This is a genomic window from Lacrimispora algidixylanolytica (genome assembly GCF_003609635.1).
GTDB classification, from domain to species: domain Bacteria; phylum Bacillota; class Clostridia; order Lachnospirales; family Lachnospiraceae; genus Lacrimispora; species Lacrimispora algidixylanolytica.
In genome coordinates this window covers 1-57,671 of the sequence record NZ_MCIA01000030.1, presented here as the reverse complement: position 1 = coordinate 57,671, position 57,671 = coordinate 1, and the positions used below count along the sequence as shown (strand labels likewise).

Annotated in this window: 50 protein-coding genes and 1 tRNA gene (1 of these 51 running past the window's edge); 42 read left to right on the top strand and 9 right to left on the bottom strand. The window is 40.7% G+C overall.

Annotated features, from left to right (window positions below):
• On the bottom strand, positions 1 to 464 hold the 5' portion of the coding sequence (locus BET01_RS14225) for a CPBP family intramembrane glutamic endopeptidase (protein ID WP_158585072.1). Its footprint begins 334 nt before the window's first position; the window shows 464 of its 798 coding nt (coding positions 1-464); it begins with the start codon at positions 462 to 464; its stop codon lies off the left edge, out of view.
• 556 nt (positions 465 to 1,020) lie between these two features.
• On the opposite strand from BET01_RS14225, the gene recQ reads away from it, so the two are divergent.
• The 4 genes from recQ (at position 1,021) to BET01_RS14205 (ending at position 8,489) form a co-directional block, all read left to right on the top strand.
• Entirely contained in the window at positions 1,021 to 2,853 is a 1,833-nt protein-coding gene (gene recQ, locus BET01_RS14220; RefSeq protein WP_120197469.1) for a DNA helicase RecQ, read from the top strand.
• A 73-nt stretch (positions 2,854 to 2,926) separates the two neighbouring features.
• Positions 2,927 to 4,024 (top strand): TRAP transporter substrate-binding protein, encoded by a 1,098-nt coding sequence (locus BET01_RS14215; RefSeq protein ID WP_120197468.1) that lies wholly within the window; start codon positions 2,927 to 2,929, stop codon positions 4,022 to 4,024.
• 131 nt (positions 4,025 to 4,155) lie between these two features.
• Entirely contained in the window at positions 4,156 to 5,325 is a 1,170-nt protein-coding gene (locus BET01_RS14210) for an exonuclease SbcCD subunit D (RefSeq protein WP_120197629.1), read from the top strand.
• Positions 5,322 to 8,489, top strand: coding sequence for an AAA family ATPase (locus tag BET01_RS14205; RefSeq protein WP_120197467.1), 3,168 nt, complete (start codon positions 5,322 to 5,324; stop codon positions 8,487 to 8,489). The genes BET01_RS14210 and BET01_RS14205 overlap by 4 nt, the downstream gene beginning before the upstream one ends.
• 6 nt (positions 8,490 to 8,495) lie before the next feature.
• On the opposite strand, the gene BET01_RS14200 is transcribed toward BET01_RS14205, so the two are convergent.
• Positions 8,496 to 8,834, bottom strand: a complete 339-nt coding sequence (locus BET01_RS14200) for a helix-turn-helix domain-containing protein (RefSeq protein ID WP_120197466.1) — start codon at positions 8,832 to 8,834, stop codon at positions 8,496 to 8,498.
• Positions 8,835 to 9,066: 232 nt separating this feature from the next.
• Here BET01_RS14200 and BET01_RS14195 point away from each other — a divergent pair, with 232 nt between their 5' ends.
• The 9 genes from BET01_RS14195 to BET01_RS14155 all read left to right on the top strand — a co-directional run bounded on the left by BET01_RS14195 (position 9,067) and on the right by BET01_RS14155 (position 18,066).
• Positions 9,067 to 9,687, top strand: coding sequence for a hypothetical protein (locus BET01_RS14195; RefSeq protein ID WP_120197465.1), 621 nt, complete (start codon positions 9,067 to 9,069; stop codon positions 9,685 to 9,687).
• 23 nt (positions 9,688 to 9,710) lie between these two features.
• Positions 9,711 to 10,208 (top strand): dihydrofolate reductase, encoded by a 498-nt coding sequence (locus BET01_RS14190; protein ID WP_120197464.1) that lies wholly within the window; start codon positions 9,711 to 9,713, stop codon positions 10,206 to 10,208.
• A 163-nt stretch (positions 10,209 to 10,371) separates the two neighbouring features.
• Positions 10,372 to 11,262: a sulfide/dihydroorotate dehydrogenase-like FAD/NAD-binding protein gene (locus tag BET01_RS14185; RefSeq protein WP_120197463.1), complete on the top strand. Its 891-nt coding sequence runs from the start codon at positions 10,372 to 10,374 to the stop codon at positions 11,260 to 11,262.
• Positions 11,262 to 12,650 carry an NADPH-dependent glutamate synthase gene (gene gltA / locus BET01_RS14180; protein ID WP_120197462.1) on the top strand — a complete coding sequence of 463 codons (1,389 nt, stop codon included), beginning with the start codon at positions 11,262 to 11,264 and terminating at the stop codon, positions 12,648 to 12,650. Before BET01_RS14185 ends, gltA begins: the two co-directional genes overlap by 1 nt.
• Before the next feature lie 58 nt (positions 12,651 to 12,708).
• Entirely contained in the window at positions 12,709 to 14,055 is a 1,347-nt protein-coding gene (locus BET01_RS14175) for an MATE family efflux transporter (protein ID WP_120197461.1), read from the top strand.
• A 118-nt stretch (positions 14,056 to 14,173) separates the two neighbouring features.
• Complete coding sequence (locus tag BET01_RS14170) at positions 14,174 to 15,424, top strand: C40 family peptidase (RefSeq protein WP_243117235.1); 1,251 nt, start codon at positions 14,174 to 14,176, stop codon at positions 15,422 to 15,424.
• Between the two features lie 181 nt (positions 15,425 to 15,605).
• Entirely contained in the window at positions 15,606 to 16,298 is a 693-nt protein-coding gene (locus BET01_RS14165) for an iron-sulfur cluster assembly scaffold protein (RefSeq protein WP_120197459.1), read from the top strand.
• A 49-nt stretch (positions 16,299 to 16,347) separates the two neighbouring features.
• The gene (locus tag BET01_RS14160) at positions 16,348 to 17,358 is read left to right on the top strand and encodes a GGGtGRT protein (RefSeq protein WP_120197458.1); all 1,011 of its coding nucleotides are present in this window, start codon (positions 16,348 to 16,350) and stop codon (positions 17,356 to 17,358) included.
• A gap of 204 nt (positions 17,359 to 17,562) precedes the next feature.
• A complete protein-coding gene (locus BET01_RS14155) occupies positions 17,563 to 18,066 on the top strand; it encodes a hypothetical protein (RefSeq protein WP_243117234.1) in 504 nt (167 codons plus the stop codon).
• Between the two features lie 184 nt (positions 18,067 to 18,250).
• On the opposite strand, the gene BET01_RS21745 is transcribed toward BET01_RS14155, so the two are convergent.
• Positions 18,251 to 18,424, bottom strand: coding sequence for a hypothetical protein (locus BET01_RS21745; protein WP_166428737.1), 174 nt, complete (start codon positions 18,422 to 18,424; stop codon positions 18,251 to 18,253).
• A gap of 227 nt (positions 18,425 to 18,651) precedes the next feature.
• Positions 18,652 to 19,410 carry a superoxide dismutase gene (locus BET01_RS14150; protein WP_120197457.1) on the bottom strand — a complete coding sequence of 253 codons (759 nt, stop codon included), beginning with the start codon at positions 19,408 to 19,410 and terminating at the stop codon, positions 18,652 to 18,654.
• Between the two features lie 275 nt (positions 19,411 to 19,685).
• Here BET01_RS14150 and BET01_RS14145 point away from each other — a divergent pair, with 275 nt between their 5' ends.
• The 15 genes from BET01_RS14145 to BET01_RS14075 all read left to right on the top strand — a co-directional run bounded on the left by BET01_RS14145 (position 19,686) and on the right by BET01_RS14075 (position 34,786).
• Positions 19,686 to 20,993: an O-acetylhomoserine aminocarboxypropyltransferase/cysteine synthase family protein gene (locus BET01_RS14145; RefSeq protein WP_120197456.1), complete on the top strand. Its 1,308-nt coding sequence runs from the start codon at positions 19,686 to 19,688 to the stop codon at positions 20,991 to 20,993.
• A 73-nt stretch (positions 20,994 to 21,066) separates the two neighbouring features.
• Entirely contained in the window at positions 21,067 to 21,975 is a 909-nt protein-coding gene (locus BET01_RS14140; RefSeq protein WP_120197455.1) for a LysR family transcriptional regulator, read from the top strand.
• Between the two features lie 121 nt (positions 21,976 to 22,096).
• Positions 22,097 to 23,251 (top strand): trans-sulfuration enzyme family protein, encoded by a 1,155-nt coding sequence (locus tag BET01_RS14135; protein ID WP_120197454.1) that lies wholly within the window; start codon positions 22,097 to 22,099, stop codon positions 23,249 to 23,251.
• Positions 23,244 to 24,428: a MalY/PatB family protein gene (locus BET01_RS14130; protein ID WP_120197453.1), complete on the top strand. Its 1,185-nt coding sequence runs from the start codon at positions 23,244 to 23,246 to the stop codon at positions 24,426 to 24,428. The genes BET01_RS14135 and BET01_RS14130 overlap by 8 nt, the downstream gene beginning before the upstream one ends.
• Before the next feature lie 325 nt (positions 24,429 to 24,753).
• Entirely contained in the window at positions 24,754 to 25,686 is a 933-nt protein-coding gene (gene cysK / locus BET01_RS14125; RefSeq protein ID WP_120197452.1) for a cysteine synthase A, read from the top strand.
• Positions 25,687 to 26,028: 342 nt separating this feature from the next.
• A complete protein-coding gene (locus BET01_RS14120; protein WP_120197451.1) occupies positions 26,029 to 27,018 on the top strand; it encodes a glutathione S-transferase family protein in 990 nt (329 codons plus the stop codon).
• A 24-nt stretch (positions 27,019 to 27,042) separates the two neighbouring features.
• A complete protein-coding gene (locus BET01_RS14115; protein ID WP_207667628.1) occupies positions 27,043 to 27,978 on the top strand; it encodes a transporter substrate-binding domain-containing protein in 936 nt (311 codons plus the stop codon).
• 23 nt (positions 27,979 to 28,001) lie between these two features.
• On the top strand, positions 28,002 to 28,745 hold the full coding sequence (locus BET01_RS14110; RefSeq protein WP_120197450.1) for an amino acid ABC transporter permease: 744 nt from the start codon (positions 28,002 to 28,004) through the stop codon (positions 28,743 to 28,745).
• Positions 28,732 to 29,496 (top strand): amino acid ABC transporter ATP-binding protein, encoded by a 765-nt coding sequence (locus BET01_RS14105; RefSeq protein WP_120197449.1) that lies wholly within the window; start codon positions 28,732 to 28,734, stop codon positions 29,494 to 29,496. Before BET01_RS14110 ends, BET01_RS14105 begins: the two co-directional genes overlap by 14 nt.
• Before the next feature lie 29 nt (positions 29,497 to 29,525).
• Positions 29,526 to 30,014: a GNAT family N-acetyltransferase gene (locus BET01_RS14100; protein WP_120197448.1), complete on the top strand. Its 489-nt coding sequence runs from the start codon at positions 29,526 to 29,528 to the stop codon at positions 30,012 to 30,014.
• A 31-nt stretch (positions 30,015 to 30,045) separates the two neighbouring features.
• On the top strand, positions 30,046 to 31,011 hold the full coding sequence (locus BET01_RS14095; protein WP_120197447.1) for a glutathione S-transferase family protein: 966 nt from the start codon (positions 30,046 to 30,048) through the stop codon (positions 31,009 to 31,011).
• A 109-nt stretch (positions 31,012 to 31,120) separates the two neighbouring features.
• Positions 31,121 to 32,146, top strand: coding sequence for a glutathione S-transferase C-terminal domain-containing protein (locus tag BET01_RS14090; protein WP_120197446.1), 1,026 nt, complete (start codon positions 31,121 to 31,123; stop codon positions 32,144 to 32,146).
• Positions 32,147 to 32,163: 17 nt separating this feature from the next.
• Positions 32,164 to 33,300, top strand: coding sequence for a M20/M25/M40 family metallo-hydrolase (locus BET01_RS14085; RefSeq protein ID WP_243117233.1), 1,137 nt, complete (start codon positions 32,164 to 32,166; stop codon positions 33,298 to 33,300).
• Positions 33,301 to 33,776: 476 nt separating this feature from the next.
• On the top strand, positions 33,777 to 34,331 hold the full coding sequence (locus BET01_RS14080) for a DUF3793 family protein (RefSeq protein ID WP_120197445.1): 555 nt from the start codon (positions 33,777 to 33,779) through the stop codon (positions 34,329 to 34,331).
• A gap of 32 nt (positions 34,332 to 34,363) precedes the next feature.
• On the top strand, positions 34,364 to 34,786 hold the full coding sequence (locus BET01_RS14075; protein ID WP_120197444.1) for a flavodoxin: 423 nt from the start codon (positions 34,364 to 34,366) through the stop codon (positions 34,784 to 34,786).
• Between the two features lie 131 nt (positions 34,787 to 34,917).
• Here BET01_RS14075 and BET01_RS14070 read toward each other — a convergent pair whose 3' ends face one another.
• Positions 34,918 to 35,271, bottom strand: a complete 354-nt coding sequence (locus BET01_RS14070) for a DUF4180 domain-containing protein (RefSeq protein WP_120197443.1) — start codon at positions 35,269 to 35,271, stop codon at positions 34,918 to 34,920.
• A gap of 120 nt (positions 35,272 to 35,391) precedes the next feature.
• Positions 35,392 to 35,463, bottom strand: a tRNA-Glu gene (locus BET01_RS14065).
• Between the two features lie 147 nt (positions 35,464 to 35,610).
• Between BET01_RS14065 and BET01_RS14060 the strand changes: the two genes are divergently transcribed.
• The 3 genes from BET01_RS14060 to BET01_RS14050 all read left to right on the top strand — a co-directional run bounded on the left by BET01_RS14060 (position 35,611) and on the right by BET01_RS14050 (position 38,070).
• Positions 35,611 to 36,678: an acyltransferase gene (locus tag BET01_RS14060; RefSeq protein ID WP_120197442.1), complete on the top strand. Its 1,068-nt coding sequence runs from the start codon at positions 35,611 to 35,613 to the stop codon at positions 36,676 to 36,678.
• 2 nt (positions 36,679 to 36,680) lie between these two features.
• Complete coding sequence (locus BET01_RS14055; protein ID WP_120197441.1) at positions 36,681 to 36,863, top strand: DUF6472 family protein; 183 nt, start codon at positions 36,681 to 36,683, stop codon at positions 36,861 to 36,863.
• A 262-nt stretch (positions 36,864 to 37,125) separates the two neighbouring features.
• Positions 37,126 to 38,070 carry an ABC transporter substrate-binding protein gene (locus BET01_RS14050; protein ID WP_120197440.1) on the top strand — a complete coding sequence of 315 codons (945 nt, stop codon included), beginning with the start codon at positions 37,126 to 37,128 and terminating at the stop codon, positions 38,068 to 38,070.
• A gap of 11 nt (positions 38,071 to 38,081) precedes the next feature.
• On the opposite strand, the gene BET01_RS14045 is transcribed toward BET01_RS14050, so the two are convergent.
• Positions 38,082 to 39,053, bottom strand: a complete 972-nt coding sequence (locus BET01_RS14045; RefSeq protein ID WP_158585071.1) for a helix-turn-helix domain-containing protein — start codon at positions 39,051 to 39,053, stop codon at positions 38,082 to 38,084.
• A 313-nt stretch (positions 39,054 to 39,366) separates the two neighbouring features.
• Here BET01_RS14045 and BET01_RS14040 point away from each other — a divergent pair, with 313 nt between their 5' ends.
• The 6 genes from BET01_RS14040 (at position 39,367) to BET01_RS14015 (ending at position 46,024) form a co-directional block, all read left to right on the top strand.
• On the top strand, positions 39,367 to 40,341 hold the full coding sequence (locus BET01_RS14040) for an ABC transporter substrate-binding protein (protein ID WP_243117232.1): 975 nt from the start codon (positions 39,367 to 39,369) through the stop codon (positions 40,339 to 40,341).
• A gap of 18 nt (positions 40,342 to 40,359) precedes the next feature.
• Positions 40,360 to 41,382: a FecCD family ABC transporter permease gene (locus tag BET01_RS14035; RefSeq protein ID WP_120197438.1), complete on the top strand. Its 1,023-nt coding sequence runs from the start codon at positions 40,360 to 40,362 to the stop codon at positions 41,380 to 41,382.
• The gene (locus tag BET01_RS14030; protein ID WP_120197437.1) at positions 41,379 to 42,395 is read left to right on the top strand and encodes a FecCD family ABC transporter permease; all 1,017 of its coding nucleotides are present in this window, start codon (positions 41,379 to 41,381) and stop codon (positions 42,393 to 42,395) included. The genes BET01_RS14035 and BET01_RS14030 overlap by 4 nt, the downstream gene beginning before the upstream one ends.
• Positions 42,396 to 42,421: 26 nt before the next feature.
• Positions 42,422 to 43,234, top strand: coding sequence for an ABC transporter ATP-binding protein (locus tag BET01_RS14025; protein ID WP_120197436.1), 813 nt, complete (start codon positions 42,422 to 42,424; stop codon positions 43,232 to 43,234).
• Positions 43,235 to 43,238: 4 nt separating this feature from the next.
• Entirely contained in the window at positions 43,239 to 44,963 is a 1,725-nt protein-coding gene (locus BET01_RS14020; RefSeq protein WP_120197435.1) for an ABC transporter ATP-binding protein, read from the top strand.
• A gap of 149 nt (positions 44,964 to 45,112) precedes the next feature.
• On the top strand, positions 45,113 to 46,024 hold the full coding sequence (locus BET01_RS14015; protein ID WP_120197434.1) for an ROK family protein: 912 nt from the start codon (positions 45,113 to 45,115) through the stop codon (positions 46,022 to 46,024).
• A gap of 70 nt (positions 46,025 to 46,094) precedes the next feature.
• On the opposite strand, the gene BET01_RS14010 is transcribed toward BET01_RS14015, so the two are convergent.
• Positions 46,095 to 47,558, bottom strand: a complete 1,464-nt coding sequence (locus tag BET01_RS14010; RefSeq protein WP_120197433.1) for a nicotinate phosphoribosyltransferase — start codon at positions 47,556 to 47,558, stop codon at positions 46,095 to 46,097.
• Positions 47,559 to 49,101: 1,543 nt separating this feature from the next.
• Here BET01_RS14010 and ileS point away from each other — a divergent pair.
• From ileS to BET01_RS13985, 5 genes are all read left to right on the top strand, one after another.
• Positions 49,102 to 52,215 (top strand): isoleucine--tRNA ligase, encoded by a 3,114-nt coding sequence (ileS, locus tag BET01_RS14005; RefSeq protein ID WP_120197432.1) that lies wholly within the window; start codon positions 49,102 to 49,104, stop codon positions 52,213 to 52,215.
• A gap of 21 nt (positions 52,216 to 52,236) precedes the next feature.
• Positions 52,237 to 54,696 carry a glycogen/starch/alpha-glucan phosphorylase gene (locus BET01_RS14000; RefSeq protein WP_120197431.1) on the top strand — a complete coding sequence of 820 codons (2,460 nt, stop codon included), beginning with the start codon at positions 52,237 to 52,239 and terminating at the stop codon, positions 54,694 to 54,696.
• A 115-nt stretch (positions 54,697 to 54,811) separates the two neighbouring features.
• A complete protein-coding gene (locus BET01_RS13995) occupies positions 54,812 to 55,732 on the top strand; it encodes a SpoIID/LytB domain-containing protein (protein WP_120197430.1) in 921 nt (306 codons plus the stop codon).
• 40 nt (positions 55,733 to 55,772) lie between these two features.
• Positions 55,773 to 56,528 carry a M23 family metallopeptidase gene (locus tag BET01_RS13990; RefSeq protein WP_120197429.1) on the top strand — a complete coding sequence of 252 codons (756 nt, stop codon included), beginning with the start codon at positions 55,773 to 55,775 and terminating at the stop codon, positions 56,526 to 56,528.
• A 106-nt stretch (positions 56,529 to 56,634) separates the two neighbouring features.
• Complete coding sequence (locus BET01_RS13985; RefSeq protein WP_120197428.1) at positions 56,635 to 57,087, top strand: CBS domain-containing protein; 453 nt, start codon at positions 56,635 to 56,637, stop codon at positions 57,085 to 57,087.
• Positions 57,088 to 57,132: 45 nt separating this feature from the next.
• On the opposite strand, the gene BET01_RS13980 is transcribed toward BET01_RS13985, so the two are convergent.
• Positions 57,133 to 57,671, bottom strand: a 539-nt coding sequence (locus BET01_RS13980; RefSeq protein WP_147422820.1) for an EAL domain-containing protein, incomplete at its 5' end; no start/stop codon positions are given.

The following is a 57,671-nucleotide window of genomic DNA, read 5'->3' as shown; positions in this document are numbered from 1 at the left end:
TGGTAAAGAGCCCATACCAATCCTGTAATGACAACTGCTTTCTTTTTCCCATATTGTTTCGTAAGGTTTGGCAACAAATATCCTCGCCAGCCATATTCTTCCCCTAATGCTGAAAACAGTCCAATAAAAATGGTAACTAGTATAGTTACAATCCAGGTAACTGGTTTCGCGGGTAAATGGATCACTCCCTGTGTGAATAGCACAGCAAGAAAGCCACACGTTAAAATAAAAAAGATTGGATAAAGGCAGCTAAACACCATTGCTTTCAAATTAAATGGCCTTTTTAGTATACTTATATCATTCCTTGATTTTTTATTATCTGCTTTATTAAATATCATAGTAATTATAAGCGGAATAAGCATTATAACAGAAAAATTATTTAAAGCAGTTTCCGGATTTAAAAAGACTATTCCTGTTACGAGCCAAGAGATACCAATTACTGTAACTATGTATTTTTTCATCATCAAATCAATCCTTTCCAATTCAGGTGTATTGTATATCATTCATTTCAAACTCTATCAAATAGAGTGTTTACTCAATCACTGCTTAAAATCGGCCAACGATAAAACCCTCTCAGCTAGCTAATAAACCAATAGTATTTTAATTAATTAAAATTTTTGATAAAAGATCTATAAATCTGGTATACTAGAAAAAATCATTCCCACAAAAGATTTCCTACTGACCTATTGTAGTAGATAACGAATGAAAATACCATATGTTTTTTGCTTTAAAAGTATTTAAAAGTAATATATATTTTTATTACACAAGTTTGTAAAATTACATAATCTTATACCAAAGATTATGTGAGAGTAATAGATGGAATTATTAACTATATTAGTTATTGTCTCGTTTAGTATTTAATTAAATTGTGAATCACCAACCATTCTCCTTCCCATACCTGTAATTCTCACACTGCTTTAATAATATTTTTATAAATCCCCTCACTAAGTTCACTAGAAAAACCCATTACTAGATGCTATAATAGAACCAGCAAATGATAAGGAGCAAAAACAACTTAATATGGATAAATATCAGGTATTAAAGCATTATTTTGGCTATGACAGCTTTAGGGAGGGTCAGGAGCCTCTGATGGATGGGATTCTTAAGGGAAGAGATGCCCTTGGTATCATGCCTACCGGTTCCGGTAAATCCCTCTGCTTTCAAATTCCAGCTCTTATGATGGAAGGAATCACACTGGTCATATCTCCTTTGATATCTTTGATGAAAGATCAGGTATCAACACTTAATCAGGCAGGAATCCATGCCGCATATCTTAACAGTTCTCTGACTGCCAGTCAGTATTATAAGGCCCTGGCCTATGCACGGGAAGGGCGATACCCCATTATATATGTAGCACCCGAACGACTTTCAACAGAAGAATTTTTAGATTTCGCACTTCACACCAAGATATCTATGATAGCGGTGGATGAGGCACACTGTGTTTCTCAATGGGGACAGGATTTTAGACCAAGCTATTTAAAAATTGTAGATTTTATAGAAAAGCTTCCAGAAAGGCCAGTGATCAGCGCATTTACGGCAACGGCAACGGAAGAAGTACGTGAAGACGTCATAGACATTCTTATGCTTCAAGAACCTGTGATAGTCTCAACAGGCTACGACAGGCCAAATCTTTATCTGGGAGTACAAGCTCCCAAGGATAAGTACGGGACACTTAAAAACTATGTGGAATGCCACAAAGAACAGTGTGGAATCATATATTGCTTGACCAGAAAGTTGGTAGAAGAGGTCAGCGACAGGCTAAAAGGAGACGGATTTTCCGTAACCAGGTACCATGCAGGATTAAGCGATGCAGAGCGTCGGAATAATCAAGACGATTTTATTTATGATAAGAATACAATCATGGTAGCAACCAATGCATTTGGTATGGGGATAGATAAATCCAATGTAAGATATGTGATTCATTATAATATGCCTAAAAATGTGGAATCCTATTATCAGGAAATCGGCCGTTGTTCAAGAGACGGTGAACCAGGAGAGTGTATTCTTTTATACAGTGGTCAAGATGTGGTCACCAACCAGATGTTTGTTGAAAACAATCAAGATAACCAGGAACTGGACCCATTAACCAAGAATCTTGTGATAGAGCGTGATCGGGACAGACTTAAAAAGATGACCTTTTACTCCTACACCAATGAATGCCTGAGAGACTACATACTGCGATATTTTGGGGAATATGGAGATAATTACTGTGGGAACTGTTCCAATTGCCTTACCCAGTTTGAAACAGTGGATGTGACAGATATCTCAAAACATCTCATTGGTTGTGTAGGAACAAGCAGACAGCGCTACGGTACAACGGTGATTCTGGATACCGTACATGGCGCCAGTACGGTTAAAATAAGAAATTACCGTATGGATGAAAATCCTCATTACAGTACCCTTTCTAAAACGCCCACATATAAGCTTCGACAAGTAATGAATTATTTGTTTTTAAATGATTACCTGGCAGTGACTAACGATGAGTACGCCATTGTAAAGATAACAGAAAAGTCTAAACGTGTACTAGAAGAAAATCAGATTATAACCATGAAGATGGCCAAGGAACAAGAATCATCAACCAAAGAAAAATCTGCGAAAAAGATTAAAAAATCAAGTGCAGCAGCTCAGCTTACCAGTGAAGATGAAGTGGTATTTGAAGAGCTGAGAACCCTACGTCTTTTGATTGCCAAGGAAGAAAAAGTTCCTCCGTATATTGTATTTTCTGATAAGACTCTTACCCACATGGCTATGGTAAAACCAAAGACAAAAGAAGCGATGTTAAGTGTCTCCGGTGTTGGTGAGTTTAAAGTAGATAAATACGGAAGTCGGTTTCTAGCCGTATTTAATGAATAAAATCATGGAAAAGACAAATAAATGAGTGGATACATGGAAAGACTACCTGTATTACCATACAGGAGGATTGATCATGAAACATTCGCTGATTTTAGTGCTTGTGACTTCCATAACAGTAAGTCTAACAGGCTGTAGTTATAATTTTGGTTCAAGCGGTACAAAAGCAGCAGAAGCATCTGAGGAAACAGACGAAGCTCAGGCGGCCCAGGCAACTGGTAAGGCAGCGACTCCGTCTAATACACCAGAATATGTATTTCGTTATGGAGAAGTAAATGGGGAAGATAACATTGTTACACAGACTGGACATAAGTTTGCAGAATATGTGGATGAATTATCAAATGGAAGAATAAAGATTGAAATATATCCAAACCATGCTTTAGGAGATGAAAGAACTTCTTTAAGGGATCTTCGAAGAGGTGGAAGAAATATTGATATGTATCGTGGAAATACAAATGCTTTAACTGGATACGGATTTAAAAAGCTCACCCTGTTTGGCCTTCCTTATATTTTTGAAAATCGGGAAGGGCTTTGGAAGGTCTTAGAGGATAAGGAGCTTGGACAGGCTTTTTTATCAGAAGGCACGGAAGTAGGTGCTAATATGGTAGGACTGTTTTATACCGATGAAGGAGCTCGAAACATATTTTCAACAAAGAAGATCCGCAATTTAAAAGACATAAAAGGAATGAAGATTCGTGTACCAGAATCCGTTCTAATGATGGACACTTTTTCAGCACTCCAGGCACGTCCGATTCCTCTGCCCTATGGAGAAGTTTATGATGCACTAAAAAATGGTGTTATTGAGGGAGGGGAAAACCCCGTGACAGGCTATTTGTCCAATGAATTATATGAAGTTGCTCCTTACTATTTAATAAGCGAACATGTCTTTAGCCCAGGAATTGTCTTGATGTCAGAAGCGAAATGGAATGAATTAAGTGAAGAAGATAAAAGCATTCTTATAGAAGCGGGACGAATGGCATCTGCCTGGAACCGATCCACCATACAGCAGGAAGAAGCAAGAATATATGAAGAATTAAAGCAAAAAGGGGTGACGGTCACCAGCTTATCACCAGAAGACATGGAAAAAGCACGTAAATTAGAAGAGATTGTAAGGATTAGCTTTACTCCCGGGCTGGAAGACTACCTGAACAGAATCATTGACATTCAGAAATAATCCCATTTCAATTAGTAAGAGCAGAGAGTATCTGTTCCTACTAATTGAAACATTTACATATTTTATTTATTGTCCCTGTTCAAATAGGAGACAACCATGCTAATATGGATAAAAAAAGAAAGGAAGGAACTATGAAGTTTTTTCATTTGTCAGATCTACATATTGGAAAGCAACTAAATGGTCAAAGTTTAAGGGAGAATCAGGAAGCAGTTTTAAAGCAGATCGTGGAATACGCTAAAACACTGCACCCAGATGCTGTTTTAATCTGCGGTGATATTTATGATAAAACAGTTCCATCTGGAGAGGCATATACGATGTTTGGCGATTTTCTTGGTGAACTTTCTGAGATAAGTCCAAAGATCACCGTACTTATCATAGCAGGAAATCACGATTCACCAGAACGTCTTTCCTATGCCGGTTCTTTCTTAGAAAAACATCACATTCATTTATCTGTGTTCCCGCCGAAGCGTCAGGATGAATATTTAAAAAAAGTAGTGTTACAAGATGAGTGGGGACCTGTGAATTTTTATCTTATGCCCTTTTTTAAGCCCGGATATGTCCGGCAGCTCTTCATAGATCACCAGCCCGAAGGATACCAAGAGGCAGTTAGAGCCGTGCTCCAGAGGGAAACTATAGAAGAAGGTGAACGTAACGTCATCTTATCCCATCAGTTTTACGCAGGGGGTGGAAAAGACCCGGAAACGTGTGAATCGGAGCAGGCAGTCATTATGTCAGGAGGGTTAGACCGAGTGGATGCCTCTGTGCTTTCTTCCTTTGATTATGCGGCCTTGGGCCATATTCATGGACCTCAAAAGGTTTTAAAGGATACGATTCGTTACTGCGGAACTCCATATAAGTATTCCGTGAGTGAGGAGCATCATAAAAAATCCATTACATATGTGACCTTAAATGCAAAAGGAGATGCCGTAGAGCTTACATTTCTTCCTCTTTTGGGCATTCAAGATGTAAGACGTGAACGAGGAAGTTTGTCTGAGATTCTTTCTAGAGTGACGGAAGAAACTCGCCATGATTTTGTCAGTGTGACCTTGACAGATGAGGAAGAGCCCTATCGAATTCGGGAGCGCTTGGAGGAAGTTTTTGATCATCTGTTAGAGCTTCGAGTAGACAATGACAGAACCAGGAATATGCTTTTAGACCAGGGAGAGCCAGTTCCTGTCTTAAATCCCATGGAAGCATTCTTTCAGTTTTACAAAGTGGTGAGAAACGATGATATGACACAAAGAGCTCAAAATATTATGGAAAAAATCATTCAGGAAGCAAAGGAGGAAGAAGGATTATGAAACCTCTTACTTTAACCCTGTCCGCATTTGGTTCTTATGGAAGCACGCAGACTGTGGATTTTGAACGAGTTGGACATGGTGTTTTTCTTATCACCGGAGATACGGGAGCAGGAAAAACCACTATATTTGATGCAGTATCCTTTGCTCTTTTTGGAGAAACAAGCGGCCAAAAGCGAGAGCCCTCTATGATGAGGAGCCAATATGCTCCCGAGGACGAGGAAACCTATGTTGCCTTAAGCTTTTTAGAACATGGAGAAATTTATGAGGTAAGAAGAAGCCCAACTTATCTTAGGATGAGCAAAAGGAAGAATAAAAGTGGGGAATATACTGGTGTGCAGGTACCTGCAAAGGCCTCCTTATTTCTTCCTGATGGATCTGAATATCCTGGTAATTTAAGAGATATAAACTTAAAAATCCAGGAAATCATTGGAGTTGATCAGAACCAGTTTTCCCAGATCGCTATGATTGCACAGGGAGATTATTTAAAGCTTCTTCATGCCTCCTCAAAAGAACGAAAAGAGATATTTTCAAGAATCTTTAACACTGGAATCTTTAGTCGGATTCAGTTAAAGTTAAAGGAAAAGAATAACCTTTACTTCGGAAAATTAGAGGATAACAGAAAGCTTTGTTTCCATGAACTGAGTCATATGGAGTTTTTGGAGGATAGCAGTCACAGATCAGCTTGGCAGGAGCTCTTGGAATTTAAGGAGACTAAGACCGACGACATCAGAAATATGTTAAATCTGGCACTTAACGAGGTTCAGGAGAAAGCAGAGAATCTCCGTGAACAGCAGGAAACATTAGGTACCATGTTTTTAGAGACCAAAAGCCAACTAAGTCTGGCAGAAGAGGTCAATCGGCTTTTTGATGGTCTTCATGGAGCAAAGAATCGTTTGGAGCAGCTGGAAGAGGAAGAAGCATTATGGAACGAGAAAAGGGAGCAATTAAAAAAAGCTGGGCTTGCTGAAAAATTAGGAGAAGTCGCAAGACAGCTTACCGAAAAAATACGAGAACAGGAAGAAACATTTAGTCGAACGGAAAAGCTTAAAAAGGAACTTGATTATCTGAGTCAAACACTAATCGTGGCGGAAAAAGCGTTAGAAGAAGAAAAGAAAACATCAGAGAAAGAACTTCCTCGTCTTCAAAATGATCTTAGCCGGCTTAATGAGGCAATGCCCCTTTATACTAGATGGAAAGAGGAGACAAAGGCTTTCAAAGAGATCAAAACATTGGAGCGGGATCTTGAAGCCAAATTATCCGAGATTTATTTAGATATTACAAATAGGAAAAACAGGATTGTGCTCCACGAAGACAGACAGAAAGGGCTAGAAGAGAAAGCGGAGCATCTTTCAATCTGGATACAGGAGAATAAGGAGAAGGAGGAGCGGCAGAAGGGATTAGAGCTCCTTAAAAAGTCATTATCCCTTTTCAAAATACAGCAGGCTCATATGGAGCAGAGTCAGGAAAAAACTATGTTGGCCCGTAAGAATTATAGGGAGGCCGATCATATTTACAATGAACGATATGATCAATTCCTGGCACATCAGGCTGGCATTTTGGCAGATAATCTGATGGAGGGAGATCCCTGTCCTGTATGTGGTTCCTCTAGTCACCCATTAAAGGCAAGTCTTTCTCCCGACGCGGTTACTCAGGAGATGGTGGAGCGGGCAAAGGTAGACCGCATTCAGACCGAAACTTTACTTTCCCAGGCAACAGAGGAAAGCATTAAGGCAGCAGAAAGCTGTAAGCATCAAAAAGAGCAGATGCAAATGGAAATAGAAACGTGGTTCCAGGCTTCTCTTTCTCTCGACCAGCTAAAAGGGTGCATGGATGAAGAAATAGATAAGGGACAAGAACAGCTTACTCAGATCAGAAAACAGGTAAATGAGGCAAAAGAAGCAGAAAAGATTTTAAAAGAACTGATAGACAACATTAAAACGGACCGGAAAATGCTAGAAGAATTGGAGCCTGCGAGAGAAGAGGCGAGAATTAGCCTGCAAGATAATCAGTTAAAAGCCTTTGCTTTCATAGAAAAGATCAAGCAGTTGGAGGAACGCCTCCCGTATCCAGATGAAAAGACAGCAGAAGAAGAGAAGGTGACACTTCGTAACCAGATTGAGCGTCAGACAACATTGTTAGAGAATATGAATGCAAGGTTTCGCCGTATTTCAGAAGAAGAAAGAGAAAAGAAAGGCCGTTATGCTTCTGAGATGGAAAATCTAGAGTCCAGAAGTAAGGCATCAAAACAGGCATCCATTGATTTTCATGAAGGATTAAAAACAATGGGATTTGAATCTGAGGAAGCGTATCTTCAGGCAAAACAACCCCTTGAACTCATGGAAAAATGGGAGAGGGATATAGAGGGCTATGAAAAAGAAGTATTAAGGTTTCGTACCATTTACAACCAATACATAGATCAGACGAAGGGAAGAGAAAGAATTGATCAACTGCCCTGGACACAAAAGGCAAAAGAACTTTCTGAGAAGCAGAAGGAGCTTCAAAAAGAGGAAGGAAAGGCTTCGGGGATCTTAAGCAGAATGATGCAATCCTATGAGACGCTTAACCGCCTTTGGAAAGAAAAAGAAGAACTGGAGGAGGAATACCGGCTTTATCATGACCTTTTTCAAACGGCTAATGGTAAGCTGTCTGTCAGTCTTGATTTTCAAACGTATGTGCAGCGTCAGTATTTTAATCAGATGATTCAAGCAGCCAATAAGCGGTTAAATGATATGACAGGCGGCCAGTTTCTTCTTAAATGCAGAGAGCTGGATTCCCTTGGTAAGCAGGGAGAGGTGGGCCTTGACCTTGATGTTTACAGTATGGTTGCCGGAAAGGTACGAGATGTGAAAACTCTTTCCGGCGGAGAATCCTTTATGGCGGCACTCTCCATGGCTCTTGGTATGTCAGATATCATACAGAGCACAGCAGGAAATGTGTCTATGGATGCCCTTTTTATAGATGAGGGCTTTGGCTCTCTTGATGAAGATTCCAGAATGAAGTCAGTTCGCATCTTAAAAGAACTGGCAGGGGAGAGACGACTCATCGGCATTATCTCCCATGTGACAGAATTAAAAGAGCAGATCGGCAAAAAGCTCCTGGTAGAAAAAAGCGAAAGAGGCAGCAAGATTCGCTGGGACTTAGACCGTTTTTCTTCTGAGACTTAGTTTTAGTCAATAAAAGCCTTCATTTTCTTTTTTAATGCTGTCCCGGACTTCCGATAAATGGGTGAGAAGATCTTCTAGGGCTGTCCCGCTTAGAGGAATCAGTTTTTGTAAGAGCTGGTTTAAAAGTGTTGGATTTAGATTCTTTTCATCAAAAAACTCTCCCGGGGTGATTTTGAAAAATTCACAGATGGACAGAAAATCTTCCATGCAGGGGGTGAGACGTTTCTGTTCTATCTCCTCAATAAAGGTATCTTTCTGTCCAAGAGAAAGGCTCATATCTTTTGCCGATATGCCCGTTTGTGTGCGTAAAAGAGTCAGTCTTTCTGGTATAAATTTTAGATTCAATTGTAATCAGCCTCCTTTTCCATATATTGGAAATTTTGTTTCCAGAAGTCAATTATAAGAGAGTATTGCAGATGAATCAAGAGAGAACCATTGATTTCTAAGGTTTTTGCTGAACGCTTTTTATCGATTGGAAGAATCAAAGCAATGACAAAGAAATGGACGAAACAAATAATATGTTCTATAATATAGGGTGACTCAAAAGAAAAGCCCGAAGTTAGAAAGGATTAAAACCATGTTAATATGTGAGAGAACCAGTGTAATGAATATAGAGAACGCCATGCGTGGCGCAAGAAATCCAATGAATAGCTGGGACCGGATGGACAGTAGTTACGACGAAGACGGGGAATACATATTAGGACCCAATGACCTTGGACTTGCAAAAAGACTGAGAAAAGCAGGAAATGATCACCGTAAATACATACGTCAGATTTTTGTTTCCGTGGACATTACCGCTCCAATTTATTGGTGGAAAGAATACGATACCTATAAAATTTCCACAGTGGCCAATTCCACCAGCACCATGCATAAGATCCATAGCAAGCCATTTAGCATAAATGACTTCAGCCATGACCATATGTCAGAACAGACGCTTGATTTCATGGAAATAGTGGTAGCAGAGCTTGAGAAAATCCGACTTCGTTATATGGAGAATAAGAATAAAGATGACTGGTATGATATGATTCAGCTTCTGCCTTCCAGTTACAACCAGATGCGGACATGTACTCTTAATTATGAAACACTGATCAATATGTATTTTGCCAGAAAGAATCACAAGCTGATCGAATGGCACACATTCTGTCGATGGGTGGAAGAACTTCCTTATGCGAAGGAACTGATTCTTGCAGAAGAATAAGATAAGAAAAGGAAAGATAAAATATGAATTTAATTGTTGCAGTGGATAAAAACTGGTCCATCGGGAATCAAGGCCAGCTTCTCGTATCCATTCCCGAGGATAAAAGACTTTTTCGGGAAGAAACCTTGGGAAAGGTGATTGTTATGGGCAGGAAAACACTGGAGAGTCTTCCAGGTAAGCAGCCCTTATACGGACGTGTGAATATAGTGCTTACAAAAAATCCTGATTATAAGGTGAAGGGGGCCATCGTCTGCCATAGCCTTGAACAAGTAATGGAAGAGCTGGAAAAATACGAGAAAAGCGATTGTTTTATCATCGGAGGACAAAGTATGTACGAACAGTTCTTACCATTGTGTAATATCGCACATGTGACATATATTGACTATTTATACAGTGCGGATACTCATTTCCCCAATTTGGATAAGGATTCTGATTGGGAGATGACCAAGGAAAGTGACGAGCAAACCTATTTCAATTTGTGTTATACATACCGATTGTATGAGAGAAAAAACACGAAATAAGACTCCTGGAAAACCTTTGTTAAAAATTTATTTATATTCTCTATACCTGTTGTCATAGCACTTTAAAGGTGGTAAGATGGTACAGGTGACATTCTCCTGAAGGTTTTTGTCGAATTCAGGAACGGTGCACAGGTATATTCACGAAGACATTAGGAGGATAAAGATGTATAGGATTTTAAACGCAAAGTTGTTGGCCGACAAGATCTATCTGATGGATGTGGAAGCACCCCGGATCGCCAAAGCCTGTCAACCAGGAGAATTTATTATTGTTAAGATGGATGACAAAGGGGAGCGAATTCCACTTACCATTTGTGACTATAATCGGGAAAAAGGATCGGTCACCATTGTATTTCAGACCGTTGGCGCAAGTACCGAGAGGATGGCAGTCTTAAAAGCCGGGGACAGCTTTGAGGATGTGGTGGGACCATTAGGAAACCCGTCTGAATTCGTTCATGAAGATATCGAGGAGTTAAAGAAGAAAAAGTTTTTATTCGTAGCCGGCGGTGTGGGTACAGCACCGGTTTATCCTCAGGTTAAATGGATGAGAGAGCACGGTATTGATGTAGACGTAATCATTGGATCAAAATCTAAGAGTCTACTGATTCTTGAAGATGCTATGAGAGAACAGGCTGGTAATCTTTATGTTACGACTGATGACGGTTCTTATGAAAGAAAAGGAATGGTTACGGAAGTGATTAAGGATCTGGTACAGAACCAGGGTAAGAAATACGATGAGTGCATCGCCATCGGTCCTATGATCATGATGAAGTTCGTTTGTCTTTTGACAAGAGAACTAGAGATTCCAACCATTGTAAGCTTAAACCCTGTCATGGTAGACGGAACTGGCATGTGCGGTGCCTGCCGTATTACGGTTGGTGGTGAAGTAAAATTTGCTTGCGTCGATGGACCGGAGTTTGACGGACATCTGGTAAACTTTGAGGAAGCTATGAAACGTCAGATGATGTACAAGTCAGAAGAGGGACGTGCGGTCTTAAAGGAAAGCGAAGGCGATACCCATCACGGTGGATGCGGACAGTGTGGAGGTGACGAATAATGGACGTTTTAAAGAAAGTACCAGTTAGAGAACAAGATCCAAAGGTAAGAGCTAAGAATTTTGAAGAAGTCTGCCTTGGATATAATGAAAAAGAAGCAAGAGAGGAAGCCTCACGCTGCATTAATTGTAAGAATCCCAAATGCGTGGTTGGCTGTCCTGTTTCCATAAATATACCAGGATTTATCAAAGAAGTAGAAAACGGAAATATAGAAGAAGCGTCAAAGGTTATTGCATTGTCTTCTGCCCTACCAGCTGTATGCGGACGTGTATGTCCTCAGGAAAGTCAGTGCGAAGGCGTATGTATCCGTGGAATCAAAGGAGAACCTGTTTCCATCGGAAAGCTTGAACGTTTCGTAGCAGACTGGGCAAGAGAACACGGCATTGTGCCACAGGCTCCAGAGACAACCAATGGAATTAAGGTCGCTGTCATTGGTTCTGGCCCTTCTGGTCTTACTTGTGCAGGAGATCTTGCTAAGCTTGGTTACGAAGTGACCATCTTTGAAGCCCTTCATGAGCCAGGTGGAGTTTTAACCTATGGTATTCCAGAATTTCGTCTTCCAAAAGCAGGCGTAGTACAGCCAGAGATTGATAACGTAAGAAAGCTTGGCGTTGTGATTGAAACCAATGTTATCATTGGTAAATCCGTAACCATTGACCAGCTTTTTGATGAAGAAGGCTTTCAGGCTGTATTCATTGGCTCTGGTGCTGGACTTCCTATGTTTATGGGAATTCCTGGTGAGAATGCCAACGGCGTATTTTCAGCCAATGAATACTTAACTAGAAGCAACTTAATGAAAGCTTTCCGTGATGATTATGACACACCAATTGCTGCAGGCAAAAGAGTAGCAGTCGTAGGCGGCGGAAACGTTGCTATGGATGCGGCTAGAACGGCTCTTCGTCTTGGCGCAGAAGTACATGTTGTATATAGAAGAAGTGAAGCAGAACTTCCTGCCAGAGCAGAAGAAGTTCATCATGCAAAAGAAGAAGGCATTATCTTTGACCTTCTCTCTAACCCAACTGAGATCTTAACCGATGAAAAAGGCTGGGTGAATGGCATGAAATGTATTAAGATGGAACTTGGAGAAGCGGATGCTTCCGGCAGAAGAAAACCAGTAGAGGTAGAGAATTCTGAATTTGTCATTGACGTAGATACTGTAATTATGTCTCTTGGAACCTCACCAAATCCTCTGATATCCAATACCACCAAGGGATTAGATATCAACAAACGCAGATGTATTATTGCGGAGGAATCGACTGGAAAGACTAGCAAAGAAGGTGTCTATGCCGGCGGAGATGCAGTGACAGGGGCTGCAACCGTTATATTGGCTATGGAAGCCGGACGTGCCGGTGCAAAGGGAATTCACGAATTTCTTTCTGCTAAGGAATGATCCGTAGATAGAGAAGGGCTGCCTTGTGGCAGCCCTTTTGAGACGGAGTAATTTATGTATGAACAGAAAAGTTGATTTATTAAATGGAAAAATATTTACCTCCTTAACAGGCTTAGCCCTTCCCATTATGGGGACCGCATTGCTTCAGATGGCTTATAATCTGACTGACATGGCGTGGTTAGGCTTAGTTGGGTCTGAAGCGGTTGCAGCAGTAGGTGCTGCAGGAATGTATGTATGGTTGTCACAGGGAGTTGTGGCCATGGCCAAAATGGGCGGACAGGTAAAGACAGCCCATGCCTTAGGTAGCAAAAAGCCGGAGGAAGCCGCAAAATACGTTACTGCCGCGCTACAGATGGGAATGATATTTGCAATTATATTTGGAATGATTTCATATTTTGGAGCCAGTCTATTAATCGGATTTTTCGGATTGAATCATGAATCCATTATCCAAAATGCCCAGGTATATCTAAAGATTACCTGCGGGCTTATTTTTTTCTCCTTTTTTAATGCGATTATTACTGGAATTATGACCGCAATGGGTGATAGTAAAACACCATTATATGCCAATCTTGTAGGTCTTGTTTTAAATATTGTTTTAAATCCTCTTTTGATTTTTGGATTTGGACCTATCAAGGGGTTTGGGGTAGCTGGTTCAGCGTCAGCAACGGTACTGGCACAATTTATTGTTTCTCTCATGTTTATAAGAGCGATCCGAAAGGACCACTTAATTTTTGATAAAGTTAAGATATTACAAAAGGTTCCATGGGATTACAGAAAGGAAATTCTTAAAATAGGATTTCCAACCTCAATACAAAATTTAATATATACCAGTATATCCATGATTCTGACCCGGTTTGTAGCTGGTTTTGGGGATACTGCGGTTGCAGTTTTAAGAGTCGGAGGACAGATAGAGTCAATCTCTTGGATGACAGCCGATGGATTCGCCGCCGCCATCAATTCCTTTATCGGACAAAATTATGGTGCCAGACAGTTTAAGAGAGTGAAGAAAGGATATTCAACAGCCATTGGTTTAATGGCCTTTTGGGGAATGTTTTGTACCGCACTTCTCATCTTTTTACCTTCTCAGATATTTGGAGTGTTCATTCATGAGCCAGATGTGATCCCAATTGGTGTCAATTATCTGGTGATACTTGGTTTGTCCCAGATGTTTATGTGCCTTGAGTTAACCACCATCGGTGCTCTTTCTGGGCTTGGAAAAACTCTTTTATGTTCCATTATCAGTATCATATTTACCTCAGCGAGAATTCCACTTGCTATCATTTTAAGTGGTACATCTCTTGGTCTAAATGGGATCTGGTGGGCGTTTTCCATCTCATCTATTATGAAAGGAATATTGTTCTTTATCTGCTTTCTTCTGGTTGCAAAAAAGCTTCCAAAAGATTAAAAAAAGCAAAATGATAAAGATTTATCACAATAAATTAAAAAATTAATAATTTTAGACTTGAATTTTACCCCTGTTTTAAGTTAACATATATAATAGAAAATATGGTAAAAGGGAACGGATGATGAAACGAAAAAAACTCATTGATTTCAGTGAAAAAGGTGCCAAAGTACTACGTAAGTATTGTTTAAGTTCACTAATAGGTATCTTGGTTTTGAGCCAGACAGTTCCGGCTTATGCCCTTACTAAGGCAGAAAAAGAAAAGCAGGAAGCACAAAAGAATATGGAAGAGGCCAAACAAAAAGCCAAAGATGCGGAAGGCAAGAAAAGTGCTGCGCAGAGTCAAGTTTCAAAGCTAACCTCTAATCTGGTAGAACTTTTATCTGATATTAAAGTGCTGGAAAATGATATGGCAAACAAAGAAGCCGAGATTAAACAGGCGGAAATTGATTATCAGGAGGCGAAGAAAGAGGAAGAAAAGCAGTACTTGGCAATGAAAAAGAGAATTCAGTATATGTATGAAAAGGGTGATACGGAGTATCTGGATATATTTCTTCAAGTAAAGAATATGTCAGACCTCCTCAATAAGGCTGAGTATGTAGAAGGTATTTATAATTATGACCGAAAGATGCTTGAGACGTTTCATGAAACAAAGCAAAAGGTTGCAGATTACAAGGAAGACTTAGAAGAAGATAAGGCTGAGATGGAAGGTATGAAGCTGGAATATAAGGATCAGCAGGGACAGCTTGAAACCTTGATCAGCAAAAAGAAAAAGGAAGTTTCAAACTTTGACGGCCAGCTTGCTTTAGCGAAACAGGAAGCAGCTACTTATGCTAAGACCATTGAAAAGAAGAATGAGGAAATCCGAAAAGCCAAAGAAGAAGAAACCAGAAAGCGGGCAGCAGAGGAAGCTAAGAAGAAAGCGCAGGAAGCAGCAAGAAAGAGTGCTGCGAAAAGTACAACTGGCAAGTCTTCAAACGTTAATAATTCGTATTCTGGTCCCACTGCAGCTAAAAGCAGCGGCGGCAGCGCCCAGGGACGATCTGTCGCAGATTATGGACTTCAATTTCTTGGAAATCCATATGTCTTTGGTGGTACAAGCTTAACAAATGGAGCTGACTGTTCTGGTTTCACACAGCAAGTTTACCGAAAGTTTGGCTATTCCTTGCCAAGAAGCTCTTCAGAGCAGCGCTCCGCAGGTCGTGAGGTATCTTATGCAGATGCCCAGCCAGGAGATTTGATCTGTTATGCAGGCCACATTGCTATTTATATTGGCAATGGACAAATCGTTCATGCAAGTTCTCCAAGGACGGGAATTAAGGTAGGTACAGCTACTTACCGGACCATTTTATCCGTAAGACGAATTGTTTGATTTACATAAGTAGTAAAAGCTGGAAGGCCGAAATCTCAGGATTTTGGCCTTCCAGCTTTTTGTATTAATTAAAAAGCACTTGCGGAATTCGACATTATATGAGAAAATGTAATCAAGTATGATGTGATATATTTAACAAAGTACTTTTCACAATTATTACTTATTTGAAAGGAGTTTTAACATGATTTATTCACAGGAAGTAGAAGAGATGTGCGTAGTAGCACAGGGCGTTCACCACGGCGCGGCTCCAATCCCAGAAGAAGCAAAATGGGTAAAATCTAAAGAAGTTAAAGATATCTCCGGTTTGACACATGGCGTTGGCTGGTGTGCTCCTCAGCAGGGTGCATGCAAGTTGACACTTAACGTAAAAGAAGGAATTGTTCAGGAAGCATTAGTAGAAACTATCGGTTGCACCGGTATGACTCATTCTGCTGCTATGGCAGCAGAGATTTTACCAGGTTTAACTGTTTTAGAAGCATTAAATACAGATCTTGTTTGTGATGCAATCAACACAGCAATGAGAGAGTTATTCTTACAGATCGCTTATGGAAGAACTCAGAGTGCATTTTCAGAAGGCGGTCTTCCAATAGGTGCGGGCTTGGAAGACTTAGGAAAAGGACTTCGTTCACAGGTAGGAACCATGTACGGAACCTTAAAGAAAGGTCCTCGTTATTTAGAAATGGCAGAAGGTTATGTAACCGGTATTGCTCTGGATGAGGAAAATCAGATCATTGGCTATCAGTTCGTAAGCCTTGGTAAGATGACTGATTTCATTAAAAAGGGTGACGATCCGAATACAGCTTGGGAAAAATCAAAAGGACAGTACGGCCGTGTTGCAGATGCTGTTAAGATCATTGACCCAAGACATGAATAATCGGCTGGTTAGAAGGTAGACATTAGCCAATAATAAGGAGGACAAGGTAATGGCATTATTTGAATCATATGAGAGAAGAATTGACAAAATCAATTCTGTATTAAATAGCTACGGAATTGCATCTATTGAAGAAGCAGAGAAGATCACAAAAGATGCAGGTCTTGATGTATATGAGCAGGTAAAGAAAATTCAGCCGATTTGTTTTGAAAATGCGTGCTGGGCATACATAGTTGGTGCTGCAATTGCAATTAAAAAAGGTTGTAGAAAAGCAGCAGACGCATCAGCAGCTATTGGTGAAGGCCTTCAGGCTTTCTGTATCCCAGGTTCTGTAGCTGATCAGCGTAATGTAGGTATCGGACATGGTAACTTAGGAAAGATGCTTCTGGAAGAAGGGACTGACTGTTTCTGTTTTCTTGCAGGTCATGAATCCTTTGCAGCAGCAGAGGGTGCTATCGGTATTGCTGAAAAAGCGAACAAAGTTCGTCAGAAACCATTAAGAGTTATCTTAAATGGTTTAGGAAAAGATGCTGCTCAGATCATCTCCAGAATCAATGGATTTACTTATGTTGAAACAGAGATGGATTATTACAGTGGTGAAGTAAAAGAACTTTTCAAAAAGTCTTATTCCGAAGGCTTAAGAGCAAAAGTAAACTGCTACGGAGCCAATGATGTAACCGAAGGTGTTGCAATCATGTGGAAAGAGGGCGTAGACGTTTCTATCACAGGTAACTCCACAAACCCAACCAGATTCCAGCATCCAGTGGCAGGTACCTATAAAAAGGAATGCAACGAGAAAGGCAAACGGTACTTCTCCGTAGCTTCCGGCGGTGGTACAGGACGTACTCTTCATCCAGATAACATGGGTGCAGGCCCAGCATCTTATGGTATGACAGATACTATGGGACGTATGCACTCTGACGCTCAGTTTGCAGGTTCTTCTTCCGTACCAGCTCATGTTGAAATGATGGGTCTGATTGGTATGGGTAACAACCCTATGGTTGGAGCTACTGTAGCTGTTGCTGTTGGTATTGAGGAAAGTGCTAACGCAGGAAAGTTCTAAGAAAAAGCTTGGCTTAAAAAGGAATTATAATAAATAGATGTAAGTAAAGGAGTCGTGCATAACGACTCCTTTTTGTAAACTTAAATATAAATAAGAAACGAATTATCTCTTATGGCATCCTGTTAATATTTGATATATAATAAAATCTACCTAGTTATAAAAGCATTAAGTCTCTAATTCATTTAAGATACGGGGGAAATGTACATGAATGAGGTTATAACACGATTTCAAGAAAGTCTATGCAAAAGTAAATTGAATTTTTCCATAAAACCCATTTTAATAGGGGGAATGGCAATGGAATACTACGGAATACGAAAATCTGGTGCAGATATCGATTTGATTATTACAGATGAAGATTACAAAGATCTTGCAAAACAAAATCCTGAAAAGCAGAAAGATTTATTTGGTGATTTGGGATTGGTCATCGATAAGTTTGAAATATGGAGGAGTATTGCTCATCTTGATTATGATTTCTATAAAAAAGATGCAATTGAAGAAGATCAAGCACTTATCATTTCAATCGATCGACTATTATGGTCCAGAGTATGTGCTATGGAGGTTGAGAAATATCGGAATGATCTTATGTTGTTAAAAGATTATTATTATAAAAATTATACAAATCAAAAATTTCATGAAGAGGCGAGATTACATGAAAAGTCTTATGAAAAAATAAAAGGAGCTATCTTTGGCGGAAAATATGAAGATTAGAGTCGTTTAATATGTAGATTGACCGGTGCATTAGATTAAGATTATATCGTCCAAATATAAATAGTGATATACTTATTATAAAATGAAAGGATCTTCTCAAATGAATATATGTTTCATCAGAGAAGATCCTTTCATTATCCTTTAAGAATAAAGGGTCTATCTTATAAAGTAGCCCCTAATATTATTAATCGTTTTCCTCTTTTTTTACATATTTCATATCCCCATTATTATTACCGCAGTAAATCCCTTTTTTAATGGGAGCAAATCCAAAGCCAATTACCACTCCCAACAAGAAAAAAGTTGATATTACGAGCTTCTTTTCAAGAGGACTCCATTCGTTATTTATAAAATTGTTCATAGTTTCTCCCTTCCAATTATAGTATCTAATTATATCATAGAAATGATTCCTAAGTAATACGATCCCAGTAAAATTATGAAACAAAACCAATATATATATTCATACATTTTTTGTTATGAAATGATTTTATTATAAGTACAGAAAAGAAAAGGAACCGTAGTACCGGCTCCGTATTTCTTACCAATATGCAAAAGGATAAAACAGTGGAACAAATGATTCATCGCCATTTAAGGGAGTTCGTCAAGTCCTGAACCAGGCCCGGTATAAGTCTCTGGTGCGGGGACGGGTTCCTGTTCTGCGGTTGGAGCTCCTAAGGTATCAGAAGGTTGGGCAGGAGCTGTTTCCCTTTGATTTTCAATATTATTCATACACTGTTTATAAAGCTCGTCTGCAACTTCCCAGTTGACGACATGAAACCAATCCTCTATGTATGCGGCGCGGTCATTAAAGCGTTTCAAATAATAAGCATGCTCCCAGACATCCATGCCAGTCACAACGCAGAACCCATCCGCGATGGGGGTATCTTGATTTCTAGTGGTGACGATTTCAAGTGTTCCATCGGGAGCCAACACGAGCCAGGCAAATCCAGATCCGAATACGGACAAGGCTTTTCTTTTATATTGATTAAAGAATTCTTCTAGAGATCCAAAATCCCTTACTATGGCAGGATAGAGAGCTTCAGCTCCAGCACGGGTCTGAGAATTAGTCATGCCGTTAAAATAGAGGATATGATTGTAAACGCCTCCTCCATAATTGATAATGCCCTGGCGTACGTCCTCTGGAAGGCTTTCCGGGTCAGATATCAGCTCTGGCAGTGATAAATTCTGCAGCTCAGGTTGATCTCTTAAAATTGTATTAAGCTCAACCACATAACGCTGTAAATGCCTATCATGATGAAGATACATGGTTTGTGTGTCAATATAAGGCTCCAGAGCGTCATAGGCGTATGGAAGCGGAGGATTCACAAATGGGTAATGTTCGTTCATGGGCTGTTATCCTTTTGCATTTTTGTATATGTATATTCAAATATGCTTTATATATGATGGATAAGCAAGGGAAGAAAAAAATAGTGTAAGCCGGAAGAGAGTATTGTATAATAAAGAAATAAGAGGGGATGAAAAACCAGTATTCGCAGTTTGTTATAGGTTTTACTTATAACCAGATAGTAGTAATACATATTATACCTTAAGCCTCAAACAAGGTATAATACGATCAAGAAAGAAATTTAAATCAGAGAAGATAAAAAACAGGAGGAATTCCCATGGCAAAGAAGAATAGAGCAGATAGAGAATTTAAGTTTGAGACGTTACAGTTACACGTTGGTCAGGAACAGGCAGATTCTGTTACTGATGCCAGAGCAGTCCCTATTTACCAGACATCCTCTTATGTATTCCATAACAGTGAACATGCAGCAGCAAGATTTAATTTAACAGACGCAGGCAATATCTACGGAAGACTGACAAATCCTACCCAAGATGTATTTGAACGCAGAATTGCAGCACTGGAAGGCGGAGCAGCAGCTCTTGCCGTTGCATCTGGAGCAGCAGCCGTTGCTTATTCCGTTGAGAATATTGCAAAAAATGGAGATCATATTGTAGCAGCTAAGAACATTTATGGAGGCACCTTTAATCTACTTGCTCATACACTCCCAGAATATGGGATCGAGACAACGTTCGTAGATCCTTTTGATTATGAGGCATTAGACAATGCGGTTTTGGAAAATACGAAGCTTATATTCATTGAAACACTGGGAAACCCCAACTCTGATGTAGTAGATATAGAGAAAATTGCTCATATCGCCCATGCACATAAAATCCCATTAATCGTGGATAATACATTTGCAACCCCTTATCTCGTAAGACCCATTGAATACGGTGCTGATGTAGTAGTTCATTCTGCAACTAAATTCATTGGCGGTCACGGAACTTCCATTGGCGGCGTGATCATTGACAGCGGAAAATTTGACTGGGAAGCATCAGGCAAGTTTGCAACCCTTACGGAACCAAATCCAAGCTACCATGGAATCTGCTTTACAAAGGCAGCAGGAGCTGCAGCATACATTACAAAGATTCGCGCTATTTTACTTCGTGACACAGGGGCTTCCATTTCCCCAATCCATTCTTTTATATTCTTACAGGGACTTGAGACCTTATCGTTAAGAGTAGAGCGTCATGTGGAGAACACCATTAAAGTAGTGGATTTCCTAAAAGGTCATCCTCAGGTTGAAACCGTGCATCATCCTTCTATCTCAGAGGATCAGGAGCAGCAGGAACTTTACCGTAAGTATTTCCCGAATGGAGGTGGTTCTATCTTTACCTTCGAAATCAAGGGTGACGATAAGAAAGCAAAAGACTTCATCGACCAGTTGGAGCTGTTTTCCCTTTTGGCAAATGTAGCTGATGTGAAGTCCCTGGTTATTCACCCAGCTTCCACCACACATTCTCAGATGACAGAAGAAGAGCTTTTGGGATCTGGAATCAAGCCAAATACCATTCGTCTTTCCATTGGTACGGAGCATGCAGAGGATATCATTGAAGATTTAGCAGAAGCTTTCAAAGCAGTGGAATAAGATTACATAACCGTACGCAGGCTGCCATTTCCATATGGCAGCCTGTTGAGCGCGTGTTAGGGAAGGAGGAAATATGACGTTACAGCAATTGCGGTATGCCGTATGCATTGCAAGCCAGAAGTCCATGAACAAAGCCGCTGCGGAATTGTTCATTACTCAGCCAAGCCTGTCCAGTACCATAAGGGATTTGGAGGAGGAGATCGGTCTGACCATATTTATTCGCTCCAACCGGGGAATCGTTATTACCTCAGAAGGAGAAGAATTCTTAGGGTATGCAAGGCAGATGTTAGAGCAGTACAGGCAGATGGAAGAGCGATTCGTAAAAAAAGAAAAATCAAAAAAGAAATTTAGTGTATCCATGCAGCATTATACTTTTGCAGTTCAGGCCTTCATCCATATGGCAAAGGAGTTTGGCATGGACGATTATGAATTTGCTGTCCATGAAACGAAAACCTATGAAGTAATATTGAATGTTAAAAACCAAAAGAGTGAAGTGGGAATTCTTTATTTAAATGAGTTTAACCAAAAAGCCATGGAAAAGTTACTTTTGGACAATGATTTGGAATTTATAGATTTGTTTCATTGCGGGATCTATGTATACCTTTGGAAGGGGAATCCTCTTGCGGGTCAGGAGAAAATTGGATTTGAGGATCTTAAAAATTATCCTTGCCTTTCCTTTGAACAGGGAAATAACAATTCTTTTTACTTGGCGGAAGAAGTATTTAGCACCTATGAGTACAAGCAGATTATAAAAGCAGATGACAGGGCGACTTTATTAAATCTTATGGTAGGATTAAATGGTTATACTCTGTGCTGCGGTATCATCTGTGAAGATCTAAATGGAGGGGAATATAGAGCCATTCCACTGGACACCACGGATAAGATGAGAATTGGGTATATTAAAAAGAAAAAGATGCCTTTAAGCATACTAGGAAAGAAATACATTGATGAGCTTAAGAAGTATGAAGCGCAGTTATTGTAATAGAATCAATAACCATAGAAAGAAACTATAGCAGGCTATTGTTTTTTAGTATTAGCGGTTCAACCTACCATATGAGTATACTTATAGGACAAACTAGAAAAATAGAAAGCGGTGAATAAGTATGGAATATGGGATTTCAACAAAGTGTTTATACGGCAATGGAACAGAGGAAACGGTGGATCGTTCAGGGGCAATCAGCTTCCCTATTTATCAGACAGCTACGTTTGCACATAGAGGTGTGGGTGAAAGCACTGGATACGATTACAGCCGTTTGCAAAACCCAACCAGAGAGCAACTGGAAAAGGTGGTTGCAGCTTTGGAGAGCGGTGTGGATGCATTGGCATTTTCCAGCGGAATGGCTGCCATTACGGCGCTGATGGAATTATTCCATCCCGGTGACCATATTATTACGGACTGTGATTTATATGGGGGAAGTATTCGTCTCTTTGACAACGTGAGCAAGAAAAATGGTATTTTATTCAACTCTGTTGACTGCGCCAAATGCGCCCCAGAAGAGTTTGAGAAGTTAGTAGGGGAGAATACAAAAGCCATCTTTATTGAGACTCCAACCAATCCCATGATGAATGTAATTGACATTGAGAAGCTGGCTGAAATATCAAAAAGGCACGGGCTTCTCTTAATTGTAGATAATACGTTTATGTCTCCTTATTTTCAGAATCCCATAAAGCTAGGCGCAGATGTCGTGGTTCATAGCGGAACGAAGTATCTGGGCGGGCATAACGATACCATAGCAGGTTTTCTGGTTACCTCCACCAATGAGCTTTCTGAAAAGCTACGTTTCTTAATTAAGACAGTTGGTTCCGGTCTTGCGCCTTTTGATAGCTGGTTGATTTTAAGAGGAATTAAAACTCTAGCTCTGAGAATGGATCGTGGAGAGAAAAATGCAGAAAAGTTGGTTTCCTGGCTTTGTCAGGAGAAGAAAGTAACGAAAGTATGTTATCCAGGTCTGGTCAATCATCCGGGACATGAAGTCTGTAAAAAGCAATCAAGGGGATTTGGATGTATGGTCACCTTTGAAGTGGAATCAAAAGAGCTGGCTCATAAGATTTTAAAAGATGTCAGATTGATTCGTTTTGCAGAAAGCCTTGGTGGGGTAGAGACGCTGATTACCTATCCTATTACCCAGACCCATGCTGATGTACCAAAAGAAGTTCTGGCAGCCAATGGAGTGACGGACCGCATTCTTCGGTTATCCGTTGGAATCGAGGACGTAGAAGATTTAATCAAAGAATTGGAGCAGGTATTTCATGAATAAAGGAAATCATGATTTTGATGAATTAATAGAGAGAAGAAACACCAACTGCCTTAAATACGATTTTGCTGTCCGCAGAGGAAAGCCGGAGGATATTCTTCCTTTATGGGTTGCCGATATGGATTTCAAAGTCTCACAGGCTGTGTTAGATGCCATTACAGAACGGGTTCAGCACGGAATCTTTGGCTACAGCGAGGTGCAAGACGATTATTTTCTAGCCGTGAAAGACTGGATGGAGAAAAAACATGATTGGATCGTTGAGAGAAGATGGCTTGTTAAGACCCCTGGCGTTGTTTTTGCTTTGGCAATGGCAGTAAAGGCTTTCACCAAACCTGGAGATGGAGTCATGATTCAGCAGCCAGTGTATTATCCCTTTAGTGAAGTCATTGAAGATAATGACAGGAAAATCGTGGACAACACCCTGGTTCTTGGAGAAGACGGCATTTACAGAATGGACCTGGAGGACTTTGAGAAAAAGGCAGTGGAAAACCAGGTCAAATTATTTCTGTTATGCAATCCTCATAATCCAGTAGGAAGAGTATACTCCAAGGAAGAGTTAGAGCGGTTGGGTGAAATCTGCATTCGACACGACATTTTAGTTATTAGCGATGAGATTCATCACGATTTTGTATATAAGGGAAAGCATCAGGTCTTTGCAGCCATCAGTGAGGAGATAAAAAACAGGACAATCACCTGCACGTCTCCTAGCAAAACCTTTAATCTTGCTGGACTACAGGTATCCAATCTATTTATCTCAAACCCAGACATTAGAAAACGGTTTAAAAAAGAGGTGGCCGCCGCCGGTTACAGCCAGCTGAATACCTTGGGGCTTACCGCATGTGAGGCGGCTTATCGACACGGAGGAGAGTGGCATAAGGAGCTGATGGAGTATTTAAAAGGGAACCTTTCCTATGTACGGGAGTATTTAAAAGATAAGCTTCCTAATATCAAGTTGTTGGAGCCAGAAGGTACTTATCTGGTCTGGTTGGACTTTCGGGAACTTGGACTTACAGAGATAGAAAGAGAAGATTTAATTGTAAAAAAGGCAGGCCTTTGGCTGGATAGCGGGGCTATCTTTGGGGCAGCAGGAGAGGGATTTGAGCGGATCAATATTGCATGTCCAAGGTCCACCTTAACCATAGCTCTTGATAAATTAAGAGATGCCATCGCAAATCTTTAAAAAAATAAAAAAAACATTGACACACACCTCCACATGTATTAATATAATTATAACATATAAACATATTAAACATGTATGTAATATAAGAGGTGGCCGAATATGAAAAACAATTATAGTGTTTTAAATAATCAGATCTTTTTAAATAATAAATGTTGTTGTCAGGCTGTATATATGGAGTGTAGTACAGTTTCATTGTAATGCCATCGCGTTGCCTGACAGCTTATGGATATGAAATAGCAGTATATTTCATGAATACCAAGAGCAGGTGCCATGGCGGCATCTGTTTTTTTCATAATTAAAATAATAAAAAATGGAGGATAATATCATGGGAGCAATCAAAGAAAGCGCATTAGAATTAATTGGAGGAACACCATTACTTAAATTAAACCGCTACAGTGCAAAAGAAGGAATTAAGGACGTCACCATACTTGCAAAGCTGGAATATTTAAATCCGGCTGGCTCAGTAAAGGATCGTATCGCACTTGCCATGATTGAAGATGCAGAAGCAAGCGGTGTGTTAACACCAGGTGCTACTATCATTGAACCAACCTCTGGTAACACAGGGATCGGCCTTGCAGCAGTTGCAGCAGCAAAAGGCTATAAGACAGTACTTACTCTTCCAGATACCATGAGTGTGGAAAGAAGAAACTTATTAAAGGCTTATGGAGCAGAACTTGTACTTACAGAAGGCGCTAAGGGAATGAAAGGTGCCATTGCAAAGGCAGAAGAATTAAAGGAATCCATTCCTGGTTCTGTTATTCTTGGTCAGTTTGTTAATCCGGCAAATCCAAAAGTACACAAAGCTACCACTGGACCTGAAATCTGGGAACAGACAGACGGAGTGGTTGACATCTTTGTTGCTGGCGTAGGCACTGGCGGAACCATTACAGGTGTAGGTGCTTATTTAAAAGAAAAGAACCCGAATATTAAGATCGTAGCGGTTGAACCGGCAAGCAGCCCAATTCTTTCCGGTGGTAATCCTGGTCCTCATAAGATTCAGGGAATCGGTGCAGGATTTATACCTGACGTATTGGATACTAAGATTTATGATGAAGTCATTACCGTTGAAAATGAGGTTTCCTTTGCAGAAGGAAAAACATTTGCCACATCCGAGGGAATCTTGGTGGGCATTTCATCTGGAGCTGCATTAAAGGCAGCAAAGATATTAGCAGAGAGACCTGAGAATAAGGGAAAGACCATTGTTGTCATCTTACCTGATTCTGGTGACCGCTATCTGTCCACCCCATTATTTGGCTAAAGAGATCTGACATACAAGGCGACTGGTGGGTATCTACAGCTGGTTATAAGAAAATCTTATTACCAGCTGTATTTTTTATATAATATACAGAAACCTACAGGAATGGTATGATTAATAAAGAAGAAAGACGCAGGGAAGGGAGTTCAAAATGAAGGAATGTAAAATGAATTTCAACACAAATTTCACCATCATGTGCAGATGTTGCATGAGCTGCATGAATTACAAAGAAGTGAGTCCAATGCGTTTTGAAACCTGATACCCTTAGCATGTATGCTTAGATGAGCAGGTGTCGGACGGCATCTGCTTTTTTTGTACCCAAAATACAGGAAAGAAGGCAAAAATATGGCCATAGAAGAGAAATTTGGTAAGGTAGTAACTTCAGAAGATGCTCATGAAGTATCGAAGACAGGTGCGTTTGTAAGGCAGGATAATTATTTTATTTCCCCATTTGGAGACAGGGAAGGAGAACTTCCGGTGGAAGCTGGACGATACCGCTTAATCTGGACTCCCCTTTGCCCCTGGGCTACAAGGCAGGTCATAGCATTAAAGCTGTTAGGCTTAGAAGATGTGGTCAGTATTGGTACTGTAAGCCCTATAAGAACGGATAAAGGATGGGAATTTGCTTTAGACGAAGGGGGCGTTGACCCGGTATTAAAGATTCAATTTCTTCCTGAAATCTATGCTGAGACAGCACCAGAATACGAAGGAAGAGCTACAGTCCCGACCATTGTTGATGTAAAGACCAGAAAGGTAGTCAATAACGATTACCATCATTTGACCAATTATTGGGAGACCGTGTGGAAACTATTTCACAAAGAAGGAGCCCCTGATCTATACCCAGAAGAATTAAGAACGGAAATCGATGCACTAAACGCTATCATATTTCACGATGTTAATAACGGAGTTTATAAGGCGGGATTTGCTCAGTCCCAGGAGGAATATGAAAAGGCCTATGATGTCTTATTTGAAAGACTTGATTGGTTAGAGGAACGGCTTTCAAAAAACAGATACTTATTTGGAGACCAGATAACGGATTCCGATATTCGCCTTTATGTGACACTTACGAGGTTTGACGCAGCTTATTATTTCTGCTTTAAGACCAACAGAAACCGGCTGACCGATTTTGATAATCTCTGGAATTACGCAAAAGATTTATATTCCATTCCAGCATTTAAAGAAGCAACGGATTTTGATTCCATTAAGAAGGGATATCTTCTTGGAAACCACGCACATAATCCATATAATATCCTTCCTTTGGGCCCAGACATCTCAATATGGAAGGAAGCACATAATAGAGACGAGAAATTTGGAACTAGAAAATTAAATTACTAATCAGCAAAAAAGAGGAGAAAAGTTATGATGAAAAATTTTACGAAAAAGACAGTATTAGGATTGCTTGCAGCAGTAACCGTGATTGGAGCATTGGCTGGCTGTGCCGGAACAGAGAAGAAAACGACTGCTTCCGAAACCAATAAAATAGAAGAAGCCAGTAAGGCAGCAGAAACCAGTAATACAGCAGAAACCAGCAAGGAGGCACAAAATAGCTCAGAGCCTGTCACCATTTACGCAGCCACTGGTGGTTCACCAAAGCCATTTACATTTGTAGGTACTGATAATAAATTAACCGGACATAACATTGACTTAATCAATGCTGTTTTTGAAAAACTCCCTCAGTATAAGCTTGAAATTGAAGTAACTGATTTCCCATCTATTTTCGCAGGACTTGATTCTGACCGTTACCAAATTGGTGTAAACAACTTTGCAAAGAATGAAAAAAGGAAAGAGAAGTACTTATTTACAGATCCGATTTTCGCCAACGAATACGTTGCTATCTTTGCAAAAGACAATAACAAAGCAGCAAATATTGGATCATGGGATGATCTTGCAGGCCTAAAAACCATTTCTCAAGCAGGAATTAACATTACTACAGCTCTTGAAAATTATAACGCTGCCAATCCTCAAAATCCAATTAAGATTGAATACAGCGAAGAAGACTTAGTTCTCCAGATCCAGGATGTTGAGGCTGGTAAATACGATTTCGTTTTAATGGATAAACCAATGTTTGAGTATTATCAAAAAGAGTTTAAGTTCAACGTGACAGGTGTCACCATCAATAATGATATCTCAAAGGACTTAATGGGAGAGCCATACAGCTACTTAATCGTAAGCAAAGGGAATGAGAAGCTGGTAGAAGATTTGAATAAGGCCTTAAAAGAAGTGATTGAAGACGGAACCTCAAAGGAAATTAACTTAAAGTGGTTTGGTAACGATTATTCTCCTTCTTATAAATAAAGAAGGAAAGCTGGAGGAACAAGATGAGCAAAATATTTGATTGGCAGCTAGTATTTACAGAAATCCCCGCATTATTAAAATACTTGCCCGTGACCCTGAATCTGACGGTAATCGCCCTGGTAATTGGCTGGGCGGTAGGGCTTTTGATCGCATTTGTAAAAATCCGTAACATTCCGGTTTTACGGCAAATTTGTAGCTTGTTCGTATCCATCGTGAGAGGCACTCCCATTATTGTTCAGCTCTACCTTACCTACTTTGGGATTCCCATCGCCTTAAAATACTACAATTACTACAATGGAACCGATTTTAACGTCAACGGGGTACCGCCAATTATTTTTGCTATCGTGGCATTAGGACTGAATCAATCGGCCTTTGATTCTGAGACCATACGGGCTGCCATACAGTCCGTAGAAAAAGGCCAGGTGGAAGCCGCCAAATCCTTAGGGATGAACGGCTTCCAGATATTTCGAAGAGTGCTGTTTCCACAAGCGGTTACAGTTGCTATCCCGTCTCTTGGAAACTCACTCATTGGTCTGGTAAAAGGTACTTCTCTTGCATTTACCTGCTCCGTAGTAGAAATAACGGCTCAAGGTAAGATTCTTGCAGGAAGCAGCTACCGCTATTTTGAAATCTACTGTTCTCTTGCCCTTGTCTATTGGGTGCTGACAATTTTTGTGGAACGGTTGTTTGCATACATAGAGAAGAAGATGAGCGTGCCAGAACAAGTGACAGTTTTAAAAGGAGGAGCGGTAAATGAGCGCAATTGAAATTCGTGGACTAAGTAAAAAGTACGGAGAAAATATAGTTCTGGATAAAGTGAATCTAACCATCAACAAAGGAGATGTAGTAGCCATCATTGGTCCTTCCGGAACCGGAAAATCAACCCTCTTACGTTCCATCAACCTCCTTGAAAAACCAGAAGAAGGCAGTGTTATCATCAACAACCGGGAGATTAGTCTTACCACAAAATCCTCCAAAGAAAAACTAGAACTCCGAAGATATACAGAAATGGTATTCCAGCAGTTTAACCTTTTTAAGAACCGTACCGCACTTGAAAATGTCATGGAAGGCCTTGTGGTAGTAAAGAATCTAAAAAAGAACGAAGCAAGAGAGCTGGCAATCAAGCATTTACAAAAGGTGGGAATGGGAGATCGGTTGTTCCACTACCCAAGGCATTTATCCGGTGGACAGCAGCAGAGGGTAGCCATAGCCAGAGCGCTTGCCATGGATCCAAGACTCCTACTCATGGATGAACCCACCTCCGCTCTAGATCCGGAACTAGTCAGCGAAGTACTGACCACCATACGAAATGCAGCCAAAGAGGGCAACACCATCTTATTAGTGACTCACGAAATGAACTTTGTTAAAAACGTAGCAAACCGAATCCTGTTTTTAGAAAATGGAAGGATTGTTGCCGACGGAACACCAAAGGAAATATTTGATAATCCAAAGAATGAGCGCCTAAAAGAATTCCTGGTAAAGATCCATATGCTGGAGAGTCCAGATTTCACGATTTAGAGGAAAAGTAAAAGCGTTGGAGGTCTACAATGAACGATATCACTTACAAGACTACAAAAGAAAACATCGACTGGCAGCAGGTTTCCGATATATTGCGGCGGTCAGGGCTTTCAGACCATACGGTGAAAGAGCAGGAGACTATTTTTACAAACAGCTATGCAGTGGTATTTGTTTACCACAAAGAAACCTTAGTAGGGGTTGGAAGAGCCTTATCTGACGGAGTTTGTCAGGCAGCTATTTATAACATCGCCCTTGAGGAAGAATTCCAGGGAAATGGAACTGGAAAAAAGCTGATCAATCTCCTTCTTGATCAGGTAAAAGGTCAGAATGTAATCCTCTATACCCACCCAAGAACCGTGGCTCTCTATGAGAAAATGGGTTTTCGAAGAAGCAAAACTGCCATGTGTATCTATAGTGGATCGGAAGAATCCCGGTCCTTTATGGAACGAGAAGGGTTTCTACTTCCAGAAAAATACAGGTTTGTGGATGAATACGGAAGAGAAGATATGATGCGATAATAAGCTCTAAAAGAAAAGAGGAAAAAAAAGCATGTCAAAAAGATTTATAACCAGTGAAGTTGAAAAAGATGGGAAGTTTGTAAGACAGGAAAACCGTTTTATAACTCCCTTTGGTATAGAGGAAGGGCAACTTCCCATAGAGTCTGGAAGATACCGTCTTTTATGGTCCCCAGCCTGCCCATGGGCACACCGATCTGTCATTGTCCGAAGTCTTTTAGGGCTTGAAGAAGCCATAAGCCTTGGCACACTTGATCCCATACGACCTGATGTGGAGCGGACGGACTGGGCCTTTACCTTAGATGAGAATGACGTGGATTCGGTGTTAAAAATCCATTATATCAGTGAGGCATATCTCAAAGCAGATCCAGATTATAAAGGAAGATTTACGGTGCCTGCAGTTGTAGATCTGACCACAGGAGATGTGGTAAACAATGATTATTTTAACCTGACTAAATACTGGGAAGTAGAGTGGAGTAAATTCCATAAGGCAGGTGCCCCTGATCTCTATCCGGTGGAATTAAGAAAGGAAATTGATGAATTAAACAACATTATTTTCCATGAGATTAACAACGGCGTCTACAAAGCAGGTTTTGCCAGAAGCCAGGAGGCTTATGAAGAGGCTTACGACCTTGTATTCAACCGTCTGGACTGGTTGGAAGAACGATTAAGCCTCAGCCGATATCTGTTAGGAGATAACATAACGGAATCAGATGTTCGGCTGTATGTGACACTGGCCCGTTTTGATATTGCTTATTATAACGGTTTTAATCTGAATCGGAATCGAATCACTGAATTTCCAAATCTTTGGGGATATGTAAGAGATTTATATTCTCAGCCGGGATTTGGAGACACCACAGATTTTGATGCCATCAAAAAGCATTATCACTTGTGTGCGGTATCCAACAATCCTTATGGACTATTACCAAAAGGCCCAGACCTAGCTGGCTGGAAGGAACCTCATGGAAGAGATAAAGTTAATTATAAGGAAAGAAATTAAAATAGTAAATGCAATACGAGTAACGGTAAAATATCAGTTCAAATATTTAAGTATGCCCGGGATACAATCATTAGATGGTAAAAATCTTTAATAAATAGGAGGATATCATATGTCAAGCTGCAGCATCGGACAAAAAGTACGTCCAAAAGAAATCGAAAAGGAAATAGATGAAAGAGGTACATTCATCCGACAGCCCAATCATTTTACAACTCCCTTTGGTGATGGAGAGCATGAGTTAAAGGCAGAAAGTGGAAGATACCGCTTAATCTGGGCTAAGGGCTGTCACTGGTCCAATCGTTCCTCCATTGCTTTAGATCTGTTAGGTTTGACCGATGCTGTTGGCATCAATCTTGCTGGACATAGCCAGGAAAACCGTGCATTTGGCTGGGAATTCGTGTATAATGAGGACAGAAAAGATCCAGTACTTGGGTCTCAGTTCTTAAGTGAGTTATATTACAATGCGGATCCAGATTACAATGGACGGTGTACGGTGCCGGCACTTGTTGATGTTACAACGAAAAAAGTGGTGAACAATGACTACCACAGATTGACCAACTATTTTGAAGTGGCATTTCGTCCCCTCCAAGCTCTTGATGCACCAGATCTTTACCCGGAAGAATTAAGACCGGAAATTGACGATTACAATGACTGGCTGTTTCCCAATGTAAACAATGGAACCTACCGCATGATGTTTGCCCAGTCCATTGATGCTTATGAGGAAGCGTTTGAAGATTTCTATCAGGCTTTGGATCAGATTGAAGAGAGATTATTAAAGAACCGTTTCCTATTTGGAGATTATGTGACAGACAGTGACATAAGGCTTTTTGTAACCTTAGCTAGATTTGATACGCATTATTACCGCAATTTAGGCCCAATCAAGCACCGTGTGGTGGATTATAAGAATATCTGGGCATACTTAAGAGACTTATATGTGATTCCAGCGTTCCGCAATCATACATATTTTCGTGATATTGCGGCACCTCAGTCAGAAAATAAATCCTTTTTCCAGGACTTCAATTCCCGTTTTGTAAATCAAATCGATTACGAAGGCATCTGGTCAGCCCCTCAAAATCGGAAGGAATTAAGCAAGACTCCAGAAGAAAAGTTTAAACGCCATGGAAAAGGAAATGAATAACCTAGGCAGGTGATACTATGATTAATACAAAAAGGCTTGTAAGCCAATTTAAAACAATGGTGGAGTTTGATTCAGAAACCTATCATGAAAGAGAACTGGCAGACTATCTAATCGGTGAATTAAAAGAGCTGGGCTTTGAGATCTGGGAGGATGATGCCGGAATACAGCTGAAAGAGCGCATTACCGGATATGGCAGTCAGGCACCAACCGGCAACCTCTATGGCCTGTTAAAAGGAAATACAGAGGCTCCTTCCATTCTTTTGTCTGCTCATATGGATACCGTGAGGCCGGGAATTGGAAAACGTGCAGTCCAGGATGAAAACGGAGTTTTAACATCAGAAGGCGATACCGTTTTGGGAGCAGATGACCTTTCCGGAGTGGCTGCTATTTTAGAAGCTGTACGGGTGATAAAAGAAGAAAACATCCATCATCCGGATATTGAAGTGCTTTTCCCAGTGGCAGAAGAAAACTATGGAAAAGGAAGTCAGTTGATAGACTATTCTAAGATCCAATCAAAGCTTGCTTATGTCTTTGACCTTAGCGGAGAGATTGGTCTGGCTGCAACTGCTGCCCCTACTCTCATTTCTTTTGAAATAAGAATCCAGGGAAAGAATGCCCATGCAGGCTTTTGCCCTCAGCTTGGAATCAATGCCATTGAAATTGGAGCCCATGCCATCTCTCAGCTAAAGCAAGGCTGGGTGGATGAGGTAACTACGGTCAACATCGGTAAAATCAGTGGTGGAAAACAAACCAACATTGTTCCGGAAGAGTGTATTGTACTGGGAGAGATAAGAAGCTTAAAGGATGAGCAGGCCATAAAAGAGCTTAACAAATTAAGAGAAATCTTTGAACATACGGCAGCCAGTTATCAAGGAAGCATCGAGTTTCATTATGAAAAACAGATTGAAGCCTATGAGATTTCAGAAGAGGAAGAGGTAGTAAGGCGATTTAGAAAAGCCAGCGAAGGACTCGGTTTAAATACCGTGACCCAATATACTCTTGGAGGAAGCGACAACAACCATTTTGTCCGCAATGGCATCAGGGGAATCGTAGTTGCCTGCGGAATGAATGAAGTTCATACCACAAAGGAGTACACCACAGTAGACCAACTGGAAAAAAGCGCATCCCTGGCCCTTTCCTTAATAACATCATGAGAAAATGTAATATGATCAAATAAAAAAGAAGAAGCCGAGGCTTCTTCTTTCTCTATATAAAAGACTCGTACTCCGGTGTATGATGCAAGGAGACCAGTCTTAATTATTAGGTTGAGCCGGCAAAGAAGTCATTTTAAACCACTCCGCCGACTTAGAAAAACATATGTATGTAAGCGCTCTGACTGCTTTGGGTTTTTTCTATGTTCGTATTAATATCATATCGCAAATTTGTGAAGAAATTTTGTCCTGGTCCTAAAGAAAGCATAAAATTAATGAAGTTTTTCTGTAAAAAATTGGAAAAGTATACAAGCGTGGGTTGCAGATAATATGATATAGTAGAAAATTTCCCATTAAGCCAAATCATAGTTGCCTGTTGGCTTAAAATATGATATTTATATTATAGTTAGCCAAAACTAACCAATTACTGCAAAAAAAGGATTAATGGGAAACAAAAATTTGACTGTGGAGGTACGCAAATGTTACTGGAAAGGCATCTAATCGAATATTGTTCCCCAACGCTGGCTTCCATTAAGACAGCCAGCCTATTTAATCATTCCTTTTCATCGGAAGAAGAGCTTCAAAATCAGTTGACTCACTTAAACAGTCAGTTAGGTGAAAAAGGGATTTCCCTCATGGAATTATATCGCCGCAATAACAAGGCGCTGATCTATGTTTACCGAAAATCTCATTTAGAAGCGGATCTAAATCGTCCCGGTGTACGCAGGTTTCTTACGAAATACGGTTATGAGCATATGGAAGTGGAATATGCCCTAGGCATGCTAAAAGAGCGGCTGAAAGAATCCGGATCCTTTCCTCATGAGATAGGTCTGTTTCTTGGATATCCATTGGGTGACGTGATCGGATTTATTAACAATGCAGGAAAAAACTGCAAATGTATCGGTTGCTGGAAGGTTTATTGCAACGAATGCGAGGCAGTCAAGAAATTTGCAAGGTACCGAAAGTGCAGGGCAGTATACTCGCGTTTGTGGAAAAACGGAAGAACGGTCTGGCAGTTAACAGTAGCTGCCTGAACAAATAAAGAGGAAAGAAGAGGTAGGATAAGATGAGTAAAGTAGCAGTTGTTTTTTGGAGCGGCACAGGAAATACAGAGGTTATGGCAAAGAAGGTAGCTGAAGGAGCGAAGGAAGCAGGCGCAGAAGTTTCCGTATTTACCGCATCTGATTTCCAGCCAGAACAGGTAGATCAATTCGATACAGTTGCCTTTGGTTGTCCTTCCATGGGAGGCGAAGAATTAGAAGATGGCGAGTTTGAACCTATGTTTAAAGGCTGCGAACCGAAACTAACAGGAAAGAAAATTGCTCTATTTGGTTCCTATGGTTGGGGAGACGGCGAATGGATGAGAGACTGGGAAGAAACCTGTAAAAAGGACGGAGCAGTTCTTGTACATGAGTGCGTAATCTGCAACAATGAGCCTGATGCAGATGGAGAAGCACAGTGCGTGGAGCTTGGAAAGTCACTTGCATAATATCATAGATGAAAAAAGATCCGGATGGAAATGATTGTTGTCATTTCCATCCGGATCTTTTTTTGTTACAACCATCTATCAACCCATTTATCAAATTTATTGGTATAATAATGGTGGATTTATCTTATTATTTAAGGCGCAAGTGACAATAGAGCTTCCTCTAAGTCCTTTTTAAAGAATACCATTTTCCCTTTATTGCTTTCAAATATAAAGTCCATTAAACTTTTGCTGGTATAATGGGAGTAATCCCCGATAACTGCCATCTTAAAATTATAATTAGCAAACTTTTGAAGTATTTCCCCTGCAAAGCCAGTCTTAAGGTCAAAGAAACGTTCGTCTAAACTTTCTTTATACAATACAATCCCCATACACTCACTGTTATAATGAGCAGAAGCCATAAGATCAAGCATGGTCTGTACATCAGCTATTTTAATTTCCTTATCAATCAGGCCGATGGTTTGGTTGTTCCTTACAATCACATTCATGTGTTATTCTCCTTTTTAAGATATAGGGTAACGATGCTAGAAAATCAGATTCACAACGATATAAAAACTTCATTATATAACAAAAAACCTGATTTTCCAAAAAAGGAAAATCAGGTTTTATGACCTATCCGGGAATCGAACCCGGGATTCCGCCGTGAGAGGGCGGTGTCTTAACCGCTTGACCAATAGGCCGTTTTTTCTCTGTCCTTGCTGACAGCTTCATAATAATACCATAGGTTTTTTCATTTGTCTACACTTTTTTCAAAACAAATAAAAAAAGTGTCAATAACGAACATTTTATGTTATACTTTCTCCTAGAAAGAGGAGGAGGTTTATACCATGGAAACGAAGAAACGTGAAATCAAATACGACTATCTAAGGACCTTCGCAGTACTAGCCGTAATTATGGTTCATGCCATTCCTCTAGAAGCGGAAAACAAAGCGCAATGGCTGTTTTCTGCGGCTCTTACCCCTGTACTTCTGGCCTTTGTAGGTATCTTTTTTATGCTCAGTGGACTTTTCCTTCTACAGTCCCATGGACAGGATATTAAAGAATTTTATTGGAGACGGTTTTTGGGGATTTTTATTCCTTTCGCTGTCTACTGTGGGATATATTATTGGTATTATAATGTGTACCTGGCAACGGAATCACAGACTTGGTACGAGCATGGACGAGCTTTTCTCTTCGAGCTGGTTACTCAGACCATACCCTCTGCGCCTCATTTGTGGTTTATGTATGTTTTAATGGCACTTTATGTGTGTACCCCGTTTCTCGCCCGGATGTTTCATGCCATGACAGATCATGAACTCAAGATTTTTTTAATCATCATACTCCTGGTTCAGGGACTTTCTACCTATTTACCTCCACTTGGCATTAATATCGAACCAGCGATCACTTATATGATTTTTAAAGGCTGGCTGATCTATTTTGTTTTGGGATACATAGGGACTCGTTTATACCGGAATACCCCTTACCAGCCATTTGCCATTCTTGGAGCAGCCGGTTTTTTTATAACCTTACTTCAGAAATATATGATACCTGCTTATACCCCGGGGATTCATGATATGGCCTATCCTATGATTGCCATGGCAGTATCCATGTTTTTATTTTGTTATCATTATGGCGACATACAAATCCCGTTTTTAATAAAAGCGGCAAGTTTTATCAGCCGGTACAGCTATTCCATATATTTGATTCATTACTTAATCCTTGGTCAGATGGTCAAAGGGATCGCAGAGAAAACAATGTTGCGTCATTATTATGTGCCCAGAATACTTTTTGAAACAGCACTTACCTTCGCAATCTCCCTGGCAATAGCGGTTCTTGTGGATGAAACCGTGGTAAAGTTGCTAAAACTGGGAGCAAATGCTCTTAAGGGCAAAAGGAAGTTAAAAAAGGAGAATTAGACATGGCAGAGAAAATTGGTTGTGAAGACTGCATGTATTATAATTATAACGAAGAATATGAGTACTACGAATGTGAAATGAACCTTGACGAAGATGAGTATATGCGCTTCATAAGCAATTCATCGAAGCGATGTCCATATATTAGATTTGGAAATGAATACTCCATTGTAAAGAAGCAGATATAAAAAAAGCCCTATAAAAGGGAGGAGCCGGCATTCAATTTTTGAATACCGGCAATTATGAAAAAAATTTTATTAAAGTATGTTGGCAACATCTTTATCTGATGAATTTAGTATATCGCCCAAATATGAAGAGAGTTTGACCATGTTGTAAAAAGATTATGACTAGAATGTGAACAAAACTCCATTGCAGTTGTACTTTTGTAGCCTTGTATGATATACTTTCGTGAGTTAGTTATAACGAACTCATAAAAAAGGAGCATACATCATGCATAAATCAAAAAAAATTACAGCAGTTTCTCTAACTTTAATGTCCCTTGCCTTGCTTATTTCCGGATGCAGCAAGACATCAACAAACGATGCAATCAATCAATCCCTTAGTACATCAGTGGAAGCAGAAAGTGACCAAAAAGGCGGAGATAGAACCATTCAAACTTCTATGGGGGATGTGAAAGTTCCTGCAGAGCCCAAACGAGTGATTGCAACCTATGGGATGGGTGATTTACTTGCACTTGGCGTCATTCCAGTGGCCACCTATCAAGCAGATGGAACAGCCTATGAAAAAGAGGTAGCGGATTTGCCGGTATGGAATCAATTTGAAGCAGAGGAAATCATGGCTTTTGACCCGGATTTGATTTTAGTAGTCAATCAGGAACAATACGATGAGGTTTCTAAAATTGCACCTACAATCCTTATTCCTTTCACCCAACTTTCCATGGATGAACGGGTAACGTACTTAGGTGAAATTCTTAATAAAGAGGAAGAAGCAAAGAAAGCGCTGGTCGACTTTAAAGAGAAAATTGCCAAAGCAAAGGAAACCTTGAATCAAAAAGGCATTGATTCCCAGACATTTAGCATATTCGACTCCGGCAGTAGTGGCAGCATATGGGTTTATGGTGACAAATGGGGACGAGGAGGAGATCTGCTTTACAGCCAGTTAGGTCTTAAAGCACCTGATATCATCCAGAAGGAAATCATAGCAAAGGAACAGTACCGGGAACTTTCCATGGAATCTGTTCAGGATTATGCCGGTGATTATATTATATTCAGCGGAGAATTAGGAAATCTTGCAGATAATCCTGTATGGAACTCCATTCCAGCCGTGAAAGCCGGTCATGTGATTCAGATCGATCACAACCTTTTCTATGACATTGACCTGTATTCTTCCGAAGTACAGCTAAATTACTTAATGAAGGCGTTGATTGATAAATAAACCAGATTGCTTTACAACCCAAATCCCTTACGGAATTCACTTGGAGTGATCCCGTGAATCTCTTTAAATGCCGCAGTGAATTTTGCGGCATTTTCGTATCCACATAAGTTGGCAATATTCTTAATGTTTAAGTCATCATCAGCCAACATCTGCATGGCTCGTTTCATAATAGATTCCCTGGTATAAGCGTAAAGAGTTTTACTGTATAAACTTTTAAAGGAAATACGCAGCTTGCTTTCACTCATTTGCGCAATGCGGCATAATTCTTCATTGGAAGGAAGGGATAGAGGGGATTCGTCAATGATTTCCTTGACATGGTAAAGCTTCATCTCATCGCTCCAGGTAACGTAATTGCGGCGTTCGCCTTTTATAGTCTCTTTGTCTCTATTATGGGCAAAGAGGCACAGAAGTTCAATGGCTTTACACAAGTATGCAGGAGGAGGGAGCCTGTCTCCGCGGACGCCCCAGCGAAGCTGCTCCATCACCATCATGACGTTTGGAGCATCTATATGTTGTGGTTTCCACTTCTTTGCATCCGAAACCCGTATGGGATAGGTATAACCCGTAGCAGCTAAAAAATTCTCAATACAGGAGTCAAAGATCAAAACACTGGTAAAACACATGTGCATTCCTGCTGGAATCGTAAGGCGGACAGGTGTTTGACTGCTGATGATGAGATGAGTGAAGGGACTTAACTTTTTGGCTTGTTTTCCTTTTTGCGTAACAGTCATATCACCAGTGTCGATACAAAGAATAAGAAGATATGGCGTTTCAATATTCATCTTATAATCGATTTCCTCATTGGATTGAAACCAGGCACTGGCAACATGCAGACCTTTAGCCGGATTCGTCTCAGAGATCCAGCCATTTTTCCAGGTCCCGGGGAGAGTATGCATGGCATAGTTGCCATGCCACGTTGTATCAAAGCCAAAATATCTGGCAAAAGCTCCCCAGCCTAGGTTGTATTCATCAGTATATTCCATGTCTGTCCTCCTTGTTATCATAGGAAGAGTATATCATGCTTTCCCTTACACTTTCAAGTAAATGTAATCCAAAATGTGATAGGAACAATCCAAAACAGCATGAGAAAAACGGAAGAAAATGTTAAAATGTCCATATAAAATCAGGGTTTAATGTAATGATTCATTGTAATTAACCTCTTTTCAAATTGGCCTTTATGGATTGACAGAAGAGATGGAACATGTTAGAATATCGCGGTGAGTTAGCTTTATCTAACTATAGTTCGGTATACATAATGCCCCCATTCAAAGGAGAGCAATCAAAGGAGATATTATTATGAGAAAATGCAGCAAACGATTTCTTTCTGCTATTTTAGGTATGACAATTATAATGGCAGTCACTGGCTGCCAGAGCAAGAAACAAGATGTAACAAACGAGACTTTGCCGGTTACCAAAACCCAGGTAAGTGAAACCCGCAAGGTACAAACGGTTATGGGAGAGATTGAAGTACCAACAGATCCAAAGAAAGTTGTTGTAAACTGGTATATTGGTGATGTGCTTGCACTTGATTTGAATGTAGTGGGATATTTTGGCTGGTCTCATGAGGGAATGCCTTATTATGATAAAATGATGAAGACAACAGGAATTAAAAATTGGGAACGGGAAGAGGTCATGACCTTGGATCCAGATCTTATTATTACTTATAGTAAAGATGATTACGAAAAGTTTAAAAGCATTGCACCTGTAATTGTCGTTCCAGAAGGGGAGTTAAATCCCATCGATAGAATTATGTTTTTAGGCAAATCAACGGGCCGAGAAGAAAAGGCCCAGGCCGCTGTTGATACCTTCCAGACTAAACTTGCTACTGCAAAAGAAACGCTTCATGGTGATAAGTTTAAGGACAAGACATTTAGCATCAATGAGGATTGGGGCTCTGGTTCTTACGGTATTTATTATGAAACACAGTCAAGAGGAGGCACTCTTCTTTATAATTATCTTGGCTTAAAGAAACCGGAAAAGCTGGAGCAGCTCATTAAGGAAAAAGGAGAAAATAGGGAAGGCTTAAGTTATGAAGTGGCAGCCGATTATTTCGGAGATTACATGCTCTGGTTTCATACCTATGACTCTGCCGAAGGAGAGCCAAGCGAATATGAACAGTCTGCCATATGGAGCAGCCTTCCAGCAGTCATAAATAATCAGGTGGTTAGTATACCAAGCAGTAAGGCCGGCCTCTTTTATTATTCTGATGTGTTAAGCTTAACAGCACAGATGGATTATCTCGTAGATGCCATCAATTCCATAGCGAAATAATCTGGAAAGGAACATAACATGCAAAATCTCCCCAACAAGTGGAAAGGCGCGGCCCGCTTTTCTCTCTATATCGTTCTTGGGGTTGGACTACTAATATTGGTATCGGCAGCCTCCATCTCCTTTGGAGCTGCCGATATGCGTTTGTCCACCGCCTGGGGCGCCGTTTTCAATTTTGATCCCACTTTGACAGAGCATCAAATCATACACGCCCTGCGGTTTCCAAGAACCGTTGCGGATATATTGGTGGGATGCAGCCTTGCAGTCTGTGGAGCACTAATGCAGGGAACCACCAGAAACCCATTGGCAGACTCTGGCCTTATGGGAATTAGCAGCGGTGCGACGTTTGCCATTGCCATTGCTATGGCATTTTTCCCAAGCCGCACCTATGGACAGACCATGGCATTTGCTTTTCTGGGGGCGGCAGTAGCAACCGGAATGACTTATTATATCGCATCTTTGGGAAAGCGGGGAATGACGCCCCAAAGACTGGTGCTGGCCGGAATCTCCATTTCCATGTTATTTGGTGCATTCAGTCAGTATTTTTCTATCAGATACCATCTGGGACAGGCGCTTGCTTACTGGACTGCAGGTGGGACGGCCGGAGCTAAATGGAGTGAGCTTGCCATTGTTGCTCCCTTTTTTATTGGAGGTGTGCTTGTTGCAATTGCCATATCTCCATCCGTTACTGTTATGAGTTTAGGAGAAGATGTGGCAATTGGACTTGGAATGAATACAAACATCTTAAAAGGAATTTCAACAGTAGTGGTGTTGGTTCTCACCGGTCTTTCAGTTGTTGTAGTAGGCCCAGTTGGATTTGTAGGCTTAATTACGCCCCATATCGTGCGTTATTTCGTGGGGGTGGATTATCGCTATATCATACCAGCTTCCGGGCTTTACGGCGCTCTTTTAACGGTATTTGCTGATCTTACGGGAAGACTGATCAATAAACCTTATGAGACTCCTCTTGGTATCATCTTTGCAGTGATTGGTGTCCCTTACTTCCTTTATCTTGCAAAAAAACAAAGGAGGGAATTTGAATGAAAAAGAAACGGTTCACTCTGGGACGGGGAGTGATGATTCTTGCTCTTCTAGTGGTTATTATGGTGGCAATCGCTGTGATCAGTATCAATTCTGGCAAGATGAGCCTATCAATATCTGAGGTATTTCAGGTAATCCTTGGAAAAGGAACGGATAAACAAAATCTCATCATATTCGAATTTCGTCTGCCCCGCATTGTTTTAGCAGTTTTAGTTGGTATTGGTATGGGTGCCTCAGGCTGCATCATGCAAAGCCTTCTTAGAAATGATATGGCAAGCCCGGGTACTCTGGGAATCAGCTCAGGTTCCGGACTATTTGTCTTAATCTTTGTAGTCATGTTTGCTTCAAAAGGGACCTCCTCCGCTTTTGTTCTACCTCTTCTCGCTTTTGTGGGAGGTATGACAGCCGCAGGACTTATCTTTATCCTTTCCTATCGAAGGGGAAGAGATATATCTCCAACCGGTCTGATTTTAACCGGAATCGCCTTATCCAGCGGATATGGTGCCCTTACGACCCTTCTTACCTTAAAGCTGGATCAAAATCAGATGGACTTTATGCAACGTTGGGGCGCTGGAAGTCTTTGGGGAGATGATTGGAGGTACCTGGCAGTGCTGGCCCCCTGGACTCTTATTTTGATCCTTTACGTGATTTATAAATCCCGGATTTTAAATACACTGCATCTTGGAAATGAAACAGCCACTGGCCTTGGTGTTGCCGTAAAACCAGAATTTTTAGGGCTGTCCATTGCGGCAGTAGCTCTGGCCTCCGGCGGTGTTGCCCTTGGCGGAAATTTCTTTTTTGTGGGAATGATTTCTCCCCATATGGCAAGGAAGATCGTTGGACCAAACCACAAGTTTCTCTTACCAGCCTCCTGTCTAACAGGAGCAATTCTTATACTGTTTGCCGACACCATTACCCGTTCTATCAGTCTAGGAACTGATGTGCCCACAGGAATTGTCATCACTGTTTTAAGCACCCCTTACTTTTTATATTTGTTAGGAAAATCAAACGGGTAGCTTATATTCTTAGAAAAGGAGGATTTATGAACAGCATTACAACGGAAAATTTAGATATTGCATACGACGATGACCTGATTGTAGAATCATTGGACATTAACATACCACACGGAAAGGTAACGACCATCATTGGACCTAACGGCTGTGGTAAATCCACCGTATTAAAAGCCGTGGGGCGTATCCTAAAGCCGAAAAATGGTATGGTGTATTTAAATGGAGATGATATCAGAACGCTTTCAACCAAGGAAATCGCTAAGAAAATGGCGATTCTTCCTCAGTCACCATCAGCTCCAAGTGGCTTAACCGTCAGCGAATTAGTAGCTTATGGCAGGTTTCCTCATCAGAAAGGATTTGGAAAGCTGACCTCAGAAGATAAAAAAATTATCCAATGGGCCCTTTCTGTCACAAAGCTGACAGAATTTGAGAACCGGGAGGTAGACACACTTTCCGGAGGACAAAGACAGCGTGTCTGGATATCCATGGCCCTGGCACAACAGACAGATTTAATTCTTCTTGATGAGCCGACCACTTATCTGGATCTTGCCCATCAGTTAGAAGTTTTGGAACTGTTATACGATCTAAACCGCAGACAAGGCTGCACCATTGCGATGGTTCTTCATGATTTAAACTTGGCCGCTCGTTTTTCTGATTATATGATTGCAATCCGCTCGGGCAAAGTCATAAAGCATGGAACCCCGGAAGAAGTCATGACGCCTGACGTACTTAAGGAAGCCTTCTTCATTGATGCACAGGTCGTTCATGAGCCAAAAACTGGTCGGCCGGTTTGTCTTACCTACAATCTTTTACCCGCTGCCCCTGTATCTGGAAAGGAGGTGTAGGTTTATGGAGACAGCCATTCGAATATTTAAAGAGGCAAGAAAATACTGGATTTTTCTTATTGCTGGTCTGCTTTCTTTGATTATTTCAACTGCAGCCGGATTTTACATGCCGTGGGCACTTCGTGAACTTACGGGACTTGCTACGGAGGGATCTGCTGATTTTGGAAAAGAGGCTCTGCGCATCGGTCTTTTTTTATTGTTTACCACCGCGCTACAAGCAGCTGGTAGCTCCGCTTCCGGTTATTTAAATCATTATGCTGCTCTTAATTATGTGGCTGATTTAAGAACAAGACTTTACAGCAAGCTTCAGCATATGAGTCTTAAGTATTTTCACAAAAGCCGTACCGGTGATTTGACGGGCCGTGTGGTAAGCGACTCACTGGATGCAGAAGTGCTTCTCGCTCATGTGATTCCAGATTTCGCTTCCAATATCCTCACCTTTATTGGCGTGGGAGCACTTCTTTTTACCATCAACTGGAGATTGGCATTTATGAGCCTAATAACGATCCCCATCCTTGTGTGGATCACCATTTGGCAAAGCAAACATGTTTCACCAGTCTGGAAAGAAAATTCCAAGGTGAGGGGAGAGCTGGCTGGAACGGTGCAAGATAACCTTTCCGGAATCAAAGAGATTCAGATATTTAACCAGCAAAAGCAAGAAGAACTGAAGGTAACTGACTTATCAAAAAGACATAGCATGGCTTATCTTCGTGCCAGCTTCTTTTTTGAAACAACGTATCCTTTGTTGGCATTTGTAACGGCACTTGGTACTGTGCTTGTAATTGTGTACGGAGGTCACCTGGTTAGCGTGGGCAGTGTTTCCATCGCTGATATCGTAGGTTTTGTCATGTACCTTTCTATGTTTTACGGCCCGGTGAAAAGTTTTTCCGGCCTTGTGGAACGTGCAGGAGAGGCATCAGCAGGATGCCGCCGTGTGTTTGAGGTCATAGATGAGATTTCAGATGTAAAGGAAGCGGAGCATGTAACTGTGCTGCCTCGCGTACGTGGAGAAATCCAGCTTCAGAACTTATCCTTTTCCTACAATGAAGAGATTCCCGTTCTCGAAAACGTGAACCTTACCATAAAAGCAGGCCATACCGTAGCTTTAGTAGGAACAACGGGTGTGGGAAAGAGTACCATTGCCAATCTAGTAAACCGATTTTACGATCCTCAAAAGGGGGCGGTATTAGTAGATGGTGTCGATATCCGTGAGGTTTCCTTAGAAAGTCTAAGAGATAATATTTCCATGGTGCTTCAAGATACCTTCCTATTTCATGGAACGGTATATGAAAATATTGCTTATGGCTGGAAGGAAGCAACGAGAGAACAGGTAATTGCAGCAGCAGAAGCCGCCAATGCTCACACCTTTATCGAAGCCTTAGAACAGGGATATGAAACGCAAATTGGGGAGCGAGGCATCCGACTGTCAGGTGGACAGAAGCAGAGACTTTCGATTGCCAGAGCTATTTTGCGTAATTCCCCCATCTTAATTTTAGATGAAGCCACCTCTGCACTTGATGCAAAGACGGAAGCGGAGATTCAGGAAGCCCTTGATGAAGTGTCGAAGGAACGCACCACACTGGTAATTGCTCACAGGCTTTCTACCATTCGTCATGCAGACCAGATTGTAGTATTAGATGGAACAGGAATTGCACAAACAGGGACTCATGATGAGTTAATCGCACAAGGCGGGCCCTATGCAAAACTCTATGAAGTATCAAAAAATTAAAAAATAGTATAAAAACATATTGCCTTTTATTTCACAAAATAATAAGATAAGACATAGCTTAGGTTGTCAGGGGAATCTGGGAGGGGTTAGTTGTCCTGATATTAGCTTTTTAGCATGATTTTACACATAAGCATGACAGGAGGAGAAGGATGAGATACTTGGCAATTGATAATGGAGGAACTTTTATCAAATATGCTGTGATGGATGATCTTGGTACTATTTTGGAAAAAGGCAAAGAACCAACACCCGACAAGAAAAAAACAGCAGAAGATTATTTTAACGTTTTAGATCAGATTGTTCTGCCTAGAAGACATGACATAGGTGGGATTGCATTTAGCACTCCCGGGCAGGTGGATGTTGATACAGGCTTCTTACATACAGCAGGTGGACTTGTTTACCTCATGGGTCTTAACCTGTGTGAAGAAATACAGAAACGATATGGATTGCCCTCTTCTGTAGACAATGACGCAAAATGTGCCGCCATGGCGGAGCAATGGAACGGAAGCCTTAAGGGAGTAAGAAACGGAGCTGTCATTGTACTTGGCACCGGTGTAGGAATGGGCCTTATTATTGATGGCAAATTATACCGTGGCTCTAATTACACAGCAGGTGAGATCAGCTTTATTAATCTGGATCTGGACAACCCAAAGCGTTCTGAAAGTTATATGGCGGTTACCGGCTCTTCTTTGGCACTTGGTCGTACCTATGCAAAAGAAACGGGAATTGATCCGTCCGAAATAGATGGAGTCAGAATGTTTGAACTAATCAATCAGGGAGAGGAAACTGCCTGCAAGGTTCTTCATAATTATGTGAAAAAGCTTGCTGGAAGCATCTATAATTTTCAGACCCTTTTGGATTTGGAGGTTATTGCTATAGGTGGTGGGATTAGTCAGCAGCCTATATTATTAGAAGAGATCAGAAAAGAGATGGATTATCTCTTCGAAGCCCATCCCAGTGCAGCTTATGGTATAGCGGTAAAAAAACCAAAAATCACAGCATGTGAATTTTATAATGATTCCAATTTAAGAGGAGCACTGTATTATTTTCTTAATAGGAAGTAATTGAAAAAAGAGGAACATGAACCCGTAGAAGGTTCATGCTCCTCTTTCATTGATTTGGTTATATCTATCATCAGGAGTTGGTAAAATGATAGCTGTCCAACAATTGATTTTTCATCTCCCAAAGCTTCTTAGAGAGATCCACATGGACTTCGTGAGGATTGACTAGACGTCTTGATTCATCCCAAAGTGTGTTAAGCTCATGTTTGCAGTATTCCTGAATATCCATGACAGCCGGTGAATGATAAATACATTCTCCACCCTTAAATACCTGGATCATAAGGTCACGAACCGTATAAGTGTCAGGTGCCAGATAGGTTTTCTTCCATGTCTCTATTGGATCAAAGAGGAGCAGGGAATCGCTTTCTTTTATTGTTTCTCCTGTCAGGCAAATTAAGTCTGCGATAATTTTCCCGGTTTCCCGGCTGTAGATTCGTTTGATTTCCTTATTGCCTGGATTGGTGATTTTCTCTGCGTTTTCAGAAAGCTTGATTTTAGGAATAAACTCTCCTGTTTTCTTATCCATGATGGCTGCTAATTTATATACTCCGCCAAAGGAAGGGCAGTCTTTGGAGGTGATTAGATTGGTTCCTACGCCCCAGGAATTAATGGTTGCGCCCTGTATCTTCAAACTGTTGATTAATGTTTCATCAAGATCATTGGAAGCCGAAATAATGGCATCCGGGAAACCTGCTTCCACAAGCATTCGTTTTGCCTTTTTGGAAAGGTAGGCCAAATCTCCGCTGTCTAAGCGTATGCCGTAATTGGAAAATGGTATGCCTGCCTCCCTCATTTCTTTAAACACTGTTATGGCATTGGGAACGCCGGATTTTAATGTATCATAAGTGTCCACTAACAAAATACAAGCGGTAGGATAGAGCTTCGCGTAATTACGGAAAGCAGTCAGCTCATCAGGAAAGCTCATAATCCAGCTATGGGCATGAGTTCCTTTAATGGGAACACCAAACATCTTACCAGCCAATACGTTAGATGTGCCGACACAGCCTGCAATCATAGCAGCTCTGGCGCCATAGATTCCTGCATCTGGTCCTTGTGCGCGGCGCAGACCAAATTCCATAACTCCATCTCCGTCAGCTGCATAAACCACTCGTGCTGTTTTGGTAGCAATTAGACTCTGATGATTAATAATGGTAAGAAGAGCGGTTTCTACTAACTGTGCTTCCATAATGGGTGCAATTACTTTTATAAGTGGTTCCCGTGGGAATATGACAGTGCCTTCTGGTATGGCATAGATATCCCCGGAAAACTTAAATTTGCGAAGATATTCAAGAAAGTCTTCTTCAAACAAGCCGGTGGACCTGAGATAATCCACATCGTCTTCATGAAAACTAAGTTCATTGATGTATTCAATGACCTGTTCTAGACCTGCACTGATGGCGTATCCGTTTCCACTTGGATTGCTGCGGTAGAAAGCGTCAAATATGACCGTTTCGTTGGCGTCTTTTTCTTTGAAATACCCCTGCATCATAGTCAATTCGTAGAGGTCTGTTAATAAAGTCAAATTGCGCTGGCTCATAATTATTCTCCTTTTGCAAATTCGTTTCCCATAAGATACAAAATCACTGATAAGGCGGACCTATGAGAGATATATTATTGCGGTATTTTCATTTAAATAAAGTAATCTTCATTTATGGAAATAGGGTGGTTGAATATAAATCATACTTCCATGAAACATGGTACACATCACGATGAACTGATTTAAGTATTACTATCATGCCCACATATCATATTTTTTCATTTCGGTAAGAATTATATTTGTTTTTTCATTCCGAGGAATGTTTTGACCTGTTGCCACTCCGCAAATTAGTACAATAGAAACGAATGATATGTAAAGCAGTTTATGTATTAAGACTGCCTATCTACTTGGTATCTAAAAATGTCTTTTAAGGATTATACCACAAGATCGTAAAAATACAACGGGATTGATAAAAAAATAACAATATCTTTCTATCAATAAAGAAAAGTCAGTTACTAAAAAGTATAAACAAATTAAATTAACTGAATAATTACATACAATATGACAATTAATAATTTATACTCAAAATAACTATAAAATGACTTGCTAATTAAAGAGAGATGATGTATAATAAAGCCATCAACAAAAGATAAATACAAAAACCATTTTTCATAAATAACGAAAGATGGCAAGATAAAGGAGGTCGATTCCACCAGAGATAACAGATTAGCCTGATTTCAAAATAGAGATACAGGCAATAGGACCACCTATCACTTTTGCAAGAAGCGTATCAGGTGATGAATAAATGCGAAAGCATGGATGAAACCAGAACAACATTTACCAATCTTATGTATGCCTATAGTTGGTTACAACTGCAAGGGAATTAAAATTTACCAAACAGGAGGTTAACAATATAGAAAATAAATCTAAGAATGCAATTTAATTAGTTGGTAGATGAGGCTTACAAGCAAAAGGAAACGGGAACAAATTCATATTGAGCAATCCAAGGATTGCCAAAGTAAAATAACGAGAGAAAGGTATCTAAGAACCAATGGTTGAAGTTATGTAGAACGGGTGTCGAATTTCATTAATATGATTCGGTGCCCGTTCTTATGTTTTACCTTATTAACTCAAACCAAAATGGCCTTGACATTTCATTTCTTAAATCCTATAATTAGGAAGTATATATAAAATCTACTTATATTAAAAAGAAAAACGTTGATGGAGACAGTAGGTCTTAGCGAAATGAACAGAGAGCCGGGGAGGGTGGAAACCTGGTGAAAGTAGCTGGAATCGAATATCACTCCGGAGTTTCCGGCTGAACGCTTTGGCATTAGGTCAGGACGTAGTTTCTGCGTTAAAGAAAAGCATATGTTGGTATGCGATAATAGGTGGTATAGCGAAGCGCAAATATTGACTTCGTCCTGTTTACGGGACGGAGCTTTTTTTATGTAATAGGAAATGCACCTATTACATAAAAAGCCCTACCGGGCGGGATGCACATGCCACGCTTAAGGAAGATTGCCACTATCGTGTCAGCGTGTCAGCACTAGAGTCTGTCAAGCCAGGCTCTTATTATAAAAAGAAATGGAGGTCGCAAACGATGTATAGAAAAGTTCCTACAGACTTGAATTTTGTAGCGAGAGAAAAAGAGGTTGAAAAATTCTGGGAGGATCGTGAGATCTTTAAAAAGAGCATGGAAAACCGGAAGGAAGCGGAGACTTATACGTTTTATGATGGTCCCCCAACCGCAAACGGAAAGCCTCATATCGGCCATGTTTTAACTCGTGTTATTAAAGATATGATACCAAGATATCGTACCATGAAAGGGTATGACGTTCCACGTAAGGCAGGCTGGGATACTCATGGACTTCCAGTAGAGCTGGAAGTTGAAAAGGCTTTAGGCCTTGATGGGAAAGAGCAGATTGAAGAATATGGTCTGGAACCGTTTATTAAATATTGTAAGGAAAGCGTTTGGAAATACAAAGGAATGTGGGAGGATTTTTCAAAGACCGTAGGCTTTTGGGCGGATATGGATGATCCTTACGTTACCTATGAAAATAATTTTATTGAATCAGAGTGGTGGGCATTAAAGCAGATTTGGGAAAAGAGACTTCTTTATAAAGGGTTTAAGATTGTTCCCTATTGTCCAAGATGTGGAACTCCTTTATCCAGCCACGAGGTTGCTCAGGGTTATAAGGATGTAAAAGAACGTTCTGCTATTGTACGTTTTAAAGTAAAAGGGGAAGATGCTTATATTCTTGCATGGACCACAACTCCATGGACACTTCCTTCTAACGTTGGTCTTTGTGTCAATCCAAAGGAAACCTATGTAAAGGTAAAGAGTGGAGATTATACCTATTATATGGCAGAAGCTCTTTGCGAAAAGGTACTGGGAGAGGGTTTTGACGTACTTGAGACTTATGTGGGCAAGGATTTAGAGTATAAGGAATATGAGCCTTTGTTTGACTTTGTACAGCCAGAGAAAAAAGCTTATTTCGTTACTTGCGATACCTATGTTACGCTGACCGATGGTACTGGTGTGGTTCATATTGCCCCAGCCTTTGGTGAAGACGATTCCAAGGTAGGTAAAAAATACGATCTTCCTTTTGTACAGCTTGTAAATGCAGCAGGAGAGATGACAAAGGAAACCAAATGGGAAGGTGTTTTCTGTAAGAAGGCTGATCCTATGATCTTAACGGATCTGGAAGAAAGAGGACTCTTATTCTCTGCACCTACGTTTGAGCATAGCTATCCACATTGCTGGAGATGCGATACTCCATTGATCTATTATGCAAGAGAATCCTGGTTTATTAAGATGACAGATGTAAAAGAGGATTTGATTCGCAATAACAATACCATCAACTGGATTCCAGAAAGCATTGGAAAAGGACGTTTCGGTGACTGGCTTGAGAATGTTCAGGACTGGGGAATTAGTAGAAACCGTTATTGGGGAACACCGCTTAATGTGTGGGAATGCGAGTGCGGACATCAGCACGCCATCGGAAGCATCGAAGAATTAAAGAAGATGTCTAAGAACTGCCCCGATGAAATCGAGCTTCACAGACCATATATTGATGCAGTGACCATTACCTGTCCAGAGTGCGAAAAGCAAATGAAGAGAGTTCCAGAAGTAATCGATTGTTGGTTTGATTCTGGATCCATGCCATTTGCACAGCACCACTATCCATTTGAAAATAAAGAAATATTTGAGCAGCAGTTCCCGGCAGACTTCATTTCCGAGGCTGTGGACCAGACAAGAGGATGGTTTTATTCCCTTCTTGCCATTTCCACTTTAATTTTTAATCAAGCGCCTTATAAGAATGTAATTGTTCTCGGCCATGTTCAGGATGAGAATGGTCAGAAGATGAGCAAATCAAAGGGAAATGCAGTTGATCCGTTTGAATCTCTTAAGACATATGGAGCAGACGCTATCCGGTGGTACTTCTATGTTAATAGTGCGCCATGGCTCCCTAACCGTTTTCACGGAAAGGCAGTCATGGAAGGACAGCGCAAATTTATGGGTACTCTTTGGAATACCTATGCATTCTTTGTGCTTTATGGGAATATTGATGAATTTGACCCCACAAAATATACGCTAGATTACGATAAGCTTCCGGTTATGGATAAATGGCTGTTGTCTAAGTTAAATACTTTGGTGAAAACCGTGGATACCTGCTTAGAGAATTATCAGATTCCAGAATCTGCAAGAGCGCTTCAGGAATTTGTAGATGATATGAGTAACTGGTATGTCCGCAGAAGTAGAGAGCGTTTCTGGGCGAAGGGGATGGAGCAGGATAAGATCAATGCTTATATGTCTCTTTACACCGCACTTGTTACTGTAAGTAAGGTAGCGGCGCCTCTGATTCCATTTATGACAGAGCAGATTTATCAAAATCTTGTTTGTAGCGTTGATAAAACAGCGCCGGAAAGTATTCACTTATGTGATTATCCAGAAGTGAAAGAATCCTTTATCGATAAGCAGTTAGAAGATAACATGGATGAAGTATTAAAAATAGTTGTTATGGGCCGTGCTGCAAGAAATACAGCGAACATCAAAAACCGTCAGCCAATTGGTCAGATGTTTGTAAAGGCACCTCACACACTTCCAGTCTTTTATCAGGAAATCATTGAGGAAGAACTGAATGTGAAAAAAGTGGTATTTACAGACGATGTACGGGATTTCACTTCCTATAGCTTTAAGCCTCAGTTAAAGACCGTAGGTCCAAAATACGGCAAACAGCTTGGCAATATTAAAAACGCCCTTTTAGAAGTGAACGGCAATGAGGCAATGGACACATTAAACAATTCAGGTGCACTAACCTTTACCTTTAACGGGGAAGAAGTTGTACTTACAAAAGAAGATTTACTTATCGATACGGCTCAGACAGAAGGATATATTTCTGAGGGAGATAATACGATAACCGTAGTACTAGATACGAATTTGACACCAGAGCTTTTGACAGAAGGTTTTGTGCGTGAGCTAATCAGTAAGATTCAGACCATGCGTAAAGAAGCCGGATTTGAAGTTATGGACCATATCCGGGTTTACAGTAAGGGCAATGAAACCATTGGAAGTATCTTAAAGGCTCATGAAGAGGAAGTAAAGAGTGAGGTCCTTGCGGACAGCATTCAATATGAAACAACAGCCGGATATGAAAAGGAATGGAACATAAACGGGGAAAATGTGACCTTAGGTGTTGAAAAGATTCAGTAAGCGGTGAGGAGGTTTTGTGAAATGGGAATGGGATTTGATAAGGATACCTTTAAAAAAAGCGTTATCTTCAATATGAAGAACGTATTTCGCAGGACAGTGGATGAGGCAACTAAAGAGCAGATGTATCAGGCAGTTGCTTATGCAGTAAAAGATGTAATTATCGATGAATGGATTGCGACCCATAAGGAGTACGAAAAGCAGGATGTGAAGACCCTTTACTACCTGTCCATGGAATTTTTAATGGGCCGTGCTCTTGGAAACAACATCATTAACATCATGGCGCAACCCGAGGTAAAGGAAGTTTTAGATGAGCTTGGCTTTGATTTAAATACCATAGAAGACCAGGAGCCGGACCCGGCTCTTGGTAACGGGGGGTTGGGCCGTCTTGCAGCATGTTTCCTGGACTCTTTGGCAACTCTTGGGTATCCAGCTTACGGCTGTGGTATCCGTTACCGTTACGGTATGTTTAAACAGAAAATTGAAAATGGATACCAGCTGGAAGCGCCTGATGACTGGCTAAAGAATGGATATCCCTTTGAGATTCGCCGTGCCGAATATGCCACCGAGGTTAAATTTGGCGGCTATGTAAACACCGTATGGGAAGAGGGAAAGGAACGTTTTGTGCAGGAGGGATATCAGTCTGTCCGCGCCGTTCCTTACGACATGCCTATTGTAGGTTACGGAAACAATGTGGTGAATACCCTTCGTATCTGGGATGCAGAAGCCATCAATACGTTTAGTCTCGATTCCTTTGACAAAGGCGACTATCAAAAAGCCGTTGAACAGCAAAACCTTGCAAAAACCATTGTAGAAGTTTTATATCCCAATGACAACCACTATGCTGGAAAAGAGCTCCGCTTAAAGCAGCAGTATTTCTTCATCTCTGCAAGCGTACAAAGAGCCGTTGTAAAGTACATGGAAACCCATGGTGACATCCATGGGTTCTATGAAAAGACGGTGTTCCAGCTCAATGACACCCATCCTACCGTAGCAGTGCCTGAGCTCATGAGGATTCTCCTTGATGAGTACAGACTTGGCTGGGATGAAGCGTGGGAGATTACCACAAAAACCTGTGCATACACCAATCACACCATTATGTCGGAAGCTCTTGAGAAATGGCCTATTGAGCTGTTTTCCAGACTCCTTCCAAGAATTTATCAGATCGTAGAAGAAATTAATCGCCGGTTCCAGCAAAAGATTATGGAGATGTATCCCGGCAATCAGGATAAAGTACGAAGCATGGCCATTATCTACGACGGTCAGGTTCGCATGGCAAACTTAGCCATTGTTGGAGGCTTCTCTGTAAACGGAGTCGCAAGACTTCATACGGAGATCCTAAAAGAACAGGAATTAAAAGATTTTTATCAGATGATGCCGGATAAATTCAACAACAAAACAAACGGCATCACCCAGAGACGTTTTCTTCTCCATGGAAATCCTCTCCTTGCAGATTGGGTAACAAAGAAGATTGGGAAGGAATGGATCGTTAATCTTCCTCACATTCATCGTCTTGCTGTTTATGCAGATGATCCCAAATGTCAGCAGGAATTTATGGATATCAAATATCAAAATAAAGTTCGTCTGGCAAATTATATCAAAGAACATAACGGGATTGACATAGATCCAAGGTCCATCTTTGATGTGCAGGTAAAACGCCTTCATGAGTATAAGCGTCAGCTAATGAACATACTTCACGTGATGTACTTATACAATCAATTAAAAGATAATCCCAATATGGATATGGTGCCAAGGACCTTTATCTTTGGCGCAAAGGCTGCTGCCGGCTATAAGAGAGCTAAGCTGACCATTAAGTTAGTTAATGCGGTGGCTGAAGTAATCAATCGTGACCGTAGCATCGGCGATAAGATTAAAGTGGTATTCATTGAAGATTACAAGGTTTCCAATGCGGAAATTATCTTCGCGGCTGCAGATGTCAGTGAACAGATTTCCACGGCAAGCAAAGAGGCTTCCGGTACTGGCAATATGAAATTTATGCTAAATGGTGCCTTGACCCTTGGAACCATGGATGGAGCAAATGTGGAGATTATAGAGGAAGTGGGAGCAGAGTATGCCTTTATCTTTGGAATGACTTCCGATGAAGTAATCCGCTATGAAAAAGAAGGCGGATATGACCCCATGGAAATCTTTAATCAAGATTTCGAGATCCGAAGAGTGCTTATGCAGTTAATTAATGGTTACTACTCTCCAGAAGATCCAGAGCTGTTCCGGGATATCTACAACTCCTTATTAAATACGGCTAGCAGTGATCGGGCAGATACTTATTTTATCCTGAAGGATTTTAAATCATATGCAGATGCAAGGAGCCGAATTGGTCAGGCGTATCAAGATGAAGCATGGTGGGCAAAGGCTGCTATGCTAAATGTGGCATGTAGCGGTAAATTTTCCTCTGACCGTACCATCTCAGAATATGTAAACGATATCTGGCACTTAAGTAAGGTAAAAGTAGAGCTGGAAGAATAAAGATTTAAAACGCTTCGGAAGTGATTCCGAGGCGTTTTTTTGCATATATTGAACAAGGCCTTGGACTAAAATGGTAGTAACGGATTCTATATCCAGGCAGAAAGGTGGTATGATCATGGTAAAAAAGATGACACTGGCATGTATTATTGCCCTGTTATTTCCTTATATTATAACTTTGGCCTGGACGGGTAAAATAGAAGTGAAAAAGAACTTTCCCATGGAAACAAGTGGGAAGACCATAATTCTTGATCGAAAAGGTGCATCTTCGTCCATGGATGTAGAGGAATACCTGCCAGGAGTGGTTGCAAAGCAAATGCCTGCTGATTTTGGAAAAGAAGCCTTAAGAGCCCAGGCAATTATTGCAAGAACTTATATTTATGGAAAGATGAACGGTAAAAATGAAATAAACGAATCAGAGCTACACATGGAGTATCTGGAAAAAAAGCAAATGGAACGGCTTTGGGGAAGCGAATCCTTCGTGGCAAGTTATGCACTCATCGAGAATGCAGTACGTTCGACTTCTAAAATGGCCATGACTTACAATGGAACGTTAATTGATCCGTTGTTTCACAGAGCCAGTACAGGTATGACAAGAGCTGGGGACAATAATCATCCTTATCTTCAGCCGGTGGATGCGAAACGAGATGTGGAGGCAGATGGGTATTTGTCTGTAGCAGAATTAAGCAAAGAAGATTTTGTGGGGAAAATAAACCAGATATCAGGCGACGTTCCAGTAAAACCAGATCAAGTACCAGGAAGTATACAAATTATTAGTCGGGATCAAGGTGGCTATGTGGGACAGATTCAAATAGGAACAAAAACATATAGTGGGGAAGATATTCAGCGAGCCCTTCAATTGCCTTCTACATCTTTTTCCTTTGAAGAATATGAGGGTGGAATTCGCATTGTTTGCCAGGGAATTGGGCATGGTTACGGCATGAGTCAGTTCGGAGCAAAATGCAAAGCAGAGGAAGGTTGGTCAGCAGAAAAAATTCTGTCTTATTTTTATAAAAATATTGTAATTAATCCTGTATAACTCTTTCACTCTTGGTAAGAATATTATCGAGGTGATAAACGTGAAAGAGAGAATAGGTCAAATGTTCAAGGATAAAGTATTCCTTGTCCTATTGGTTCTAGGCCTGCTGACTATAGTTGCTGCAGCAGGAGTTATTACTGTTCAAAGAGGAAATGGTGGAGGAGAAAGTCCTTATCTAAAGGTACCGGACCAGAGCAACATGATTGTTCAGGAGTCTGTTCCCCAGGAAACACAGGTTGCAGTTGCAGGAGAATCTAACGCAACGAAGAAAGAAGAAATGCAGGCGGTTGATTCAGGTAAAGCCACTGCGAAACAAGAAACACAGGCACCGGCAGTAAAAGCCGGAACAGACAAAAATGCTGCTAAGTCTCTGGTACTTAATTTTACCGACGCTGCCAGAATGACATGGCCGGTAAAGGGAAATGTTATTTTAGACTACAGCATGGATTCAACCATCTACTTCCCAACTCTGGATCAGTATAAATGCAATCCAGGTGTTGTGATCCAGGGAGATGTAAGCACACCGGTTGTCGCACCAGCTAACGCAAAGGTGAAAGAAATCGGAGCCAATGAAGAAATTGGAAACTATGTTGTCCTTGATCTGGGCAACAAATATACCACTGTTTGCGGCCAATTAAAAGAGCTGCAGGTAAAACAAAATGAATATGTGAAAGAGGGTCAGGTTTTAGGCTATATTGCAGAACCTACCAAGTATTATTCCGTAGAAGGAGCTAACATATTCTTCGAACTCACTCATGAGGACAAAGCAATTGATCCTCTCAATCAGATGAAATAACAAGAAAGACTTCTGGAAAAAAGTTATAAAAAAATAATAAATTGTTCATACGCGATTAAGAGTCGTCTGCTATACTAATACCGAACAATAAACGGGGAGTGTGGCTATGAACATATTATTTTTTTTAACACCGAAAAACGAAGTGGCTTATATTTACGAGGATGATTCTCTGCGCCAAGCGCTAGAGAAGATGGAGTATCATAAGTACTCAGCCATACCTGTTATCAATCGAACGGGGAAATACGTTGGAACCATCACAGAAGGGGACATGCTTTGGGGCATTAAAAACAAGCTGAGTCTCAGCCTTAAAGAATCAGAGCGGGTGACAGTAGCAGCCATTGACAGGAGATCTGACAACCGTCCCGTATATGCGGATTCTGATATGGAGGGCTTAATTGATAAGGCTTTAATGCAAAATTTTGTCCCTGTAGTCGATGACCAGAAGAATTTCATTGGGATAATTACACGTAAGGATATTATCCGCTATTTCTATGAGAAGTCTCAGGAAGTACAAAGGCCGGCGTTAAAAAGCCAGCCAACAATAGGAAGTAAATTATAAAAAGAAGCGTTTCCTGCCATAACGGTAAGGAAACGCTTCTTTTATTTAGGAACGGCTCATCTTTTGCTTTGCTTCCTCTAACACAGGTATTGAGTCGTCTAAAGTTGTGCCAAGGATCTGTAGAAGTGCATCTTTTTCTAACGTTGGAGAGTAGTAAAAACCTTGCTGAAAATCGCATCCAGCATCAGTCAGTATTGTTACCTGGTTTTCTGTTTCCACACCCTCTGCTATGATGGTTATGTTAAGGTCTTTTGCCATCCTAATAAGGCCTTCCATGATATAACGGGATTTTTCGTTGGTCTCCAACTGCCAGATGAACAGACGCTCAAGCTTTAAAGTATCAACCGGAAGGTCTAGTATGGTGGAGATACCGGAATAGCCGGATCCGAACTCATTGAGGATAAGCTCAACCCCCATGCTTTTTAGTTTCTGCAAAGTTATATTGGCATTTAAGTACCCCATGGTTAAGGCTGATTCTTGAATCTCTAAGGCTAGCTTTCCTTCCGGGATTCCGTACTCTTTTAGAGAGCGCTCTACCTCTTGTGGAAAATCCTCTTGTAAAAGAAGGACTGGGGAGATGGGAA

What these genes read in the sequence shown, in the direction of transcription:
- recQ (WP_120197469.1), top strand. Translation starts at nt 1,021, where the DNA reads ATGGATAAATATCAGGTATTAAAGCATTATTTTGGCTATGACAGCTTT.
- BET01_RS14215 (WP_120197468.1), top strand. Translation starts at nt 2,927, where the DNA reads ATGAAACATTCGCTGATTTTAGTGCTTGTGACTTCCATAACAGTAAGT.
- BET01_RS14210 (WP_120197629.1), top strand. Translation starts at nt 4,156, where the DNA reads ATGAAGTTTTTTCATTTGTCAGATCTACATATTGGAAAGCAACTAAAT.
- BET01_RS14205 (WP_120197467.1), top strand. Translation starts at nt 5,322, where the DNA reads ATGAAACCTCTTACTTTAACCCTGTCCGCATTTGGTTCTTATGGAAGC.
- BET01_RS14195 (WP_120197465.1), top strand. Translation starts at nt 9,067, where the DNA reads ATGTTAATATGTGAGAGAACCAGTGTAATGAATATAGAGAACGCCATG.
- BET01_RS14190 (WP_120197464.1), top strand. Translation starts at nt 9,711, where the DNA reads ATGAATTTAATTGTTGCAGTGGATAAAAACTGGTCCATCGGGAATCAA.
- BET01_RS14185 (WP_120197463.1), top strand. Translation starts at nt 10,372, where the DNA reads ATGTATAGGATTTTAAACGCAAAGTTGTTGGCCGACAAGATCTATCTG.
- gltA (WP_120197462.1), top strand. Translation starts at nt 11,262, where the DNA reads ATGGACGTTTTAAAGAAAGTACCAGTTAGAGAACAAGATCCAAAGGTA.
- BET01_RS14175 (WP_120197461.1), top strand. Translation starts at nt 12,709, where the DNA reads ATGAACAGAAAAGTTGATTTATTAAATGGAAAAATATTTACCTCCTTA.
- BET01_RS14170 (WP_243117235.1), top strand. Translation starts at nt 14,174, where the DNA reads ATGATGAAACGAAAAAAACTCATTGATTTCAGTGAAAAAGGTGCCAAA.
- BET01_RS14165 (WP_120197459.1), top strand. Translation starts at nt 15,606, where the DNA reads ATGATTTATTCACAGGAAGTAGAAGAGATGTGCGTAGTAGCACAGGGC.
- BET01_RS14160 (WP_120197458.1), top strand. Translation starts at nt 16,348, where the DNA reads ATGGCATTATTTGAATCATATGAGAGAAGAATTGACAAAATCAATTCT.
- BET01_RS14155 (WP_243117234.1), top strand. Translation starts at nt 17,563, where the DNA reads ATGAATGAGGTTATAACACGATTTCAAGAAAGTCTATGCAAAAGTAAA.
- BET01_RS21745 (WP_166428737.1), bottom strand. Translation starts at nt 18,424, where the DNA reads ATGAACAATTTTATAAATAACGAATGGAGTCCTCTTGAAAAGAAGCTC.
- BET01_RS14150 (WP_120197457.1), bottom strand. Translation starts at nt 19,410, where the DNA reads ATGAACGAACATTACCCATTTGTGAATCCTCCGCTTCCATACGCCTAT.
- BET01_RS14145 (WP_120197456.1), top strand. Translation starts at nt 19,686, where the DNA reads ATGGCAAAGAAGAATAGAGCAGATAGAGAATTTAAGTTTGAGACGTTA.
- BET01_RS14140 (WP_120197455.1), top strand. Translation starts at nt 21,067, where the DNA reads ATGACGTTACAGCAATTGCGGTATGCCGTATGCATTGCAAGCCAGAAG.
- BET01_RS14135 (WP_120197454.1), top strand. Translation starts at nt 22,097, where the DNA reads ATGGAATATGGGATTTCAACAAAGTGTTTATACGGCAATGGAACAGAG.
- BET01_RS14130 (WP_120197453.1), top strand. Translation starts at nt 23,244, where the DNA reads ATGAATAAAGGAAATCATGATTTTGATGAATTAATAGAGAGAAGAAAC.
- cysK (WP_120197452.1), top strand. Translation starts at nt 24,754, where the DNA reads ATGGGAGCAATCAAAGAAAGCGCATTAGAATTAATTGGAGGAACACCA.
- BET01_RS14120 (WP_120197451.1), top strand. Translation starts at nt 26,029, where the DNA reads ATGGCCATAGAAGAGAAATTTGGTAAGGTAGTAACTTCAGAAGATGCT.
- BET01_RS14115 (WP_207667628.1), top strand. Translation starts at nt 27,043, where the DNA reads ATGATGAAAAATTTTACGAAAAAGACAGTATTAGGATTGCTTGCAGCA.
- BET01_RS14110 (WP_120197450.1), top strand. Translation starts at nt 28,002, where the DNA reads ATGAGCAAAATATTTGATTGGCAGCTAGTATTTACAGAAATCCCCGCA.
- BET01_RS14105 (WP_120197449.1), top strand. Translation starts at nt 28,732, where the DNA reads ATGAGCGCAATTGAAATTCGTGGACTAAGTAAAAAGTACGGAGAAAAT.
- BET01_RS14100 (WP_120197448.1), top strand. Translation starts at nt 29,526, where the DNA reads ATGAACGATATCACTTACAAGACTACAAAAGAAAACATCGACTGGCAG.
- BET01_RS14095 (WP_120197447.1), top strand. Translation starts at nt 30,046, where the DNA reads ATGTCAAAAAGATTTATAACCAGTGAAGTTGAAAAAGATGGGAAGTTT.
- BET01_RS14090 (WP_120197446.1), top strand. Translation starts at nt 31,121, where the DNA reads ATGTCAAGCTGCAGCATCGGACAAAAAGTACGTCCAAAAGAAATCGAA.
- BET01_RS14085 (WP_243117233.1), top strand. Translation starts at nt 32,164, where the DNA reads ATGATTAATACAAAAAGGCTTGTAAGCCAATTTAAAACAATGGTGGAG.
- BET01_RS14080 (WP_120197445.1), top strand. Translation starts at nt 33,777, where the DNA reads ATGTTACTGGAAAGGCATCTAATCGAATATTGTTCCCCAACGCTGGCT.
- BET01_RS14075 (WP_120197444.1), top strand. Translation starts at nt 34,364, where the DNA reads ATGAGTAAAGTAGCAGTTGTTTTTTGGAGCGGCACAGGAAATACAGAG.
- BET01_RS14070 (WP_120197443.1), bottom strand. Translation starts at nt 35,271, where the DNA reads ATGAATGTGATTGTAAGGAACAACCAAACCATCGGCCTGATTGATAAG.
- BET01_RS14060 (WP_120197442.1), top strand. Translation starts at nt 35,611, where the DNA reads ATGGAAACGAAGAAACGTGAAATCAAATACGACTATCTAAGGACCTTC.
- BET01_RS14055 (WP_120197441.1), top strand. Translation starts at nt 36,681, where the DNA reads ATGGCAGAGAAAATTGGTTGTGAAGACTGCATGTATTATAATTATAAC.
- BET01_RS14050 (WP_120197440.1), top strand. Translation starts at nt 37,126, where the DNA reads ATGCATAAATCAAAAAAAATTACAGCAGTTTCTCTAACTTTAATGTCC.
- BET01_RS14045 (WP_158585071.1), bottom strand. Translation starts at nt 39,053, where the DNA reads ATGGAATATACTGATGAATACAACCTAGGCTGGGGAGCTTTTGCCAGA.
- BET01_RS14040 (WP_243117232.1), top strand. Translation starts at nt 39,367, where the DNA reads ATGAGAAAATGCAGCAAACGATTTCTTTCTGCTATTTTAGGTATGACA.
- BET01_RS14035 (WP_120197438.1), top strand. Translation starts at nt 40,360, where the DNA reads ATGCAAAATCTCCCCAACAAGTGGAAAGGCGCGGCCCGCTTTTCTCTC.
- BET01_RS14030 (WP_120197437.1), top strand. Translation starts at nt 41,379, where the DNA reads ATGAAAAAGAAACGGTTCACTCTGGGACGGGGAGTGATGATTCTTGCT.
- BET01_RS14025 (WP_120197436.1), top strand. Translation starts at nt 42,422, where the DNA reads ATGAACAGCATTACAACGGAAAATTTAGATATTGCATACGACGATGAC.
- BET01_RS14020 (WP_120197435.1), top strand. Translation starts at nt 43,239, where the DNA reads ATGGAGACAGCCATTCGAATATTTAAAGAGGCAAGAAAATACTGGATT.
- BET01_RS14015 (WP_120197434.1), top strand. Translation starts at nt 45,113, where the DNA reads ATGAGATACTTGGCAATTGATAATGGAGGAACTTTTATCAAATATGCT.
- BET01_RS14010 (WP_120197433.1), bottom strand. Translation starts at nt 47,558, where the DNA reads ATGAGCCAGCGCAATTTGACTTTATTAACAGACCTCTACGAATTGACT.
- ileS (WP_120197432.1), top strand. Translation starts at nt 49,102, where the DNA reads ATGTATAGAAAAGTTCCTACAGACTTGAATTTTGTAGCGAGAGAAAAA.
- BET01_RS14000 (WP_120197431.1), top strand. Translation starts at nt 52,237, where the DNA reads ATGGGAATGGGATTTGATAAGGATACCTTTAAAAAAAGCGTTATCTTC.
- BET01_RS13995 (WP_120197430.1), top strand. Translation starts at nt 54,812, where the DNA reads ATGGTAAAAAAGATGACACTGGCATGTATTATTGCCCTGTTATTTCCT.
- BET01_RS13985 (WP_120197428.1), top strand. Translation starts at nt 56,635, where the DNA reads ATGAACATATTATTTTTTTTAACACCGAAAAACGAAGTGGCTTATATT.